Source organism: Alcanivorax sp. DG881, from assembly GCF_000155615.1.
Classification (GTDB): domain Bacteria; phylum Pseudomonadota; class Gammaproteobacteria; order Pseudomonadales; family Alcanivoracaceae; genus Alcanivorax.
This window is the reverse complement of sequence record NZ_DS989915.1, coordinates 3,288,024-3,337,094: the sequence shown is the minus strand read 5'-3', so window position 1 is coordinate 3,337,094 and position 49,071 is coordinate 3,288,024. Positions and strand designations below refer to the sequence as shown.

Below are 49,071 nucleotides of genomic sequence, written 5' to 3'. Positions count from 1 at the left end.
CTCCTACAGCGGCTTCGTAGACAGCAAAAAGCCCCGGGAAACCGGGGCTTTTTCGTGTTGCATGTAGCGTGACGCGTGCTTGCGTCTCCTGTGCTACCGCGGCTGCATACGGATACCGCCATCGATACGGATGGTTTCGCCGTTCAGGAACTTGTTCTCGATCATGTGACACACCAGCTGACCGTATTCCTGCGGATGCCCCAGGCGTTTCGGGAACTGGGTCATTTCGATCAGCGGCTGCTTCACCTTGTCCGGTGCCGCATTCATCAGCGGAGTGTTGAAAATGCCCGGGGCGATGGTGTTGCAACGAATCCCCAGCGGCGCCAGATCACGGGCGATGGGAAGGGTCATGCCGACCACACCGCCTTTGGTTGCCGCGTAAGCGACCTGACCGACCTGACCATCAAAAGCCGCTACCGAGGCGGTGTTCACAATCAGGCCGCGCTCATTATCTTCGCCCGGTTCGTTCTCGGCCATGGCAGCCGCCGCCAGACGCGCCACATTGAAGGTCCCGATCAGGTTGATCTGCACCACCATGTTGAATACGCCCAGATCGTGCGGCTTGTTCTCACGGCCCACGGTTTTCATGGCAGAGCCCACACCCGCGCAGTTAACGCACACATGAATGGCACCAAACTTGGCCACGGTGGCATCCACCGCGGCTTTCACCGAGGCTTCGTCTGTCACATCGGTCTGGGTGAAGGCTGCATTGTCCCCCAGCTGGGCCGCCACTTCCGGGCCTTTCTTGTCGTCACGATCAAAAATCATGACCTTGCCACCCTTGGCAATAATGGCTTCTGCAGTCGCCTGGCCCAGGCCTGAGGCACCACCAGTAATCACGGCCACTTTATCGGTAATATTCATATGCTCTCCTTCTTGTGAAAGGTAGAAAGGTAACGGGCTATTAAACGTTACCCGGAGTATACCCAGCCCGGCCAAGCGTCTCATTGTTGCTTTCGCTCAAACCGGGACTGCTTTAAGGTGAGATTGCGTCATTGCAGTCATTATTCATCAGGACCGCACCTTGACCCATGGCATGGGAGGGAAAGCCTTGCCCGACACCGTCAGACAGGACGATACCACCTGGCTCGCCGACTCATACCGGCGCATCCGGCAATTCAGCGAGCAATTATGTACCCCCCTGCTCGCCGAAGACATGGGCCTGCAAGCCTGCCCGGAAACCAGCCCGCCCCGCTGGCACCTGGCGCACACCACCTGGTTCTTCGAAACGTTTCTGCTCAAGCCTCACCTGCCCGGTTATCAGCCCGCCAAGCCCGCATTCGAATACCTGTTCAACAGCTACTACAACGGCATCGGCGAGCAATACCCTCGCCCTCAGCGCCATCTGTTATCGCGCCCCACTAACGATGAAGTGATGGCCTGGCGCCACCAGGTGGATGCCGCCATGGACGATTTGCTGGCGCGGACCGATAGCCTCACGCCGCTGGTACAGCTGGGCCTCAACCACGAACAGCAACATCAGGAACTGTTGCTCACCGACCTGAAATACAGCCTCTCCTTCAACCCCCTGTCACCGGCCATCACCCAGCCCGTGGACATCCCAGGGGACACGCCACCGCTGACGTTTCAGAGCTTCGAGGGCGGACTGGTGGAGATTGGCGCTTGCGGTGGTTTCGCGTTCGATAACGAAACACCTCGCCACAAGGTCTGGCTGGAACCGTTCCTGCTGGCCAACCGCCCTGTGACTCAGGGGGAGTTTCGCGCCTTTATTCTGGATGGCGGTTACCGCAAACCGGACCTGTGGCTTTCCGATGGCTGGAGCTGGGTGCAACAGCAACAGATCGAACGTCCGCTGTACTGGAATCCGGCCCTGACCGAGCACTTCACCCTGGCCGGCCAACAGCCCCTCCACGACAGCCAGATCCTGGCCCATGTGAATTACTACGAAGCTGACGCCTACGCACGCTGGGCGGGCAAACGCCTGCCTACAGAACAGGAATGGGAACACGCGGCCCTCAGCCAGGCGATCGCCGGCACCTTCGCGGATTCCCCGTCCGATAATCGCTCGTTTCAACCCGGTGCTGCCCGCGACGCCCGCCTTGCCCATCTGTTCGGCGATGTCTGGGAATGGACCGCCAGCGCCTACCTGCCCTACCCGGGCTTCCAGGCGGCCCATGGGGCCGTGGGCGAATACAACGGCAAGTTCATGTGCAACCAGATGGTACTGCGCGGCGGCTCCTGCGCCAGCAGCACCGATCATCTGCGCGCCAGTTACCGCAACTTTTTCTACCCCCATCATCGCTGGCAGTTCAGTGGCATTCGGCTCGCCTGCGACAAGCGGGCCAATGATGGCTGACAGGCACGCCACCCCGACTTCTTGCAGAGGCTAAGATGAAGCATCAACACACCCCGTTGAACCACCAGCAGCTTTGCCCGAACCTGACATTTTACGACCTGTACCCGCCAGCCACCGATATGCTTGCGGAGGTCAGCCAGTCCCTTTCTGCTCCCGCTCCGTCCCTGCACCCCAAGTATTTTTACGATGAAGCGGGCTCCGCCCTGTTTGACCGCATCACCCGCACCCCCGAGTACTACCCCACCCGCACGGAAACCTCGCTGCTCACCGGTTACGCTGAAGAAATCCGGGCACGCCTCAACCAACCGCAAACCATTGCCGAACCCGGTGCCGGTAGCTGTGAAAAAGTGCGCCTGTTGCTGGATGCCTGGCAGCCCCGCCACTACATGCCACTGGAAATTTCCCGTGAATGTCTGCTTGGTGCCTCTCGCCAATTGGCCCAGGATTTTCCCGACGTGCACATCAGCGCCGTGTGCGCCGATTACTGCCAGGCCATGGCCATGCCGCAAGCCCTGGCACAACCCGGGCGGGTGGTATTTTTTCCCGGCTCCACCATTGGCAATTTTGAACCGGCCGCCCGCGGCGAATTCCTCAAGGGGCTGCGCACCCTGGCTGGCCCCGGTGGCGCCCTGCTGATCGGCGCCGACCTACAAAAACCCGATACGCGCCTCAATGCCGCCTATAACGATGCCGAAGGCCTTACTGCCGCCTTCAACATGAACGCCCTGCACCACCTGAACCGGGAGCTGGGTTGCCAGTTCGATACCGATAACATGCAGCATGTGGCGTTCTACAATACCGCCCGGCAGCGCATCGAAATGCACCTGGAGTGCCTGAGCGACCAACACATTCACCTGGGTGAACGCACCCTCACCCTGAAAAGCGGCACCCGCATCCACACCGAGAATTCCTATAAATTCACCGTGGAAAGCTTCAGTGCCGAGCTGGTCGCCGCCGGCTTCACCCCGCTAAGCTGCTGGACAGACCCGCAAAACCTGTTCAGCCTGCATCTGGCCCAGGTATAGCGGGAACGTAAAAGCTGTCACCCTCCGATCCCGCAAATAGTGTGCACCGGTTCCAGTGCCGTTATACTGAACGGCGTTTTTCTGTCCACACGTTACCAACGATAATAAATGGGGCTGCGGTGATAACCGTGGCATAGGGAGATCGGATGCTTGAACTGATCAGCGCAGCGCGACGCCGTAAACGGCCGCCTACGCACCAGCTGTTTGATGTGGTCACCATGGAATTCCGGGTGGGCCTGCTGGATATTGACCTGAACATGCATCTGAACAATGCCAAATACCTGAAGTTCATGGACCGCAGCCGGCTGGAACACGCGGTGGTCACCGGCCTGCTCAACCGCATGCTCGAGGCCCGCTGCAATGGCGTGGTAGCCAATACCGAAATTGCCTATATCCGTGAACTGCGCCCCTATCAGCAATTCCAGGTACACACCCGAATTCTCGGCTGGGACGACAAGTACATGTACTACGACCAGCGCTTCGAGTCCCAGCGCAAACTGCACACCCACGCCCTGCTGCGCGTTGCCAACGTCTACGGCGGCAAATCTGTCAGCCCCCAGACCGTGCAGGAAATGACCGGCATGAACCTGACCTCCCCCGCCTTGCCGGAATATGTGGAGCAGTGGAAGCGGTTGCTGCAGACCAAGCGGCGACTGACGGAGAGCGACTAGCGACCTAGCTACGAGCTACGAGCTACGAGCAGCAAGATAGCCCAGGACAGGAATGAAACAGCCGCCCAAAAGTAAAAAGCCCCGAACGTTCGGGGCTTTTTACTTTTCACCTAGCCACTAGAAGCTCGTAGCTCATAGCTGCTTTTATTCCGTCGAATAAGTATAAAACGGCGCCCAACGCTTCTTTTTCACGTCATCGCCGCCGTAATACACGCCCGGCTCATCCAGCCGCAGATCGGCAATTTCCCGCAGAGCCAGCGCACGGGGCACCTGCTGCAGTGGCCCGGCCTGTTGGTAGTCTTCCGGGTTGGCAACCAGCTCTTCCATGTCCAGCGGACGGGTTTCCGAATAGCGGAAGAAGTATTCTTGGCCACCATCCACCTTCAATGGCATCTCAAACACCATCTTCAGGTACAGCACACTGAGCGGGCGACGGGCGTAGAAATCGTGGGTGCCGGCTGGCAACTCCAGCCATTCGTAGGCCCCTGCCTTCAGGCCGAACAGTTGGGAAGAGTCCATGAAAAATACCGGCGCCTGAACTTCTTCATAGCCCCAGCGGGTAATCGGACGATAGATATAGACCATGGCATTACGCGGATCGAGCGTATCCATGGGGGCAAAGGTTTTTCCCTTCGGCGCATCCAGAAAAGCACCCGGCGTGGAAGGAATCCCCATCCCGACTCCGGAACAACCCGAAAGTGCCCAAAGGCAAGCCGCCAGCAGCACAGCCAATCGCATTATTATTCTCCAGCGTTGCCGTATCCGGTGCGTCCAGATCGGCCCTGTTTATTATTGGGTGCAACGTAAAGCAATGTTGAACGCCCAACTATGGCCGATTTGCCCGCATTGCTCAAGCCGCAGGCGCCGCCCCCACAGGCCCTGAAGCCCGCCGCCTGCGGCGTAACAGGCAAGCGCTCAAATTACCGGCAACCGACCGGCGCGACTCTCCCAGGCCCGGGGTTTTCTGTTAGGATTTCGCCATGGCAGTAAATCGAATCCACACCCCCTGTATTGGCGTCTGTTCCACCGTGTTCGGTGACACAGTCTGCCGTGGCTGTCGTCGTTTCAGCCACGAGGTCGTGCACTGGAATGGCTACACCAACGAGGAAAAAACCATCGTCTGGCGGCGCCTGAACCTGTTGCTATGCCAGGTCGTGGATAACTATTTTGTGGTGGCAGACGCCGACCGACTGGCTGCGGAGCTGGATTTTCAGAATCTTCGCTACCAGCCCCAACTGTCACCCCAGGGCTGGGTGCCGGAGCTGCTCAAGGCCGCCGGCTCCAAGATGATCCCCTATGACCATTTCGGCCTGCGGGCACTGCCCCCCAGCGACGGCCTGACACCACGCCAGCTGTACGACCAGATCAGCGCCGAATGCCACGCCCTGTCCCAGGCCCACTACGACCGCTCCTACGCTCGCCCGGTTACCCTGGTGGCGGAGCTCACCGAGCACGCCGCCCGGGAGAAGGGGCTTATTTAGCCCCCCCCTATCCGTAGGAGCGTCGCTAGCGGCGCGATTCCGGATCCCGGCTAAACTGTTTTTCCGCAACGCAACAGCGCCTCTGCTTTTCCTCAGCCCTAGAGTACATCGAGTTTTCCAACCCTCAATGATCGCGCCGCCAGCGACGCGCCTGCGATTCACCATCGTCATTTGGCCCCATCTGACCGAAACAGCTCTTCACTAAGACATCATTCAATGGCACATTAACGGAATGAACATTCATTCTGATTTGGTGTGCCCTCTATGAGCCTGACCGCCAGCCCCTCACCCGATACCCGTGAAGGCCGCAAGCGTGACCTGATTGTCCAGGCAGCCCTCAAGGTGTTTGCCGAACATGGTCTGCACGGCACACCGGTTCCCCCCATTGCCACGGAGGCCGGGGTCGGCGTCGGTACGCTATACCGCTACTTCGACAGCAAGGAAGCCCTGATCAATGCGGTTTTTCAGGACAGCAAACACCGCCTCCAGGAGCGCTTGCTCAGTGATCTCGACCTGCTGCACCCGTCGCGCAGTCTGTTCGACAACCTTTGGGCCCGACTCACCGCCTTTGCCCGTGAAGAGCCTGAAGCCTTCCGGTTTCTGGAAATTCAGGACCACCACAATTATCTGGATGCGGAAAGCCGCCACCAGGAGCAGGCCCTGCTAATCCCTTTGGGGATGATGGTGATCATCGGCCAACGCACCGGCCTACTCGGTAACCACATGAAACCGGACCTGGCCATCGCCCTGTTCTGGGGTGCCTTTGTCGGCATCTTCAAGGCAGAGCGTCTGGGCTACCTGACACTCAGTGATAGCGACCTTAAACAGGCAAGGGACGCCTGCTGGCTCGCCATTGCCAACCACAACCACTAGGGAACAACAGCCATGACCCCAACCCATATCCTGATTACCGGCGGTGCCGGCGCCATTGGCGGCCAGCTCGCTGGTCAATTTCGCCAGCACCACCCCGAGGCCCGCATCACCCTCGTGGACCTGAATGCAGAGGCCCTTGCTGCGGCCGCCGACCAGCATGGCGCCCAAGCCGAAACCTGTGATCTGACGGATATCGACGCCCTGCCCGCCTGGTGGCAATCACTGGAAGACCGCCACGGCCCGGTGGACGTGCTGGTCAACTGCGCCGGCATCATGGATATCATCAGCATCACCGGTACGGGCTGGGAGAAAGGCAAGCTGTTGATGGACATCAACTTCACCGCCCCCATGCGGCTGATGGACCTGGCGCTGCCCGCCATGGTGGAAGCCCGTCACGGTTGTGTGATCAATGTGGCCAGCATGGCCGGGCGCGTGCCAATTCGCGGCTGCAGCTATTACGGCGGCGCCAAGGCGGGGATCGGCCTGGCGTCGGAAATTGCCCGACTGGACCTGAAAAAGCAGGGCGTCAATGTAATCACTGTCTACCCGGGGCCGATCTATTCCGGCCTGGAAAGCCATGCCCGCAGCCAGGTTAAAAAAGGCCCCGCTTCCCGGTTTATTCCCACCGGAAAGCCGGATGTGCTGGCTGAGCGAATCTACAACGCTTTTCGCAAGGGTAACGCTCGGGTGATCTACCCGGATATCTACAGCCTGGCCAAGCAAGTCGCCAACCTGAATCTGACCAACCGGGCGATGGATTTCTTCAGCCCGCAACCGAACCAGTAACCACGGACCGACCATGACACAGCAAGCCAACACTCCGATTTATGACACCCTGATTGTCGGTGCCGGCATCAGTGGCATCGGCCTGGGCATTCGCCTCAAGGAAGCCGGGTTCGATAACTTTGTGATCCTGGAAAAAGCCGCTGACCTGGGCGGCACCTGGCGGGACAATACCTACCCGGGCTGCGCCTGCGATGTACCCTCGGCGCTGTATTCCTATTCCTTCGCCCAGAAACCGGACTGGACCCGGGCCTTTGCTGGCCAGGCGGAGATTCTCGATTACGTCCGCGATACGGCTGAGCGTTACGACATTCCTGGGTCGATCCGTTTCAACCAGGCAGTAGAACGGGCGCAATGGCGCGAGAACCAGAATCTGTGGGAAGTGCAAACCGGCGACCAACTGTATCGGGCCCGCACCGTGGTGGCCTGCTCCGGTTACCTGCACGAACCGATTATTCCGGCGATTCCCGGCCTGGAAAACTTCGCGGGCAAGCTGTTTCATTCCTCACGCTGGGACCACGACCACGACCTGACCGGCGAGCGCGTGGCGGTGGTGGGCACCGGTGCCTCGGCGATTCAGTTCGTCCCGGAAATACAGCCGAAAACCCAACACCTGACCTTGTTCCAGCGCACCCCGCAATGGGTGCTGCCCAAGCCGGATCACAGTATTCCCAAGATCGAGGAAAACTTCTTCCGCCTGCCGTTCACCCTGAGCGCCTGGCGGAAGATGCTCTACGGCGGTTTTGAAACTTTCGGCATCGGCTTCCGCCGCCCGGCCATCCTGCGCCAGATTCAGAAGCTGGGCCTGGCGCACCTGAAAGTGGCCATCAAGGACGCAACACTGCGCGCCAAGCTCACCCCGGATTACACCCTTGGCTGCAAGCGCGTATTGATGAGCAACAACTATTACCCGACCCTGAACCAACCCAATGTGGATGTGTTCCACACCGGCCTGAAAGAAGTCCGCGGCAAGACGCTGGTGGGCCAGGATGGCAGCGAATGTGAAGTCGACACGGTGATTCTCGGCACCGGTTTTTTTGTCACCGAACCGCCCATCGCCAACCATATTTTCAATGATGCCGGCGAGTCGCTGAGCCAGATGTGGGAAGACGGCATGCAGGCCTACCGGGGCACCACCATCAATGGCCTGCCCAATGCCTTCATGGTGCTCGGCCCCAATCTGGGCATCGGCCACAATTCCGCGTTTATCGTTATCGAAGCGCAGATCAACTACATCGTCAGCACCCTGACAACCATGCGCGAACAGCAGCTGGACCGCATTGAAGTGAAAGCCGAGGTGCAGCAGCAGTACAACCGCAAGGTCCAGAAAGACCTGCAGGGCACGGTCTGGAACACCGGCGGTTGCTCCAGTTACTACCTGGACAAGAACGGCTTGAACAGCGTCGGCTTCCCCTGGAGCACCCTGGAAATGCAACGGCTGTTGAAAACGTTCGACGCTGACAATTACACCCTCACCCCTGCCGCCCAAGAGGTATTCTGATCATGGCTGATTCTGCCTCTTCATCTTCACCACGCCGGGCTTTGGTCATCGGCTGTGGTGGCGTCGCCGGCGGCGCCTGGTCCATTGCTGCTCTTCACCATCTGCAACAGCAACTGAACTGGGACGCCCGCGATGCGGACATTCTGGTAGGTACCTCCGCCGGTGCCGTGCTCGCCACCCTGCTGGGTAGCGGCGTGTCCGTGGCCCAATTGCGCGACTGCCAACAAGGCACCAGCGACCACTGCCAATGGGACCACGACACCGATACCGGCGGCGCACTACCGCCCTTGCCCGGGGCCCGGTTTACCGGCGCCAAACTGGCACTGAAAGGATTGCGCGGAGAGATTTCGCCGCTGACAGCGATCTGCGGGCTGCTGCCACGCGGGCAGTTCGACATGGCCCCCTTCCGTCAGCTGGTCAATACCGCCACCGCCGGCAAGGACTGGGTCAACCACCCGGCCACCTGGATCATGGCGGTGGACACAGACAGCGGCAAACGGATTCCTTTCGGCAAGGGCGGCGCGCCCAGCGCCACCATTGCCGATGCGGTGTGCGCATCCTATGGGGTGCCATTCTGGTGTCCGCCGGTCACCGTGGCCGACCGCACCTACATTGATGGCGGCGTCGCCTCGCCCACTTCCGCAGACCTGCTGGCCGACAGTGCAGTGGATGAAGTGATCGTGCTGGCCCCCATGGCCTCACGCCAGCCGGACCAGCCCCGCTCTCCGTTGATGAAGATAGAACGGCGGGTGCGCCGCTACATGACCACAATCGTGGACCGGGAAGTGGCCTTGCTGGAAAAAAGCGGCAAGCGCGTCATCCGCATCGAACCCAATGCGCAGGATCTGAACGCTTTCGGTTACAACATGATGGACCCGAAACGACGCCGGCAGGTCTACGACACGGCGCAAATCACCACCGCAGAAACGGTACGCATGGCCATAGGCTGATGAGCTAACGGAAACAGGCCGGGGACATCCCGGCCTTGTTGCCCCTGATCAAGCGCCGTATTGCTGAACACAACAGGCGTCGTGCAGAGGCGTCCTAAAGGGAATTGGCCGCCTGAGTCAGGGTTACGTGGATATCTTTCAGGGCCGTGCGCGCCTCGATCCCTTCCGAGTGTGCAAAGAAGCCCAGCATCAACGCGCCCGCAACCAGAGCCACCAACGCCAGCAGCATCAGCTTTTCCTTTTCCAGCACGCGCCGTAGCGGCGAGCGCGACGCCTCTTCGCGACGATTGCGACTGTTATTGTCATCGTGGCTGTCTTGTATCGTATCTCGCACCGTGCCTCCCATACCGACTATCTATGGTTGTACCCACCCAGCCGGGCCAGCACAAGACACGGGCAGACCGCTTGTCTGACAAGCGCCGCGCGCTGCCGGCTACGGCGTGATACGGCGAACCCGGATCACCAACTCCCGGCCAACGACCTCATAGCCGTGGGCCTGGGCAATCTGCTCCTGCCGCGCCTCGATGACCGGATCACGGAATTCAATCACCCGCTCCGTTTCCACGCACACCATGTGGTCATGGCGTTCACCGAATGACAGCTCGTACACACAGCGGCTCACCGCCCCCTGGGAAAACTGATGGCGGGTGACCAGCCCCACCTGCTCCAGATTCAGCAACACCCGGTAAATGGTAGAGATGCCAATCCTTTCCCCTGCCTGATACAAGCGGGCATAGATTTCTTCAGCGCCCAGATGGCGCTGCTCATCGTGGGCGGCTTTCAGGTGCTGCAGGATCCGCACCCGCGGCAACGTGGCTTTCAGCCCCGCACCGGTCAACCATTGCTCATTACTCTTGGCCGCCCCGCCACGTTCTTCTCCCTCACTCACCTCAACGGTCAGCCCCGGGGCCTCATCCATGCCTTTACCTGCCATCTTCAGCTCCTTCTGCATCGCGCATTTTTTCCCTGTCTCTATAGAAGACGAATGACGCCCACCGATGGTGACATTTTTTCTCGGATAAAAACGGAAACCAGGGCAGGCGTCATACCATGCGTTTCATTCTCATTATTGTAATGATATCCATTCTCAAATAGTATTCGGCATTCATTCTTTACAGAACAACGCTGGGGGGCGGGATCATGTCCGGGGTGGCGCAGGAATCCCTGTCAGTGGAAACGCTGTATACCGACTACCACAGTTGGCTGCATTGCATATTGCAGCGGCGTCTTGACAGCCGTGATGATGCCGCCGACCTGGCCCACGACGCCTTTATTCGCCTGCTCAGCAAACCTCGCCACCTGAACCACCACACTGCCCGTGCCTACTTGAGCCGCATGGCCCGTGGCCTGTGTGTGGATTTGTGGCGGCGCCGGGAAATCGAGCAGGCCTGGCTGGATACCCTGCTCCACCTGCCCGAACCGGAAAGCCCATCCGCTGAACAGCAAACCGCTGCCCTGGAAGCCCTGGTGGAAGTCGACACCATGCTCCGCCGCTTACCCGAAGCGGTGGCCCATGCCTTTATCCAGTCCATGGTGCATGGCCTCACCGGCAAGGAAATCGCCACACAGCTGGGCGTATCCGAACGGACCGTGCGCAATTACCTGTCCAGGGCCATGCTTGCCTGCCTGCGCCTGCAGGCCCGACTGGAAGGCACCTGCGTGGCCGCCCAGCCATGAACGGCACAGCACACATTGACCACCAGATTCTCAGTGACGCCGCCGACTGGTTTGCCCTGCTGCGCTCCGGGCAGGCCTGCGAAAGCGACAAGCTGCGCTGGCAGCAATGGCTCCGCCAGCACCCGGACCACCTGCGCGGCTGGCAGATGGTGGAGCACATTGAACAACAATTCAGCACCGCCAGTGCCAACCACCCGGCGCATACCGAAGCCACCCTGAAACAGGCCCGCCACAACCGTATCCAGCGCCGCAGCGTCATTACCGGCCTGGCTCTGGCCATCGGCACCGGCGGCCTGGGCTGGATGAGTTGGCGGCACAGCCCGCTGCCCACCCTGGTGGCGGGCTGGAACGCACAGTACCGCACCGGCACGGGCGAAATCCGCGCCCTGGAACTGGCCGACGGCAGCCGCCTGTGGCTGAACACCAACAGCGCCATCAATACGGTACTGGACGGCCCCCAGCGGCACATCCAGGTGATACAGGGCGAAGTGCTGATTGAAACCGGCAAGGCAGACCCGCGCCCACTGGTGGTGTTCACACCGCAAGGTCAGCTCCAGCCACTGGGCACCCGTTTCACCGTGTGCCGGGAAACAGACACGACCTTCCTTGCGGTCTACGACGGCGCGGTGGAAATCACCAACCAGGCACGGCAGAAAAGCGTCCTGCACCCTCAGCAACAAACCCGTTTTTCCGCCAACGCCCTGCAACCGATTCACCCCGCCGACCCCGCACGGGAAACCTGGCACAAGGGGATTCTGGTGGCAGACGATATCCGCCTGGGCGACCTGGTCGATGAACTCGGGCGCTACCAGCATGGCTACATCAACCTGTCCCCGGCAGTGGCCGACCTGCGCGTGTTCGGGGGCTTCCCGCTGACCGATCCACAGCAGGCTCTGGACATGCTGGCATCCGCGCTGCCCATTCGGGTCACCCGCCCCCTGCCCGGCTGGACCAATATCCACCCCGCCACCCCCTGAGCAAAAAAACGAAAAAACTTTTCCGCTTTGCAGGGCGCTATTCGATATATCAGTAAGTCCCGACAAAAAGGGGCACCACAATCCTGATAATACTGGAGTGACCGTGAGCCGTTACCAACCTGCCCGACCCGCATTGCGGGCAATGACACTGCGCCTTGCCATGGGCCTGACCTTTCCCCTCGCCCTGACCCTGGCTCTTCCTGCCCAGGCAGAAACCGGCCAGCAGCAATACAATATCGCGGCCGGGCCCCTGAATACCGTCCTGACCCGCTTTGCCACTGCCTCCGGCACCCTGATTGCCGGAGACATCCAGCTGGCCGCAGGCAAACAGAGTCAGGGCCTGCAGGGCAGCTACACCCCGGCCCAGGGTCTGAGCCAGATTCTCGCCGGCACCGGCCTGGTGGCAAAGGCACAGCCGGATGGATCGTTTTCACTGGCCAAAGCCAACAACAGCGTTTCCACGTTGGAGCCGGTTAACGTCAGTGCGACCAATGGTGACAACCTGCAGAATATTCTTGATTACGACTACAGCGATATTTCACGACAGCAGCCCCAGGACACCAAGGACCTGTTCAAGAACGAGGCCTCGGTTTCTGTGGGCGGCTCCATACCGGTCAACGAAAAGGTCTATGTGCGCGGTGTGGAAGAAACCGCCATGCTGGTCACCGTGGATGGCGCCCGGCAGAACAACAAGGTGTTCCACCACAACGCCACCAACCTGATTGACCCTTCTCTTCTGAAGTCCGCCAGTGCCGCCGCCGGCGTAGCCTCTGCCGATGACGGCCCCGGCGCACTGGGCGGCGCACTGAAATACGAAACCGTGGATGTGGCCGATATGCTCGCCCCTGGTGATAACCTGGGTGGCTTCCTGAACGGCCGCTATGCCTCCAATGGCGATGCCGTCACCACGGCCGGCTCCCTGTTCGGTCGCAGTAACGGTTTCGAAGCACTGGGTTATGTGAAGCAGGTAGAGGGCAATCACTACGAAGATGCCAACGGCGATAACGTGCCCTACACCGAGCCCGGGTTGCTCAGCGGCCTGGCCAAGCTGGCCTACGAGAATGCCGACATCGGCCGAATCGAACTGAGCCACGAAGTGGTCAACGACGATTCCGAGCGCCCCTATCGAGCCAATTTTTCCGGCCTCACCGCCGGGCGTCCAGTGCCGGCATCACGCAACTATGACCTGACCCGCCAGAACACCGTGCTCGGTTACAGCCGCTTGAAAGGCAGTGGCCTGTGGAACCCGGAAGTGACTCTCGCCAATAACGAGACCGAGCTGGTCACCAGCGAAAACCCGCTGGCCGCCCCCAACACCACCGTGGAATACACCGGCATCACCGAAAGCGTCTCGGCCACCGCCAAAAACACCTTCCACACCGGTTTCGTGGATATCACCGCCGGCATGGACTACTACGATGACAGCGCCCTGTTCCAGTACGCGGGAGATCCGGACCTGGAAGAAAAAGCCGAAAACACCGGCGCATTCGTGCAGTTCCGCCAAACGCTGTTCCAGCGCCTGGACCTGTCCTACGGCCTGCGTTATGACCAGCAGGATTTCACCGGCACCGATGACTCCAACCATGAAGACGAAGGCACCAGCAGCAACGTCTTCGCCGAATTTCATTTCAACGAACACTTTGCCATCAATGCCGGTTACGCGGATGTCTGGGGTGGCACTGCGCTGGCCGAGAACTTTATTCTCAACGGCGCCTGGGTTTATAACGACATGAAACCGGTGCAGTCCCACAACCACACCGTGGGGTTCAAGGCCAACTGGAACGGTTTCTTCGTCGAAGCGAATCAGTTCGAAACCGGCCTGCGCGATGCCCGCGTGCCCACCTATGGCGGTGGCCCGGATCTGTTCTCGGACTTTGATATCAACGGCTTCGACACCACTGTTGGTTACCGTGCCGACCTGGGCCGACTGGCAGTGACCTACGCCGATATCGAATCCAAAATGGATGACGAATTTGCCACTTCTTACGACGGCAACTATTTCACCGTGCCGCTGGGTGAACAGGTGGCCATCAGCGGTGAACTCTACTGGCCGAACACACAATGGGCCCTGGGCCTGACCACGGAAATCGCCCTGGAGAATGATGACCTGGAGTCCCGTGGCCTTGGGGAAAAGCAGGACAGTTACACCGTGGTCGATGTGTACGTGAACTACACCCCCATCGATGCCCTGTCCCTGCGCCTGTCAGTGGACAACCTGAACAACGAGGAATACACCGAGCGCGCCAGCTATGGCCAGGAATTCGCCACTGTGGAACCCCTGCTGGAACCGGGCCGCTCCATCAACATGGATGTTCGCTACAACTTCTAGTGCCTGTGCAATGGAGAACCCTCGGTTCTCCACCACCCGGCGGGATGCCATTGGCATACCCGCCCTGCTCAGTCATAAAGCCCAGAATTTTTCTGGCATAAATCCGCAAGCGGCGGAATAACGGCTGGCGTATCCAGGAGCTCCATGCCACCGACAGTATTGCGACACTTGAGCATATTTTTTACAGGGAGAGAAAACGCAAAAGGCCGCAACAGCAAGCTGTTGCGGCCTTTCTTTGTGTGGTGCGCCAGGAAGGACTTGAACCTTCACACCTCTCGGCACCAGAACCTAAATCTGGCGTGTCTACCAATTCCACCACTGGCGCAGTGGGCGGCTATTCTAGCAGGCTATCGGCTAATTACCAGCCCCGCCAGCCGGTTAACCGCCCTGCAGAATACGGTAAAGCGCCTGCAGATCCTGATCGATTTTGCTGACCCGGTTTTGCAGCGTACTCAACCGGGAATTATCCTGCTGTGACACTGGCTGCACGACCGGCTGCACCTGTGGCCGCGTATTCGCCAACGCACTCACTCGCGACGACAACGCCTTGACGCTGACACCCAACCCATCCAGACGTTTCTCCAGTGCCACTGTCGCCTCGCCGTTATCAGCGCTGTTCAATTTGGCCACCGCCACGGTGAGCCCACGGACCTTGGCGCTCAACTGGCGCAGGTCATCACGCACCGACGCAGCCACATCAGCGGATGTTCCGGCAGAGGCCCGCGGCGCCGTTGAGGAACGGGAGGTCTGTTCTGCCAGCTCCGCAGCGAGCTGATAGTACTGTTGCCGCACCTCGCTCAGTTCACGGTTGGCGGCTCGCTGGCCCAGCCACAACGCCACCGCCAGGACAACCGCGACCATACCCAACGCCAGGGATAGCCAGAGCAGCCCGGAGCGCCCTCCTTCGGACATGTTGACCGGCCTCTGCCGGGGCGGGGAAATAAACGGGGCGGACTCGGTATCGGGCGATGGCGCCGGCGGCGCAACCGCCAACACATCCTGGTTCAAGCCCTGCAACCGGTTTGCCTTACTTTCCGATAACGGGCTATGCGGCATCTTGGCCATGGCAAAACGCTCTTCTTGATTATTGTTTATTCACATTGAAATCAGCAGTGAGCCTGCCTCTCCCCCCGGAGAATCCAGCCCACTGCCGGTTAGCCAATCAACGCCCTTCCAGTGAATCCAGACGGCTGTTGACCTGCAGCCGGTAGGCATCAAACGCCGCCACCGCCGCTTCCACATCATCCACACGGGAATCCAGTGTCGAAATCTTGCTCTGGGCTTTTTCCACCTTGTCCAAACCGTTTTTCAGGTTGGCTTGCTGGCGCTCAAGCTGCTTGATGCTGTCCACCAGCACTTCCACCCGGGTCTGCATTTGCCCGATCTGGCTCTGCCACTGATCGCTGCTTTTGTTCACAGCCGCCACAGCACTTTCCACCTGCTTTTTCAGCGCAGCGGCATCGGTGCTGATGCTTTTTAATTTACCATCCACACCGGCCTGCCCTTTTTTCACTTCTTTCACCGAAGACGACAGCGTGTTCAGCGCTTTTTTCTGTTCTGCAATGGCCGCTTTATTCCGCTTGTTGCTTAGATCCCACAACTTGCGAATTTCATCCTCATTGGCTTCCAGCTTCTTGCCGTGGGACTGAACCGTATCCAGCAGCTTGCCGGAGGACTGGTTGAGGCTTTCATCGGTCGCTGACAAACGGGATTGAAGGTTGCCCATTTTTTCGCTGGATTCCGTCAGCCGATTATCCAGCTGCGCCTGCAGGCCCGTCACCTGCTTATTGAACCAGACGCCCAACACGGCAATCAGTACCACCAGCACCAGGCAGGCCGCCATCCAGCCACCATTGCCGCCACCGGACGATGCCAGTTTCTGCGGTTTCGGCGCCGGCTTGCCGCCGCCGGGAGGCGCTTTTTTGCCATTGCCACCCGACGCCGCACGGGACGTGTTGGCTCGGGGTTCATCAACAGTAACCTCATTCAGGTCACCGAGATTGACTTCACGATCTCGCGTCATTCCAAAATCCTAATCCAGAGCCTCGGTTAATATGTTGCCAAGGTTCACACCAAAATACCGTTTACGGTCTCTACTTTTCGTTCAACCGATGTGCTGTCAGCCGCCGTATCACTTGTCCACTACGGCCTTATCGAATAGCGGTTGCTCAGTGGCGAAATAAATCATTTCACCCAGTTCATGTTTGCCTTCTTCATTTTTCACCAAGGGCAAAAAAATCACCCACGGCCGAACGTTACGGTGGTCCACTTCTGCCCACACACCCACGATTGTTTCGTCATTATCGTTGGTGATTTCATGGAGCCGAAAAAGGGCCATCAGGTCCACATCCGGTTGCTCATTGCCAATGGCGCGCAACTTGCCAAACAATGCCCGCGCCCATTCATCAGCCGGTGGCGCATCCTCTTTTTCGCCCGAATAGCCCACCGCTTGTACCGTTTCGCCAGACCGGATCAAGCCAAACGGGTACATGCCCCCGGAACGCTGAATTGCCTGCAAGGCCTGGCGGATACCCGCTTCGGCCAGGGCATCCATGGCCTGTTGTTCCGGGCTTTTTGCTGCTTCGTCAGCGCTCTTTGTTTGCGCTGCTTTTGTGTCACTGGCCTGCTCGGCAGCCATGGCCGGGTTCGCCCACAGCCCGGCAAGTAACATCACCAATCCAATAAAACGCATACAACACCTTGTTATTGTCATCATTATCCCGGGATTTGACCGTCATCCGGCCAACAAGATCCCGAGCTTGTCGGACGCTACCAAACTTACCCTTCTGCCGCCATAAAGACACAAAAAAGGCCGCAAAAGCGGCCTTTTTCATTGCCTGAACGGTCCCAGCGATGGGCCATCAGGCTTATGCAGCCCGGTTTAGGCAGCAAAGTTGCTGGCTGCGAAATCCCAGTTGATCAGATTCCAGATGGATTCCAGATACTTGGGACGGGCGTTGCGGTAGTCCACATAGTAAGCGTGCTCCCACACGTCCACGGTGAACAGCGGGGCCTGACCCTTGCCATGAGCAATCGGGGTGTCCGCATCGTCAGTGTTGACGATTTCCAGGCTGCCATCGCTGTTCTTCACCAGCCAGGTCCAGCCGGAACCGAAGTTACCGGTTGCCTTGGCGTTGAACTGGTTCTTGAACTCGTCGAAAGAACCGAACGCCTTGTCGATGGCTGCGCCCAGATCACCACTGGGAGCGCCGCCGCCGTTGGGGCTCAGGCTGTTCCAGTAAAAAGTGTGGTTCCAAACCTGCGCTGCCTGGTTGAACAGACCGCCTTCGGCGCTCTTGATGATTTCTTCCAGGGATTTGCCTTCGTTGTCGGTGCCGGCAACCATGTCGTTCAGCTTGGTCACGTAAGCGTTGTGGTGCTTGCCGTGGTGGTACTCAAGCGTTTCGGCAGAAATATGCGGTTCCAGTGCATTTTTCTCGAACGGAAGCGGCGGTAATTCAAAAGCCATAATTTGTCCCCTGACATCATGTTGTCCCATTGCTCACTGCAACGGGCCGAAATTCCCCGCAGACAACCTGCCGGTGGCCTGCGGCCAAACGATAATAACAAGCTACCGGTCGTGATCTCTACTGCGGGTACTGGCAGGTAAGGCATTGCCTTTCACTATCATAGACAAAACCTATCAATCGCCAGCGGCCCCCGTGACCGGCAGGTCCTTGTCAGATGGGGCGCAATGCCCTTGTTTCAAGTACAATGCGCCCCAATTTTTACGTTCCGCGGCGTTTCTTTTTCGTCTTGTGCGGTTTAGAGCGCCTTCAACTGTTTGGCAGGAGAAAAGCATGTCTGATGATGCAGTCGTCATTGTAAACGGTGCCCGCACCGCCATGGGCGGTTTCCAGGGTTCCCTGTCCGCTGTCAGCGCCCCGGAACTGGGTGCCGCGTCCATTCGTGAAGCGGTCGCTCGCGCCGGTCTGAAAGCCGAGGACGTGCAGGAAGTCATCATGGGCTGTGTACTGCCCGCCGGCCTGAAACAGGGCCCCGCCCGCCAGGCCATGCGTCTGGCCGGCCTGCCGGACAGCACCGGTGCCACCACCATCAACAAGCTGTGTGGCTCCGGCATGAAGGCCACCATGTTCGCCTACGATTCCATCAAGGCCGGCACCAACGACATCGTCGTGTCTGGCGGCATGGAATCCATGACCAACGCCCCCTACATACTGGAAAAAGCCCGTGCCGGCATGCGCATGGGCCATGGTCAGGTCATGGATCACATGTTCCTGGACGGTCTCGAAGATGCGGAAACCGGCCGCCTGATGGGCTCCTTCGCCCAAGAAGTGGCCGACAAGCGCAGCATCACCCGCGAAGACATGGACAACTACGCCATCGAATCCCTGAACCGTGCCAATGCCGCCGTCGATAACGGCTGGTTCAAGGACGAAATCGTGCCGGTGACCGTGAAGACCCGTAAGGGTGAAGTCGTGGTCGACACCGACGAGCAACCGGGCAACGCCAAAATCGACAAGATCCCCACCCTGCGCCCGGCCTTCGCCAAAGACGGCACCGTCACCGCCGCCAACGCCAGCTCCATCTCCGATGGTGGCTCAGCGCTGGTACTGGCTCGCGAATCCGTGGCCAATGAGCGCGGCCTGAAGCCGCTGGCCCGCATCCTCGCCCACGCTACCAACAGCAAGCACCCCAGCGAATTCACCATTGCCCCCATCGGTGCCACCGAAGCGGTGATGAAGAAGGTCGGCTGGAGCGTGGACGATGTGGACCTGTTCGAGATCAACGAAGCCTTCGCCATGGTGGCGATGATGCCGATGATCGATCTGGGCATCCCCCACGAGAAAGTGAACATCCACGGCGGCGCCTGTGCCCTGGGTCACCCGGTGGGCTCCACCGGCTCGCGCATCATCCTGACCCTGATCCACGCGCTCAAGCGCACCGGCGGCAAACGCGGTGTGGCCAGCCTGTGTATCGGCGGCGGTGAAGCGACCGCAGTGGCCGTAGAACTGGTGTAAAACGCCAGCTCTGGACGCTTGATGCCAGACGAAAACGGGGCCTTTAGGCCCCGTTTTTTGTTGAAAAATGACCAAGTACCGAGTTACGAGAAGCGAGTGACGAAACCCGTACCTCGCGATCCCCCTTGATTCCTCACCACCGACCGCCGCAACCGCGCTCGCCATCGACTATTAACAGTCCCGGCCCCGAAACATCCGCTTTCATTTTAAAACTCTGTTGCACTTTCCTGACCGGATTCGCCCTCTGTCGTATACGCAAACCCGGATTTCACCTGTACCCTGACCGGCTAGTCACCGTTTTGGGTTGGGCACAAGCCCGGGAGCACCATGTCAGCATTACCCGTTATTACCGCCATGGGCGGCATCAATGCAGCCGGCCGCAGTGCCCAGCATTTCGCTTTTCAGCGGCTTGTTTTCGATGCCCTGGATCACGCCCGACAGAACGACACGCTGAATGCGCTGTCCCGCCTCACCGGCAATGACAGCGAGACCGTGCTGGCCCGCACCCTGATCCGGGCGCTCCCCGACAGCCACCAGCTTCACGCCGCCCTCGCCGGCACCAGCGACGCCCCCATTACCCTGGAAATGCGCAATATGGACCTGCCCGACAGCCTGCCCCCGGGCTGGCAGGTCAGCGCCGTGGACAAGCGCCGCAGCCGCGTCACCCTGCCCGCCGGGCTGGGCCTGCGGGTGCCCCACGACACCCCGCGCCGGGTCAGCGCCGCCGGGCAATTACCGGACGGTTTTGACCCCGGCGCTCTCTACGCCTCCCGTAACCATCCCCGCGCGCTGCAAATGGCCATTTTTGGCATCAGTGATGCGCTGGGTGATCTGGGCATGGACTGGGCGCAGGTCGCCGCCCGGGTACGCCCGGATCAGGTGGCTGTGTATGCCAGCAATGCCATGTCGCAGATGGATGACAACGGCCTGGGCGGCGTCATGCGTTTCCCGCCCAACGGCCAGCGCATCACCTCCAAACAGGTGCCGCTGGGGCTGGGAGAAATGACCGCCGACTTCCTCAATGCCTATGTGCTGCACTCCGTCGGCACCACCGGTGGCATGCTGGGCGCCTGCGCGACTTTCCTCTACAACCTGGAAAAAGGCGTCCATGCCATTCGCAGTGGCCGGGTGCGGGTCGCCATTGTGGGCACCAGCGAAGCCCCCCTGGTACCAGAAATCATGGAAGGATACCGGGCCATGGGCGCACTGGCCGAAGACCAGGCGCTGGCCGCCCTGGACGGTACCGCCAGCGCCGACCTGAACCGGGCCTGTCGCCCCTTCTCGGATAACTGTGGCTTCACCATGGCGGAATCCGCCCAGTTCACGGTGCTGATGGACGATGCCCTGGCGCTGGAGCTGGGGGCCGATATTCTCGGCGCCGTGCCGGATGTGTTCATCCATGCGGATGGTGGCAAAAAATCCATATCGGCTCCCGGCGTGGGCAACTACCTGACTGTGGGCAAGGCTGCGGCCCTCACCCGCCAGCTGATCGGCGAAAAGGGCCTGCGCGAGCACAGCTTTGTGCACGCCCACGGCACCGGTACGCCGCAGAACCGGATCACCGAATCCGTGATTCTGGAACGTACCGCCAAAGCCTTCGGGATTGAGCATTGGCCGGTGGTCGCCATCAAGGCCTATGTGGGGCATTCCCTGGGCAGTGCCGGTGGCGACCAGCTGTCTGCCACGCTGGGCAGCTTTGCCCATGGCTGGCTACCGGGCATTCGCACCGTGGACCACATTGCCGACGATGTGCACCGCGATCACCTTAACTTCTGCCTGGAGCATCAACCCCACGATGCATTGCAGGCCTCGCTGATCAATTCCAAGGGCTTCGGCGGTAACAACGCCACCGCGGTGGCGCTATCCCACACGGTCGCCGAAACCATGCTGAAACAGCGCCACGGCCAACAGGCATTCGCCGGCTGGCAGCAGCGTCGCGAGGGAGTGCGTGAAGCGAAAGCGGGTTTCCGAGACCACTGCCTGACCGAGGCACCGAAACCGGTTTACCGCTTTAACGAAGGGGTACTGGGAGATGGGCACGTCACCCTGAGTGACAAGGCGGTGCAGTTAAATAACGGCCCAGTCATGACCTTTGATGACGACAACGGCCTGGCGGCTTACCAAATCAATCTCTAGCGCTGCTCGGATGGGAAAGGGTGAGTAACGAGGTACGAGTTTCGAGTTGCGAAAACCTTTCCCGGTCTTCGAAACTCGTACCTCGACACTCAGCATCCCCAGCCACTGAAGATCAGCGAATCTCCACCTCAAAGGCGGGCGACGCCCAGCCCTGCCTTGACGAAGGAGCATCAGCCGCCAGCGGGGCACCACCATAAATCACCTGCTGTGCATCACCGTATTGCAGCCAGGTTTCGGTGGGTGCGACACCTTCCCCGGGCTTGCTGTAATCGCATACCCCCTGCGGGAAAATGTCCGCCACCTGCTCGGCAAACCCTTGCGGGTCCAGCACAGTGGGGTAATCCGCCGGGTCCACGGGTTTGAGCTGGCATTTGTTGGTCAGGGTTTCAATGCTGTCGCCTGCCACCGTGCGCGGGGTGCCAAAGCGCGTCTGCACCACGGTCTGCTGCAGGCCCACCAAGGGATCGGTAATCGGCGATAACAAATCCGCCACCGTGCCCAGCAGATCGCCCACCACGGGGATATCGGACACCACCGGCAGTTCACTCAGGTCCAACCCGCAAACCTGACCGGTCAGCGCATCCACCACCACGCCCGCCTCTGCCGGCGCCGCCGGCAACAACGACAGGTCCAGCCCCGGCAGAATCGGGGTCGGGTACAACAGGTTACCGCTGAGCGGCACGATAGGGCCTTCCGGCCCCACCAGCGAAGACACCGACAAACAACGGTCACGGGCGTAGACCGGTTTGTGCTCACGGACTTTTTCTTCAATGCTCAATGCCGAGGCGTCCGCTTCAATTTGCGACAGCCACAAATCCATCACCAATAGCGCCTCGGTGGTATAAACCGTATCGCCAAACAATGGCGCCGGGCCGTACCAGATCACCTGGTTGTCCGCGTGCCCCTGGGTCTTTTCCAGGCGGGCCCGCATTTGCCAGGAGTGATAGGCATCGTGGGCGATCCCCGGGTCCGGGCCGCGCAGATCAATAATCGGTACATTGGCCAGGTGCTCGGCGGTGTTAATGGCACCGGTGCGGTAAGCATTGTGCAGCGCCTGACTATCGGCCACGGTGCGCTCCGGCTGATAGTCGATATCCACATTAAAGCCGCCAATTTCACGGTTCACTGTCAGGAACTGGTCACCGGTGATCACACCACTCTGCAGCGCCCGCAGGCCATATTGAACGCCCACGTTATCCAGCGGAATGCCCCCGAATCCCCGCGACAGCAATTGTTCGTTCGCAGACCACACTTCTGATGAGCGCAGCCCAAACTGGGACTTCATGTAATCCAGCAAGCCACAACGCAATCCATCCGGAGCGTCCTGGGCGTCATAGACGGTCACCCCGTCCTCCAGACCCGGGCAGCTTTCCTGGTCAGGATAGGCTGCCGGGAAAAAGGCCAGATCCGAAATCAGCGGATTCAACGGCAGATGGCCATAGAACGCGGACCATTGCGCAGCGGGAATCACCCCGGAACTCAACAACCGGGTGACCACATCCTGAAAGCCTTGCGGGTCGGAAGGCAGCTGATTGCCGAAATACTGGCTAAGCAAATTGTAATCGGCGAACTGGGTGGCCGTGGTCCACACATCCGGGTAGGAGCACTGCACGATCATGCCTTGATAAATGCCCGGATACGCATTAGCCACATGCTGCTGGGTGATGGAACCACCGGAACACCCCGTCCCAATGGTGTAACGAATTTCACCGTACTGCTCGACGATGCGCTCCTTGCCCATCATCAGCGATTCCGCCGCCGTCACCAGATTGCCGTTATGCCCCAGGTTACCCTGGGCGGTGGAGAGGGTCATGAAACCGCGTCCCAGGGCAGTGGTGATACTGTCACCCAGCAACAGCTCGGCGCCTTCCGGGGCCGTACCGGCGATATCACCTCGGGGAGGGTTACCCATGCCATAGCTCACGCCCACGTTACCGCCGTGGTGAATCAGCAATTTGCCGTTCCACTGGGGCTGCGGGTTCAGCGCGGTCCAGGGTTGATCCGGCTGGAACAGGGTCATGATCAGGTAGCGATCCCGGTTCTGCACGCCCTCTTCCATGCGCACGATAAAGGGCACCTCCACACCAGCATCCGTGGTGATCCGGGCAATGACCTCCTGGGCCGGTGGATTGGCCAGGTCGTAAGGTTGAAAGGCGCCGGGAATCCCCGGGTTCTCGGGATCAAAATTGGTCAGCAAATTCTGCAACTTGTCGGCGGGCACATACTTGAAGCTGTACTCAGCCGGCTGATTACACTGGGCATCCACCGCCGCCGCATTGGTGCATTGCCAGGGCTGAATCTGTGGCCCGGAAATTACCGGCCCCCCATTGGGGTGATTGATAATGATCCGTTCCAGCACGCTGTCATCCGCCAGCACCACGGTCAGCCGATTGCTGCCCAGCGCCAGGCCATTGATCAGGCCTTTCAGGGTACCGGCGTCAGTAGCCGTCAGTTGGTCGGTGACGGCCCTATCCCCCAGTGTCACCACCGCGCCTTCAAGCTGGGCCGCATCAGGGGTGATCACCTCCACCAGCGCATCGCCACCGCTGATCAGGTCTGCCCGGTTGGAAAGCACCCGGATTTCACCTTCCCCGGCAATCGGCTCAGCGGGCTCATTGGGGGTGGGCTCGGCAGGGGGGTTGCTGGTCACCGGCACCGACGATGAGCCGCCCCCGCCACAGGCGGTGAGCAAAAGGATCAGGGTGACAGGCATGGCAAACGCAGGCATTTTCATCGCAGGCTCCTCCCCGGGCGTCAACCGTTGGCGCGCCGGGATCAGCGTGGACCGCTGATTGTTCTTGGGAGTCTCTGAATAACCCCTTGCATGCTCAGTCTTTCAGGCTGGCTCGCCCCCTCGGCCGAGGTTAAGAGTGGCGCGATTTTGAAGGTGTCCCCTAACAGGGATCGAGATATGTCCATCCATCGACTCTTCACCTTCAACACGCAACAACGAGTGCGGGCCAGCCTGGAAGACCCGGAGGGCGCGGCCAGAAGGGCACATCTGCTGTGCTTTATCGCTAGGAAAGGGAGCCACCCTGTCCGTCGCGACACAACACAACAGCTGCACCCTTCTGGCCACGCTGAGTACGCAAGGGGTTGTTCAGAGACTCCCTTGTTAAGATCCGCACAATCCGCACGGGTAGACCTTGATTGTCAGAGAGATCCCGCCGCCACACTGTTGCGGTACGGTGGTGCCATAGTTACCGGCATGGCGGCATTCTTTTCAGAATGTTGCACGAATGTGCCACCTTATGAGGAAGGAATGCCAGGACCGCATGGCGCACACCCCATTAGCTGATAAGGTAGCCCCATCGAATGCACAGGACTGCCTATGACCCGCCTGAAACTCGCCCTGCTGATGCTGGTTGCCCTGACCGCCAGCACCGCCCTCTGGCACCGCTACAAGCCGCTTCCTCCGGGATTGAACGTGCAAGGGGAAACCCATGCGGTGCAGGGGCTCAAATTGCTGGTAGACGATACTTGGGAAAGCGGCAACGGTGGCGAAACCACGCGGCTTAGCCGGCAACATATCTTCGACGAATTCTTCCAGTTAATCGGTCAGGCGGAAAAACTCATCGTGGTCGACATGTTCCTGTTCAACGATTTTCAGGGCACCGCCAGCGAGACCGAACGGGCATTGTCCAGCGAACTCACCGACGCCTTGCTGGCCCGACGGGCCAGCCATCCAGCCATGCCAATCGTGGTCATCACCGACCCCATCAATACGCTTTATGGCGGGCTCCACAGCAAGCACCTTACGCGCCTGAAGAAAGCCGGCGTCACCGTCGTCACTACGCCTTTGCCGGCACTGCGCGATTCCAACCCCAGTTGGTCCGGCCTGTGGCGGGGGTGCTGTCAGTGGCTGGGCAATAACCCGGACCAGGGCTGGCTGCCCAATCCCATGGGGCCGGGACAGGTACCCCTTCGCAGCTACCTGACGCTGCTGAACTTCAAGGCCAATCACCGCAAGACCCTGGTAGTGGACGAAGGTGAACACTGGACCGGCCTGGTCACCTCCGCCAATGCCCACGATGGCAGCAGCGCCCACAGCAATATCGGCCTACGCTTTCAGGGCAATGCGGTCAAAGACCTGCTGGCCAGTGAACTGGCTGTGGCTGAGCTGACCGCCACCCAACTGCCCACACTACCCACCTTGCCAACACAACCGGCTGACCCGGCCGCCGACGCACGCCTGCAACTGCTCACCGAAGGCGCCATTCGTGATGCCTTGCTGGCAACCCTCAACCACAGCCAGGCCGGCGACCAGATTGATGTGTCCGTGTTCTATCTGTCCCATCGCCCGCTGATGGAGGCCCTGCTCGCGGCACAGCAACGGGGCGTACAATTGCGCGTCCTGCTAGACCCCAACAAGGATGCCTTCGGGCGTGAGAAGAACGGGATACCCAACCGCCAGGTGGGGAGTGAATTGCACAACGCCGGCATCCCGGTGCGCTGGTGCAACACCCAGGGTGAACAATGCCATACCAAGATGCTGCTGCGGCGCAGCGCCAACAGCGCCGAACTGATCCTCGGCTCCGCCAACTACACCCGGCGTAATCTGGACAACCTGAATCTGGAGAGCAGCGTGCGGCTGATCGCCGCCCCCGACCACCCCATCATGCAACAGGCCGGCGACACCTTCGAACGGCGCTGGGACAATCGTTACGACGAAAAACACAGCACCGACTATGCGGTGTATGCGGATGACTCGGTGTGGAAGTACTGGCTGTATCGGGGAATGGAATTCACTGGCTGGAGCAGTTTTTAGGGATAGACGCCGTAGGAGCGCCACTTGAGGCGCGAACGCTTAGGTCCGAGTTGCGAGAAACGAGGCACGAGGGAAAAAAGCTTTTCGAAACTCAAACCTCGTCCCTCACTCCTAATGCAACCCAGGTGCAAGCACGTTCTACAGTGGCAATAAAACGCTGGGGGTTATTCTGTCGCCGGAGATTCTTTCACTGGCCGATTGCGATGCCAGTCCAGGCCGGCGACAGCGCCGTTGATCAGCCAGGCCGCAGCCACCAGACCGCCCGCCATGGGCCAGCCCCAGCTTTGTGGCAACAACTCCGTGCCGGGAACAAACAACAAGAACAGTAGCGTTTCCAGCAGCGCCAGCAACACCGGCGCCACCAAACGGGCCGGGTAATGCAGCTCCACACCCAACCAACGCAAGCCCGCCGCGCCCATGGTCAGGCCTAGCCAGATAATAATAATGCCACCGATGACTACTGCCATTGCCGTCTCCCTGCCTGTTCAGTTCTGTCCGCCATAGAGCGCTTCGCGGCCGTGGCGCACTTCCATGCCTTCGCGCACTTTTTTTGACAAACCACCCACCACCAGCGCAAAGGAATGATCGATCATGCGCTGGATTTCCCCTTCAGGAATGGAGCCATCCAGTTTGATCGTATTCCAGTGTTTCTTGTTCATGTGGTAGCCGGGTAGCACGGCGGTAAAGATATCCCGCAGCGCCAGGGCCTGATCCGGATCGCACTTCAGATTCATGCGCCCTTCACCGCTCTCTTGGCCCAGCGTTGCGAACATCTTGTCGCGCACTTTCATCACCGCCACATCCGGGCCAAAAGGATAATCCTCCATCGCTTCGGGCTTGCCGAGAAGATATTGGCGAGCGGTATCGACATCCATGTCCACCTCGTTTCAAATGCGGATTCCATTGCCCGACCCGTAGTAAAACGGCCATGTTTAGCCTGGATCAGGTTCTTCGATTTTCGCTGTTAACTATTCACTGTTAACTATTAATTGCCTTCTCATATTTCCCGGGTTTCGCGGAAACGAATGTCCGGGTGACGTTCCTGGGCCAGTTGCAGGTTAACCCGCGTGGGTGCCAGGTACGTCAGGTGCCCGGCACCGTCACGGGACAGATTGTCATAGGCCTTGCGTTCAAAGGCGGACAGCTCTTTATCGCTCTCGGCTTCCACCCAGCGAGCCGTGGCCACACTGACCGGCTCATAACGGCAATCCACCCCGTATTCGCCTTTCAACCGCGCCGCCACCACATCGAACTGCAGGGTACCCACCGCACCGAGAATCACATCGTTATTGCGCAGCGGGAAGAACACCTGGGTGGCGCCTTCTTCTGCCAGCTGGGTCAGCCCTTTGTGCAGCTGCTTGCTCTTGAGCGGATCGTTGAGCACCACCCGCTGGAACAGTTCCGGAGCGAAGTGCGGAATGCCGGTAAAGGCCAGCTCTTCGCCTTCGGTGAAAGTATCACCGATCTGAATGGTGCCATGGTTATGCAGCCCGATAATGTCACCGGAGAAGGCTTCTTCCACATTATCGCGCTCACCGGCCAGGAAGGTCAGGGCATCGGGAATGCGCACATCCTTCCCGGTCCGCACCTGCTTGAGCTTGATGCCCTTTCGGTAGGTGCCGGAACAAATGCGCATGAAAGCAATGCGGTCCCGGTGGCGGGGGTCCATATTGGCCTGAATCTTGAACACAAAGCCGGTCATCTTGGGTTCATCGGCCGCCACGGTGCGAGCCGTCGCATCGCGGGGCTGGGGCGGCGGCGCCCACTGCACCAGACCATCCAGCATATGATCGACACCGAAGTTACCCAGCGCGGTACCGAAGAAAACCGGAGTCAGCTTACCGGCCAGGAAACGCTCCAGATCGAACTCGTGGCTGGCGCCCTGCACCAGCTCCAGGGTATCGCGCAGCTCCCCGGCGTAGTCAGCCCCCACGGCCTCATCCAGCTCGGGGTTATTGAGCCCTTTGACCTCACGCACGTCCTGCACGGTGTGGCCCTGGCCGGTCTTGTACAACACGGTGGTGTCAGTGAGCAGGTTGTAGACACCCTTGAAGCTCTTGCCCATGCCAATGGGCCAGGTGATCGGCGCGCACTCGATATTCAGCACGTCCTCGATTTCATCGAGCACGTCGATGCCATCACGCACATCCCGATCCAGCTTGTTGATAAAGGTGAGAATCGGGGTATCACGCAGGCGACAGACTTCCATCAGTTTGACGGTCCGCTGCTCCACACCCTTGGCGGCGTCGATCACCATCAACGCCGAATCCACCGCGGTGAGGGTGCGGTAGGTATCTTCAGAGAAGTCCGCGTGGCCGGGGGTGTCCAGCAGGTTGACCGTGGCGTCCTTGTAGGGGAATTGCATCACCGAGGTGGTCACGGAAATGCCCCGCTCCTTCTCCATCTCCATCCAGTCGGAGGTGGCGTGCTTGCCGGACTTCTTGCCTTTAACGGTGCCCGCGCTCTGGATCAGGTTTCCGTACAACAACAGCTTTTCGGTAATAGTGGTTTTACCGGCGTCCGGGTGCGAAATGATCGCGAAGGTGCGGCGCTTGGCCACCTGGTCTTGCAGGCTCATGGTACTCAATCTCTGACTGGGTATTTCGAGGGCGCGAGTATAACAGCCTTCGCGGCCTCATTTCCCGTCAGACCAGCCCGGACCCTTTCAGTTGGCGCTGGCGCATCAGCAGGTACAGGGCAAAGCCCACCGCAACCCCGGGAACCACGCCCAGCAACAAGGCCAGCCAGCCACCACGCACCTGGTAACGCTGGCGCTCAAACAGCACCCAGATCGCCAGAATCACCCAGCACAGGATGACATCGGTGGCGTAGCCAGCCGCATAAGGGTTGACGAAACCGCCAGCGGCGGCAGCCAGTATATCCGGGTTGGCCATGAGCGGCGGGATGACCAGCACCGCAAAAGCGCCGCAAAAGATCAGCGCCACCATGATCAGCAAACGACGAAACAGGCTTTCGGACATGGGCAATCCCTCCTTGGGTAAGTTTTTCTGTTCCCCTATCGTTGGCATTAATCGACCCGCTGTCCAGTAGCTAACAATGGCGCCATTGGGTCAGCGGCTAAAGCGGTGCTAGAGTGACCGCTCCTCTTTTCAATCAGGACACAGCCATGTCTGCCACCCTTCGTTGCGTTCACATTGTGACAGCCCTGCTCGCCCTTACCCTGTTGAGCGCCTGTAGCCGTAGCCCCGATGCCGGCGATGCCCAGAAAGCCCTGGAAGCGGAAATGCGTAACGCCCATCTGGATGGATTGCTGGAAGTCACCGATGTGGAAAAGCACAACGGTTACGAGGATGGCGATGGCCGCTACACCGTGGAAGTCAGCTACAGCCTGGAGGCCCAGGAAGATCTGGAGGGCTATACCAACCAGGTAAAAGGCAACGAGGAACTCTCCGGCCTGGACCGGTTCGCCATGATCATGGCGCTGAGCGCGTTGCGGGTGGAGCACGGCAATTTCAAGAAAGGCGACACCTTCCAGCGCCAACGGGTCATCCACTTCCGGGATACAGAAAAGGGCTGGATGCCGTTGGAATAGGAAGCCGCTGCAGGCTTCACGCTACACGCGGCAACGCGGCTTGGGGATGGAGCCGTACGACGGCCGCCCTGCCCGCGGAATTCAGTTGAACGTTCAAAGTGAAAAATTGAAAAGGAAAACCGGGGGTCGGACCACACCGTTGGCTCTAGGGAAACTCTGAAACCTGCCGAGCTCAGATATCCCTGATCGCTCTGCTGGCGATGGCCTCGCTGCGCGAGGTTCGCACCCTAAACGGTGCTCCTACAGCAGCTTCGTAGAAAGATCGATGCCAGAAAAACCTTTCTGTTTTTCCCTATCGGCTCCAACGTAGCTCATCGCTATTTATGCCCCGAGGCCAGCAGGCACTGCATCAGTACCGCATCCTCGTGGCCATCGCCCCGGCGGTAATAGTTTTTGCGGATGCCGGAAACCGTGAAATCCAGTGACTCATACAGCGCCCGGGCACTGTGATTGCTTTCCCGCACTTCCAGGTAGATCACACTCATGGCATCGCGGCGGGCCGCGTCTATGGCCTGTTCCAATAATCGACGGGCCAGGCCCTGACGCTGGCGAGCAGGGGCCACGGCGATATTGAGCACATGGGTTTCATCAAGAATTCGCGACATAATCAGAAACGCCGCTGGCTGCTCCTCAACCTCCACCACCTGACACAGATAATGGGCGTTGCCGAGGCAATCGAGAAAGTGACTACGGCTCCAAGGGGTCAACTGCGCCGCCGTTTCAATGGCCAGCACCGCCTCCAGGTCTACCTCCTGCATGGCCCGAATCGGGCCGGCATCATCAAACGCCATCGTAGCCGTGGGCCTGCATGGCTTGCCAGCTGGCTTTCTTGTGCTGCACCGGGTCTGCCAGCATTTCTGCCAGGCTGCTGATCACCAGTGCCGGCAACCGTCCCAGCTCGAAAGGCTGGTAACGGGGCTGTTCAAACAGGGCCTCGGCCACCGTTTCCGGCAGACATAACAGCACCCGTTCTCCGCCGCTCTGCTCGCTGAGCCCGGCCACAAAGGCGGACAAGGCCTGGGCGGCTTCGTGCGCCGGCATGGGCTGTTCTGTGAGAGGGCAGAAGAAACGACGCGGGCGCTGCGGGCGCCCCTGAAACAGCGCCAACAGGTTGGCCATCAACGGGGCTTCGAAACGCCCCAGCCCCGGGGCCTGGCTGTCTTCCTGGGCACACAGCAACCAAGTGGTACCGCCCAAGTGGGCTTCCAGCGTAAATGTGAGCCCTTTCACTTTCGCCTTGGCGGGCGCAGGGGCCTCCTCCTTCGCCTGCTCTTGGGCAGGTGCCACGGAACGGGCCGATGGCGCTTTCGCCAATGCATCGGCTGCCGATGCCTCAGGTGCATGCTCGGCCGGGCTGGATTCAGCGGCGGCCAAGGGAACATCGACAGGAGCTTCAGGCTCCCGGGACGGCACCGCCACATCAACAACAGGCCCTGCCGATGCAGGGGCATTAGCCTGCTCTTCCTCTGGCCAGTCCAGCACCGGTGACGGCGCCGCCCCGGGCAAAGCCACACGGGCCACCCAGGGCGTCAGCCCCATAGCCTTGAGATAACTCTGGCGCTGCGCTTCGTTCATTGAGCACCTCCGGTGCCGCCACACGCCGGACGCACCACGCACCACGCAAGAAGAGCACCACCGACTCTCTTACCGTCAGGCCTCAGGCATCCGGCGTCAGGCAGTTTCTTCATACATCCGCCGCTTGAGGGTGGGCTCGTTCCACGCCGGCTGCGAAGTGATTCAAGGCGTTGAGGTAGGCCTTGGCCGACGCGGTAATGATGTCCACATCCGCGCCATGGCCGTTGACGATACGGCCGCCCTTCTCCAGGCGCACGGTCACTTCCCCCTGACTGTCGGTGCCCGCAGTAATCGCGTTAACCGAATACAGTTGCAGGGCCGTGTGGCTGTCCGCCAGCTTTTCAATCGCCTTGAAGGCGGCATCGACTGGACCGGCACCCGTGGCGGTAGCGTCCTGTTCAACACCATCAATGGACATCACAATGCGGGCCTGCGGGGTTTCACCCGTGCGCGCGCTGGCTTCCAGCAATACCAGCTTGAAGCGCTCCTGCTCTACCGCCCGTTTGGTGTCGCTGACCAGCGCCTGCAGGTCCTCGTCGAACACTTCGTGTTTCTTGTCCGCCAGGTCCTTGAAGCGCAAAAAGGCCTCGTTCATGGCCGCTTCAGACGCAAACACGATGCCCAGCTCGTCCAGCCGGGCCCGGAACGCGGCACGGCCGGAATGCTTGCCCAGCACCATGCGGTTGGTGTGCCAGCCCACATCTTCGGCGGACATGATCTCGTAGGTCTCGCGGTGCTTGAGCACCCCGTCCTGGTGGATGCCGGATTCATGGGCGAAAGCGTTGGCGCCGACGATGGCCTTGTTCGGCTGCACCGGGAAGCCGGTGATCTGCGACACCATTTTCGAGGTGGGTACGATTTCCCGGGCATTAATGCCGGTATCCACATTGAACAGGTCCTGACGGGTTTGCACCGCCATCACAATTTCTTCCAAAGAGGCGTTGCCGGCCCGTTCGCCCAGCCCGTTGATGGTGCATTCCACCTGCCGCGCCCCGGCCTGCACCGCCGCCAGGGAATTGGCCACTGCCAGCCCCAGATCGTTATGGCAATGCACGGAGAAGACCGCCTTGTCCGCATTGGGAATACGCGTGAGCAGCTGGCTGATGGTGTCACCGAATTGCTCGGGAATGGCATAGCCCACGGTGTCCGGAATATTGATCGTACGCGCGCCGGCATCAATCACCGCTTCGATAATACGGCACAGGAAGTCGATCTCGGAGCGGCCCGCATCTTCACAGGAAAACTCCACGTCACCCATATGGTTGCGCGCGTGCTTGACCGCTGCCACCGCGTGTTCGATGACCTGATCCGGCTCCAGCCGCAGCTTGTGCTGCATATGAATCGGGCTGGTGGCGATAAAGGTATGAATCCGCCCGGATTCGGCCCCGGCCAGTGCTTCCGCCGCCCGGTCGATATCCGCCGCCTTGGCACGGGCCAGGGAACAGATGGTGGATTCACGCACGGTATCGGCAATGGCTTTTACGGACCGAAAATCCCCCTGGCTGGCGATGGCAAAGCCGGCTTCGATCACATCCACCCGCATGCGCTCCAGCGCCCGGGCGATACGCAGTTTTTCATCCTGGTCCATGGTGGCACCGGGGCTCTGCTCACCGTCACGCAGGGTGGTATCAAAAATAATCAGGCGGTCTTTGCTCATGGGATCTCTCGCACATTATCGGGGGACTGGATCACCCCTTTTCACCGCAGGAGCACGCTTACAGGCTCCTGCGTTTCAAGTTCAGACTGGCGAACAGTTTACACCAGTCGCAGGGTGCGCAGCACGGCCTCACGTAAGGCGTCACCCGCTTCGCGCCCGGCGATGCCCTCAGCCAAACGGATCTTTTTGCCATCAATCTCGGCGATCAACGCCATGTACTCGGTCTGGCGGCCATTGCTGGTGCTACTCATGCCCGTCTTCAGCACCACTTGCTCTGCCCGCAGCAACTGGCCCTTGCGGGTAAACACGGGGATTCCCAGCCAGCGACGCAGGCTGCGCACTTCGCCACCGCGAATCCACACATCCAGCCCCCTGCCCAGGGTGAACACGGTGACCCCCACAATGAGATAACCAATCAGCCCGAAAATGCTGCCCATGAAGTACAACATAAAGCCTTCGCTGGCGGCGGCGATAAACAGCCCGGTGCCCACGGCGGCGAAAATGCCACCAAACACCAGCAGCGCCAGTTTCATCCCCAGGTGGCGGCCCGGACGGCTTTGCAGATGCAGGCCCTGGCTGGTCTGCTCCACCCGTATCTGCTCATTGGCGGATTCCAGTGCCTCCACCTGCCGCTCGCGCTGGTCGGCCATGACGTGGGACTCCGGCAGCCGGAAACGGCTCTCACTCTCTCCTGCCACTACCGGGATATCCCAGCTGCGTTTCAGCTTGCGATCTTCAACCATGCCCTCCAGCTCGACTCGCCAGCAGATATAATTGCGACCGCTACCGGATGACGGCGGCTGTTCCGCCGGCACATCGAAACAGAACAGGATATCACTGCCCTGCTGTGTGGGCTGGCACAGGGCGCGCTGGTCGGTCTGCCAGAGAATGTCTTCCACGGTCTTGCGGTCTTTACCGCTACCGCTTTCGCGGCCACGGATGCAGCTCAGCCACACATCCATATCCGTCTCCCGGGGCAACGCCTTGCCCAGGTGGATGGCGCCCCCTACCTGACCACCGGCATGGCCGGGCTCAGGATCCAGTTCCAGCGGGGTGGGGCCGAAGAACTGATAAATGCTGCGCATCTTCCAGCCCGCCCAGGCAATACCGGCACCCACGGCGGGAAACAGCAGTACCATCAGAATCGCGTAATCACCGCCACTGACCTTGTCCCAGACTGCCAGATAGGCCGGCGATGGCAGCAGGATGAAGATGGCGCCGAAGCCCACCAGAAACCAGTGGCCGGATTTTTCCTTGCTGTGGTACTGCCCCCCTTCTGCCAGATCCGCCTTGCCCTTGCTGCCCCGGTTGAACAGAAACATCAGGCCGCCACCCACCAAGGCAAAGACGCCGCCGAAGGCCAGGCCAAACACCAATGATCCCCAGCGCAGAGTGCGATCCAGAAAAGCCTCGGAGGGATTCGCCGGGTTGACCCAGGCCATGACGGTTCGCCCCCGGGAGCGAGCGGACTCCAGCCGGCTGGCCAGGCGCTGCCAGTAATCGTCGAAATTATCGCTACCGCTGTACTGACTCACGGTGCTGCTGGAATAGCTGCGCCCCTGATAGTCATAGCGGTAGTGGGCGCTGACACTGTAGGTGGTGGAGCCGTCGGAATAACTGCGATTGAGCGTACTGCTAAGCACGGTGGCCGGCACCCGGTCCCAGCTTCCGGCCTGCCAGTATTGAAAGGCGGGCTTGAGCCCCACAAAGAACATCACCGCCAGGCCTGCCACCAGGAAAACCCCGGGAAACAGGATGGTCATGCACCCTGATGCTTTATTATCTTTCTGTGTTTCCTGTTCTGCGTTTTCTGCCGTATTCGACACCCGTGATTCCCCCAAACAACAACACTCCGGCCAGGGCACCGTACAGGTGGGCATTCACATAAACCCGCCCGTCGATCCAGCTACGGAGATACTCCACGTCATAGCCTGCCTGCTGCTCACTGACAATGCGCCCGGCGATCACCAGCAACACCAGTGAATGCAACCAGGGATTCCCCCGCCAGCCCTGCAGCAGGCAATAGACCAGCAAGCCATGGAGGATACCGGACAGCCCCACATAGTGCTGCAAACCGGCATCCAGAAAATACAACGCCAGCCCGGTGAGCACCCCACAAAACAGCAACCAGCTCCAGAATCGCGCACGATCAAGCAGGTCCGTGAAAAAGTAACCACACAACAGCAGGCCAGCCAGGTTCAGCAGCATATGCCAGTGATTCAGGTGCACCAGATGGCAGGTGAAAAGTCGCCACCATTGCCCCTGCTCGATCGCCCCCCGATCAAACGCCAGCCAGGGATTCACCCAGGCATGCGCCAGCCCCAACACCACCATGGCGGCGATCACCAGGGCAAAGTGCGGACGGAGTTTTCTGTCTCTGGGTTGCATGGAGATACCGGCTGAAAGAAGAGCGGACATTATGAGGAGGCGACAACAGAGGGTGCAAGCCAAGAACCTCAGTTACGAGTTATGAGAAGCGAGTTTCGAAACTCAAAACCTGCACTTAAAGGCCTAGTTTTCGCTTCTCGTAACTCGTATCTCGACACCAGGATTATCGCGCCGCGAACGACGCTCCTACGGCGGATTCAGTACAGATGCCACAAAAAAGAAAACCCCGCACAAGGCGGGGTTTTCTTTAAAGCTTTCAATGGTCGAATGACCGGCTGATTTACATCATGCCGCCCATACCGCCCATACCACCCATGCCGCCCATGTCCGGGGCGCCACCAGCGGCATTTTCTTCCGGCTTGTCCGCCACCATGGCTTCGGTGGTGATCATCAGGCCGGCGATGGAAGCCGCTGCCTGCAGCGCGGAACGGGTCACCTTGGCCGGATCCAGAATACCCATTTCCAGCATGTCGCCGTACTCGCCAGTGGCTGCGTTGTAGCCGTAGTTACCTTTGCCATTGCGCACTTCCTGCACAATGACGGAGGCTTCTGCACCGGCGTTGTAAGCGATCTGGCGCAGGGGCATTTCCAGCGCACGGAAGGTCAGGGCAATACCGGCGTTCTGTTCGTCGTTGTCACCTTTGATGGTGCCAACATTAGCCAGAGCGCGCACCAGGGCAACACCACCGCCCGGTACCACACCTTCTTCTACCGCAGCACGGGTCGCGTGCAGAGCATCGTCAACGCGGGCTTTCTTCTCTTTCATTTCAATTTCGGTGGCAGCACCGATCTTGATGACTGCAACACCGCCGGCCAGCTTGGCCACACGCTCTTGCAGTTTTTCCTTGTCGTAGTCTGAGGAAGAGTTTTCGATTTCCTTGCGGATTTGCTCCACACGGCCATCAATATCTGCCTGCTGACCAGCGCCATCAACAATGGTGGTATTTTCCTTGTCGATGTTCACTTTCTTGGCAGTACCCAAATCTTCCAGAGACGCATTTTCCAGGCTCAGGCCCACTTCTTCGCTGATCACGGTGCCACCGGTAAGGATAGCGATATCCTGCAGCATAGCCTTGCGACGATCACCGAAGCCCGGCGCCTTCACAGCAGCACACTTAATGATGCCGCGCATGTTGTTCACGACCAGAGTGGCCAGTGCTTCGCCTTCAATATCTTCCGCAATGATCAGCAGCGGCTTGCCTGCTTTAGCCACATTTTCCAGAGCAGGCAGCAGCTCACGGATGTTGGAGATCTTCTTGTCCACCAACAGGATGTACGGGTCTTCCAGCTCGACCTGCATCTTTTCCTGGTTGTTGATGAAGTAAGGGCTCAGGTAACCGCGGTCAAACTGCATACCTTCAACCACGTCCAGCTCGTTCTGCAGAGACTGACCTTCCTCAACAGTGATAACACCTTCCTGACCCACTTTTTCCATGGCCTGGGCGATGATCTCACCAACAGATTTGTCGGCGTTGGCAGAGATAGTACCTACCTGCTCGATGCTCTTGGTGTTATCGCACGGGGTAGACAGCTTCTTCAGCTCTTCCACCACAGCAGCAACCGCCTGATCGATGCCGCGCTTCAGGTCCATGGGGTTCATGCCTGCAGTCACGGACTTGAGGCCTTCGTTTACGAACGCCTGCGCCAGCACGGTGGCAGTGGTGGTGCCGTCACCGGCTTCGTCGTTGGCCTTGGACGCGACTTCTTTCACCATCTGCGCACCCATGTTTTCGAACTTGTCTTCCAGTTCGATTTCGCGGGCAACGGAGACACCATCTTTGGTGATGGACGGAGCGCCGAAGGATTTTTCCAGTACCACGTTACGGCCTTTCGGGCCCAAGGTGACTTTCACTGCGTCTGCCAGAATGTTGACGCCTTTGGCCATACGTTGACGCGCTTCGTCACGGAACAAAATTTCTTTAGCCATGTTTTATATACCTCTGCGATTCTTTACCCAGTGATGGGCTGAATGCCCTTGCGGGCGTTCGATGTCTGTCTAGACCGGAAGAGTTATCCGGGCCGTATTCAGCGTTCAGCCTTCAACGACGGCCAGAATTTCGGCTTCGCTCATGATCAGCAGCTCTTCGCCTTCCACCTTCACGGTGGACCCTGCGTATTGGCCAAAGATCACCTTGTCGCCTGCTTTCACATCCAGCGGGCGTACATCACCGTTTTCGGTGATCTTGCCATTGCCTACGGCAATGACTTCGCCACGGGACGGCTTCTCGGCAGCGGAACCGGGCAGCACAATACCGCCAGCGGTTTTGGTTTCTTCCTCTTCACGGCGAACCAGCACGCGATCATGCAAAGGACGGATGCTCATTTTTCCTTAAACTCCCAGTTAGTTCTTTTGACACCCAAGTCGGCCACAGCGGCCAAACTCGACAGTCTGAATTAGCACTCTCATGAGTGGAGTGCTAATCATAGTAAGGACGCCAGCACAGTCAACAGGAAATACCGGCCATCACCGGGGCTCCCTGCGCCTGCCTGCTGGCCGTGGAATGGGGTCGTATCGGCGGGATTCAAGGGCGGGCGAGGAAAAAATCCTCTGGAGGAGTACGGGCGAGCATCACCAGGGTGTCACGCACTTGCCCAGCGTCTTCCGCCCGAGCCGGGAACGGTAGCCGACGTAACCGCGCCTCATGCCACAGCCAGGCACCCCAGGGGTCCACCGCCAGCATCTGCGCCCCCTGCCCCGGCGCGCCCAGCAAGGCCAGATAGTGGTCGATGGCCTCGGCATGATCATCATTCATGTGCCCGACCATGGCCTGTTCACGGGCCAGATCCCAACCCCACGGCTGCACCAGCGCTTCGGCATTCAACCAGGTCGCCCGGGCAAAACCCGGTATCCAGCGCGCCGTCGTCGGGCGCAACGCCAGAAAATGAAAATCCAGCTGGAGGTACTCACGGGCGTGAGGAAACACCTGAAAGTAACGCTCCCCCTCGGCCGGGGGCACAGCCACCACCTCGCCGGACACGGTCAACCGCATGGCCGCCTGCCAGTCGCTGTGCTGTTGCTCCACCCACACCAGTGATGCCGCCGGGTTGGCCGCCAGGTTCACACTATGCGCCGCCAACGCACTGACCAGCATCAACAGGCGCCCTTCATGGTCCGGAACCACATTGACGGCAGACGCAAACGGCGCCCCCTCACTGTCCACGGTAGCCAGTGCCGCATGGCTGTGCTGATAGATAAACGACTGGGCTTCTGCTTCCTGATGCATCTGTGGTCCTGCTCTCCGTTTCCCGTTTTACGGCGGGCCTGAGCAATCCGGTCATTGGCCTGCCCGCTGCACCTCACCATAATCCGTTGCAACGTGAACCGACAGTGTAAGGAATCACCATGGAACTGAACCAGAAAGTGATTGTTGTGACCGGCGCCGGCCGTGGCCTGGGTCGTGGCATCGCCACCTTTTTTGCCGGCAAAGGCGCCAGGCTGGCCTGTGTGGATCTGAGCCAGGAAGACCTGGACGCCACCGTAACAGCCTGTGAAGCCGCTGGCGGCGAAGCCCGCGCCTACCTGGCCAATGTGGCTAAAGAGGAAGAGGTGGAAGCCCTGTTCAACAATGTGGTTGCCGATTTCGGCGCCCTGCACGGCCTGGTCAACAACGCTGGCATCACCCGTGACGGGTTGCTGATCAAGGCCAAAGACAGAGAGCTGGTCAGCAAGATGAGCTTGCAACAGTGGCAGGCCGTGATCGACGTGAACCTGACCGGGGTGTTCCTGTGTGGCCGTGAGGCCGCCGCCAAGATGGTCGAAACCGGCGCCGAGGAAGGCGTGATCGTCAACATTTCCTCCCTGGCCCGCCAGGGCAGCTTCGGCCAGAGCAACTACTCTGCCGCCAAGTCCGGGGTAGCCGCCATGGCCGAGACGTGGGCGAAAGAACTGGCCCGCTACAACATTCGCACCGGTGCGGTGGCGCCGGGCACCATCAACACCGACATGCTGGCCGCCATGAAACCGGAAGCCCGCGAGCGCCTGGTACAAGCGGTGCCCCTCAAACGTCTGGGCGAAGCCGAGCACATTGCCCGCAGCGTGGCCTTTATTTTCGAGACCGACTATTTCACCGGTCGCTGCATCGATATGGACGGCGGGTTGCGCTAACAACGCCGGACGCTCAATGCCGAACGCATGATGCTACAACCCAAAAGAGGAAATCGACTGACACCGATTTCCTCTTTTGATTGTGCTCTGCATTTTTACTTGCAGCTAGAAGCGAGTCGCAGGAAGCTGCCTACCATGAATCCTGAATTCCGAGATGCCGTTTACCAGATCGTCGCCGCTATTCCGCCCGGCCACGTCAGCAGTTATGGTGCCGTAGCAAAGCAAGCGGGGTTTCCGCGTCATGCCCGTTTTGTTGGCCGGCTGATGAGTCAGCTCCCCAAGGACACCCGCCTGCCCTGGCATCGGGTATTGCGCGCCGATGGCTGTATTGCCCTTGCCGGCACCCCCTCGGGGGAGATTCAGACACAACGGCTACTGGATGAAAATATTCCGGTGCTGGGCGACCGCGTGCCCAGACAGTATTTCATCTAGGGAACCCGCATCGCCCCCTGCGAACAAAGTGTCTATGATGAGCCTTTCGCCAATCGGCAATACCCGCTAAGAGTCCTATGCCCCCACAATCGACCAGCTGGCAGCAATCCCTGAAGGCCTTCCTGCACCCCCGTGTAGAGACCATGTTTTTTTACGGGTTTTCGGCGGGCATTCCGTTGCTGCTGATTTTCTCTTCGCTGTCGCTCTGGCTACGCGAAGCAGGCGTAGACCGCTCCACAGTGACCTACTTCAGCTGGGCGGCACTGGCCTACTCGTTCAAATTTCTCTGGGCGCCGCTGATTGATCGCTTGCCTATTCCTTTCCTGACCCGCTGGCTGGGGCGACGGCGGGCCTGGTTGCTGGTGGCACAACTGGCGGTCGCCGCCGCCATTTTCAGTATTTCCCTGGTCGACCCCACCCAGCCCGGCGCCCTGAATGTCATGGCGTTTGCCGTGGTGTTGCTGGGCTTCACCGCCGCCACCCAGGATATCGTTATTGACGCCTACCGGATTGAATCCGCCGGGGCGGAATTGCAGGCGCTGATGTCCTCGTCCTATATCGCCGGCTACCGGATCGGCATGCTCACCTCCGGGGCCGGCTCTTTAGTACTGGCCAGCTGGCTGGGCTCCACCAGCGAGTCCTACAGCTACGCCGCCTGGCAAAGCACCTATGCCATCATGGCGCTAACCATGCTGGTCGGGGCCGTCACCACCCTGATCATTCGCGAACCGGAAAACCACCGGCCCTCCAACGCGCAGTACACCAGTCGTCAGTACCTCAAATTTCTGAGCCTGTTCGTGGTGGGCATCGCCACCTTTGTGACGGTCTACATCTTCACCGCCGAGTCCGCCGCCACCTTCCGCCAGACACTCACTGATGCGGTGAACAACGGAGCCTTATCCGGCCTGGTGGTGGAAACCCTGCGCCTGGCCCTGGCGATCACGCTGGTAGCCGCACTGATCAAGCTACTCTCCCTGACCCCGCTGTATGACAAGCAGCTGGTGCAGGAAAGTTATCTCGACCCGGTGAAAGATTTTTTCCAGCGCTATGGCAAACGCCTGGCCCTGTTGCTGCTGGTTTTCGTGGGCTTTTATCGCGTTTCCGATATTGTGCTGGGGGTGATTTCCAACGTCTTTTTTGAAGACATGGGCTTCACCAAGAACGAAATTGCCGGCGTGGTAAAAACCTTTGGGCTATTCATGACCATTGCCGGGGGCTTTCTGGGCGGGGTGCTGGCCATGCGCCACGGTGTTATCCGGGTGCTTTACCTGGGCGCCTTCCTCACCGTAGCCACCAACCTGCTGTTCCTGTGGCTGGCCTATGCGGGCCACGATATCCGCATCCTCTATGCGGTGATCTCCGCCGACAATCTCACCGCCGGCCTGGCCAGTGCCGCCTTTGTGGCGTTCCTGTCGCAGCTCACCAATGTGTCCTTCACTGCGGTGCAATACGCCATCTTCAGCTCCCTGATGACATTGCTGCCAAAAACCATTGGCGGCTACTCCGGCAGCATGGTGGACAACCTGGGCTACCCGGGCTTCTTCCTGCTGGCCAGCCTGATGGGCGTACCCGTGCTGGGCCTGATCTACCTGATCCAGCGCCACAGCGCGTTTAGGAACTAACCCAAAACACCGCTCATCGGCTACTTTTCAATCAATTCGCAAACCGGCTATAGTGGAGACTTACAAAAAACAACAAGAAATCCGATGACCGTCTCTGAACTCGATATCCTGGTGGTAGACGACGCCCGCTTTTCCGCCGCCGTGGTCAACCGCACCCTGGCCACCGCCGGCTATACCGGTATCCGCCATGCCCACAGCGCCCACGATGCCCTTGGCCAGCTTGCCGAGAAACCGGCCGATCTGGTGGTGGCCGACTGGTTGATGCCCGGCATGGACGGCCTGGAGCTGACCCGCCGCATCCGCCAGAACGACGAGGCCAACAACCGCTATACCTATGTGCTGCTGCTCACTGCCCGCGAAGGCGTGGACGCCCTGCAGCAGGCCTTTGATCAGGGCGTGGACGATTTCGTCTCCAAGTCCACCATGACCGAACAGCTGCAACACCGGGTGATGGCCGCAGACCGCATTATCCAGCGCCACAACCGGGTGCAGGCCGACTACCAGCGCATGCTGACGGTGAACCGCCAGCTCAAACGTCAGGCCCTGATCGACCCGCTCACCGGTTTTGGCAATCGCCAGGACGCCCTGCGCGCGCTGGACAGCACACTCAAACACGCCCAGAAACGCGGCGGCGCCGCCTGCATGCTGCTGATGCGCCTGGAAGACTTCGAGCTACAACAACGCCAGCGCGGCAACAAGGTCATGCAACAAGGCGTCCTCGCCTTCAGCCGGCGTCTGCGCCAATCGGTCCGGCCCATGGACCATCTGTGTCGCCTGCAGCAGGATCACTTTGCACTGATTACCTACCAGCCACAGCTGAGCCACTGCGACCCCACCAGCTTCCGGCGTCTGTACGACAGCCTGAACCACCGCGCCTACCAGACCGCCGCGGGCTTTCTCAGCCTGCAAGTCAGCATCGCCCTGGCCGCATCGGCTGGCGGAAACAGTGCGGACGGCATGCTCGAGCAGGCAACCCTGGAGCTGGAGCAGGCCCTGGCAGAAAAACGGATCGTCTCCGCTGCAGCAAGCGCCTGACATACCGAACATTCCCGGCACCTTCGCAGAGAAAAACGCTCCATTTAATGCCCGTCAGGGCTTACCATTCCCCCCATGACTGAATCCCTTCCTCACTGGTACCTGCTCGGTGCCGGCAACATGGGCACACTGGCCGCCTGGTATCTGACCCGTGCGGGCCATACCGTCAGCATCGTTACCGACAACCCGCAACCGCCACTGCACAAACAGCTTTTTTTTGCTGACCAAAGCGTGTCACTCACCCTCTCCTGCGCCAGCCCGGAACAGCTCCCCGCGACCATTACGCATTTATTGGTGGCCAGCAAAACGCCTTACACAGAAGCAGCGTTACGCCGGGTGAAAGGCCATATTAGTGACAAGACCCTGGTGCTGCGCTTTCAGAATGGCATGGGAGCACTGGATGGCAGACTCCCTGCCGGCACTGCCGTGCTGGAGGCCATCACCACCAGCGCCGTGAAAGGGCAGTCACCACAGCACACCATCGTGGCAGAAAACACCACCTGGTTGGGTGGCACCCAGCAGCCACCGCAATGGCTGAAAGGCCTGCAGCGCCACTGGCCCGACCTGCACTGGGAAGCAGACATACGCTTGGTGCAATGGAAAAAACTGGTGGCCAATGCGGTGATCAATCCGCTCACCGCCCTGCACGATGTGCCCAACGGCGCAGTCGTTGACGATCCGGCCTTGCAACAGGAAGCCCACGCGCTCTGCGCCGAGGCCGACACCCTGCTAACCGCACTGGATTCCCGCTGGCCCGGCCATTCGTTTTCCGCCGTGCTGCAGGTGGCCCGCGCTACCGCCGGCAACACCTCCTCCATGCGCGCAGACCGGCAGCGCGGCGCCACCACGGAAATCGAGGCCATCAACGGTTGGCTGCTACGCCAGGCACAACGCCACGGCCTGGACCTGCCCACCCACCGTCGTCTGGTTAAAGCCCTGACGCCTACATAAACGCACAGGCCCTCAGCGGCCGGCTCTGGTAAGCTCCCCTGCGTGCAGACCCCATTGTTCGGAGGATGAATGTCCACTCGCCACGCCACTCGCTCCACTCGCTATCCCGCGCTTTTTTTACCTGCTGCTGTCAGCCTGTTACTCGCCGCCCCGTTGCAGGGGATCGCCGGTGAACCCACTGACACAACAAACACGACGGACGCGGCCAGCGACCGTCACGCCCTGGGCACGGTCAAAGTCAGTGGCGCTCGCAACACCAGCCTGGCTGGCGAGCTGCCCACCGGCACCGTGGTGATCGACCGGGAAGCCATCGACAGCCTGCCAGCGACCAATCTGGCGGATCTGCTCGACACCGTGGGCGGCCTGCAAAGCAGTCGCCTGTATGGCATCAACGGCAGTAACGCCAGCGTGGATCTGCTCGGCTTCGGCGCCACCGGCAACCAGAACACCCTGATCCTGCTGAACGGCCGCCGACTCTCCAACATCGACCTGACCACCCCGGAACTGACCGGCATTCCCCTGGCGGCCATTGAGCGCATCGAAGTGCTGCCCGGTGCCGGTGCGGCCTTGTACGGCAACGGCGCCGTGGGCGGCGTGGTCAACATCGTCACCCGCCGCAGCTATCGCAACAGCGCCGGGCTGGAAATCAACAGCGGCAGTTACAACAGCCTCGGGGGCAACGGCTACGCCACCGGCAACCACGGCAACCTGAGCGGTGCGGTGGCGCTGAGCACCCTGGACAGCGATGGCTATCGCGACAACAACGCCCTGCGTAACGACAGCGCCTTCGCTGACCTGCGCTACCAGCAGGACCGTGTTGAAGCCTATTTCACCGCCAATGGCACCCGGCAATCCCAGGACCTGCCGGGGGGCCGCGACCCCATGGAATTCAATAATGATCCGCAAGGGGCCGATACCCCCGACGACGACGCGGAGCAGGAAAGCTACTGGTTGATGCCCGGCCTGCGCATTGCCATGGCCGGCAATACCGCGCTCACTCTGGACGCCAGCCGCCGCCGCCAGACCCAGGAGTACCGCTACCCCTCCAGCGGTTTCAACGGCGAGTCAGTGGTGGACAGCTACAGCTTCACTCCCAAGCTGGAAGGCCAGACCGCCACCGGCAGTGCCATGCATAACTGGACGCTGGGCGTGGATCTGCACGAATACGATTACACCAGCCGGACCAATTTCGGCGACCGGGAACTGGAACAAAGTCAACGCGCCTGGTACCTGCACAACCTGGTCAGCCTGACCCCGAAACTGTCTGTCAGCGCCGGCGCCCGCCAGCTGGAAAGCACGCTCAGCGGTGAAGGAGCCGACAAGGAGCAGGACGGCGAAATGTACGAGGGCGGCATCCGTTACACCTTCACCGGCAACCTGGCCCTTTTCGCCGGCGCCCAGCGCAGTGTACGCATCGCCAATGTGGATGAACTGTCCCCGTTCAACCCGCCCATCGATCCGCAAACCGGCCACAGCTACACCACCGGCGCCAGCTGGTCGCAGGGCCGGCAGCACTCCACGCTGACGTTCTGGCGCGCCGAGATTGATAACGAAATCGTTTACGACCCCATCGCCTTCGCCAATCGCAATCTGGACGACCGCACCGTGCACAAGGGCGTCAGCATCAACTCCCGCTGGCGGCTGGACAAGGACATCACCTTCACCGCCAACGCCAGCGCCCAGCAAGCCCGTTTTGATGGCGGCCCCTTCAGCGGCAACGACGTGCCCTTGGTGCCCGAACACACCATGGAACTGATTGCCGACTGGCAGGCGCTCACCTGGCTGTCCGCCCAGATCAGCCACCGTTACGTGGGCGATCGTCATTACGACGGTGACGTGGACAATGAGTACCGCAAACTGGATCACTACCGCACCACCGATCTGCAACTGACGGCCCGCTATCGCAAACTCTATCTCAAAGCCGGTGTCTACAATCTGGAAGACAACGTGAATGCGGACTACGGTAACTACAACCCGGGCAGCAGCAACGCGGTACTCTACCCGTTGCCAGAACGCCATTACCGGGTCGCACTGGGCATGGAGCTGTAATGAGTGATAGCAACGGAACCGGAAACCGCGACAAGACCCGCATCAACCGGGTCATCACCCGCACCGGGGATGCCGGCGAAACCGGCCTGGCAGACGGTTCACGGGTGAGCAAGTGTCACCCGCGCATCGTGGTACTGGGCGAGCTGGACGAACTGAACAGCGCCCTGGGCGTACTGCGTGCCCGCCCGCTGGATAGCGATCTGGACGCGGTACTGGGCCTGGTCCAGCAAATGCTGTTCGACATCGGCGGCGAGCTGGCCATTCCCGGCCACCGCGTCATTGATGATCACGACCTGGTGGAAGTGGAATCCCAGGCCGACACCATCAATGCCGAACTGCCCCCATTGAAAGAATTTGTGCTCCCCGGCGGCCACCCGGATGCCGCCTGGTGCCACCACTGCCGTACCGTGGCGCGCCGGCTGGAACGCCACGTTATCGCCCTGCACGAGACCGACGAAGAGGCGGTCAATCCGGTGAGCCAGGCGTTAATCAACCGGCTTTCCGACCTGTTGTTCGTCATGGCCCGCCTGATCAACCTGCGCCACGAAGCCCCGGAAACCTTGTGGATGCCCAAAGCAGATCGGTGAGGTGAGGGAGCGCCAGAGGCGAAAAACCGCCCCTTCGTGGCCCGTGTTTGTCTGGCCAGGTATCCGGCGCCGCATTATGGAAAGATTGTGCAAACCGGCCCACCTCTACTGCTAGCGCGCTACACTGAAGGTCCTGACTGATGATGTAGCGCCATGGGCATTCGCAATAAACTGTTTCTGATTTTCCTGGGTACCTTTCTGGTGCTGATCGTGGCCGCCAGCGGATTCTATTATCTGTCTTTTGTGCGCAGCCTCGACACCTACCTGGACGAACGCCAGCAATCCCAGGTAGAGCGCCTGGCCAATCACCTGGGCACTCTCTACCAACAACAGGGATCATGGCAGTTTCTGCGCGACGATCCCCGCCGCCTGAAGCGACTTTACTGGCTGGCCGGTGATCGGGAAGAAGGCAAAGACGACCGCGGCGATCACCGCCACCTGCAACTGCTCGATGCCCGCAAGCGTGTGCTGCTTGGTCCGCCTGCCCCGGAAAAATACCGTGTCGATGTGCCCATTCAGGATGATCGCCGCATCGTGGGTTATCTGACTTACCCAGACCAGGAAGCCATTCGCGATAAACTCGACCGCCGTTTCATGGGCCGCCAGCTTCGCTTTGCCCTGTGGATGCTGTGCGTAGGGCTCGGCCTGTCTCTGCTGGTTTCCTGGCTGCTGGCCCGCCACCTGGTGGCACCAATTCTGGCGCTTTCCCGCCATACCGCTGAACTGCAGGAAGGTAACTACGACTCTCGTCTGGCCAGCGACCGCCGGGATGAGCTCGGCACCTTGACCCGTCAGGTTGACCAGTTAGCCGAGCGTCTCGACCAGGGCCAGCAGGCACGGCAACGCTGGTTCTCGGATATCGCCCATGAGCTACGCACTCCGGTGGCCATTCTCCAGGGCGAGCTGGAAGCACTGTGCGATGGCATACGGCCCCTGAATCAGGAAAACCTGAAAGGGCTGGAAAGTGAAGTCGCTCAACTGACCCACCTGATTAACGACCTGCACGACCTGGCATTGGCCGACGGTGGCAACCTGCGCTATCAGTTCCGCCTGGAAGACTTGAGCAGCCTGGTGGAAGAGGTACTCGACAGTTATCGAGGTGCGTTCGCGCAGCGTGACATCACCTGCAAAATCACTCTGCCCGACCAGGCCGTGATCCAGCAGGATCCCGTGCGGCTGCGCCAGTTACTGGATAACCTGTTCCAGAACAGTCTCAAGTACACCGCCGACGGCGGCGAGTTAGCCGTCTCCCTGAACCAACAGAAAGACAGCACCTGGCAATTGACGGTGGACGACAGCGCCCCCGGCGTCCCCGACGATGCCCTGCCCAAACTGTTTGACCACTTGTACCGGGTGGAAAGCTCACGCAACCGCCGCACCGGCGGAGCCGGCCTGGGGCTCGCCATATGCCTGCGCATTGTCGAGGCCCACGGCGGCACACTCCATGCAGAACACAGCCCGCTGGGCGGTGTGCGCATCCAGATCTCGCTACCGGGAGATGCCCAATGAGCCGTATCCTGATCGTGGAAGACGAGCCGCGCCTGTCACAGCTGGTGGCGGATTACCTGCAACACGCCCACTACCAGACCGAACAGACCGACAGCGCCAAAGCCGCCATTGCCCTGGCCCGTGAGCAATCCTTTCAGGCGGTATTGCTGGATCTGATGTTGCCCGACGGCGACGGCATGGAAGTGTGCAAAGCGATCCGTCAACACAGCAACGTGCCGATCCTCATGGTCACCGCCCGGGTGGATGAAGTGGACCGCTTGCTGGGCCTGGAACTGGGCGCTGACGATTACATCTGCAAGCCCTTCAGCCCCCGTGAACTGGTGGCACGGGTAAAAGCGGTGCTACGCCGCGCCAACCCCGAACCCACCGAACAAGAGCACGAATTACAACTTGATGAAGAGCGCTACGAGGCCATTCTCAAACAGCCACAGGGCCAGCAGCGCATCGCCCTTACCGCTATCGAGTTTGCCTTGCTCGCCACCCTGTCTCGTCACCCAGGCCGTATCTGGTCACGGGACCAGCTAATGGACGAAATCTATAAGGACCACCGCGTGGTTTCCGACCGCACCATCGACAGCCATATCCGCAAACTGCGCCGTAAACTCAGCGACGGCGACGAGCAATCCCATGACTGGATCGGCAGTGTTTACGGAGTGGGGTATCGGCTGGAAACGCCTTGATACCGCACGGACTTGTAGGCGTTCCCTTCCAGGGGACGAACCGTGCCGCCGAAAGGCGATCAATCGTGCGGAACGCCCGTCTAGCGCCTCGCTTCGCGAGGTTCGTCCCCAGGAAGGGAACTCCTACAGCACAAATCAGGCGTCGTTCCGGTTTTGATTTTCCTTGCCGCTCGAGGCTTTAAGCTTGTGACTGTTCTTCCACATTTCCTGCATATTCCTTGCACCTTGTTACGCAATACTCTCCCCATCACATTCAAGGACTCAATGGAGTCATAAGGAGAGAGCCCCATGAAAAAAATCGCTATCGTTATTCTTGCTGTTTTTGCCACATCCGCTTTTGCCATGGGTCCCGGTCAACGGGGCGGCGAAAAAATGGTCGAGCACATGACCAAGAAACTGGAACTGACCGATACCCAAAGCGCCCAGATGCAGACCGTCTTTGAAGAACAGGGTAAAAA

46 protein-coding genes and 1 tRNA gene (1 of these 47 cut by a window edge) are annotated in these 49,071 nt (G+C 60.0%); 25 read left to right on the top strand and 22 right to left on the bottom strand.

Going from position 1 to position 49,071, the window contains the following annotated elements; translation table 11 throughout:
* Positions 1-93 precede the first annotated feature (93 nt).
* Entirely contained in the window at positions 94-864 is a 771-nt protein-coding gene (locus ADG881_RS15140) for a 3-hydroxyacyl-CoA dehydrogenase (protein ID WP_007150543.1), read from the bottom strand.
* A 172-nt stretch (positions 865-1,036) separates the two neighbouring features.
* Here ADG881_RS15140 and egtB point away from each other — a divergent pair, with 172 nt between their 5' ends.
* The 3 genes from egtB (at position 1,037) to ADG881_RS15125 (ending at position 4,013) form a co-directional block, all read left to right on the top strand.
* Positions 1,037-2,317 (top strand): ergothioneine biosynthesis protein EgtB, encoded by a 1,281-nt coding sequence (egtB, locus tag ADG881_RS15135; protein ID WP_007150902.1) that lies wholly within the window; start codon positions 1,037-1,039, stop codon positions 2,315-2,317.
* A gap of 35 nt (positions 2,318-2,352) precedes the next feature.
* A complete protein-coding gene (egtD, locus tag ADG881_RS15130) occupies positions 2,353-3,342 on the top strand; it encodes an L-histidine N(alpha)-methyltransferase (RefSeq protein ID WP_007149429.1) in 990 nt (329 codons plus the stop codon).
* A 146-nt stretch (positions 3,343-3,488) separates the two neighbouring features.
* A complete protein-coding gene (locus ADG881_RS15125; protein ID WP_007149930.1) occupies positions 3,489-4,013 on the top strand; it encodes a thioesterase family protein in 525 nt (174 codons plus the stop codon).
* 144 nt (positions 4,014-4,157) lie between these two features.
* Here ADG881_RS15125 and ADG881_RS15120 read toward each other — a convergent pair whose 3' ends face one another.
* Positions 4,158-4,688: a DUF2846 domain-containing protein gene (locus ADG881_RS15120; RefSeq protein ID WP_007151269.1), complete on the bottom strand. Its 531-nt coding sequence runs from the start codon at positions 4,686-4,688 to the stop codon at positions 4,158-4,160.
* 305 nt (positions 4,689-4,993) lie between these two features.
* On the opposite strand from ADG881_RS15120, the gene ADG881_RS15115 reads away from it, so the two are divergent.
* From ADG881_RS15115 to ADG881_RS15095, 5 genes are all read left to right on the top strand, one after another.
* The gene (locus ADG881_RS15115) at positions 4,994-5,494 is read left to right on the top strand and encodes a DUF1289 domain-containing protein (RefSeq protein WP_039926929.1); all 501 of its coding nucleotides are present in this window, start codon (positions 4,994-4,996) and stop codon (positions 5,492-5,494) included.
* A 264-nt stretch (positions 5,495-5,758) separates the two neighbouring features.
* Positions 5,759-6,367 carry a TetR/AcrR family transcriptional regulator gene (locus ADG881_RS15110; protein ID WP_007149879.1) on the top strand — a complete coding sequence of 203 codons (609 nt, stop codon included), beginning with the start codon at positions 5,759-5,761 and terminating at the stop codon, positions 6,365-6,367.
* 12 nt (positions 6,368-6,379) lie between these two features.
* Positions 6,380-7,153, top strand: coding sequence for an SDR family oxidoreductase (locus ADG881_RS15105; RefSeq protein ID WP_007151152.1), 774 nt, complete (start codon positions 6,380-6,382; stop codon positions 7,151-7,153).
* 13 nt (positions 7,154-7,166) lie between these two features.
* Positions 7,167-8,651: an NAD(P)/FAD-dependent oxidoreductase gene (locus tag ADG881_RS15100; protein ID WP_007151178.1), complete on the top strand. Its 1,485-nt coding sequence runs from the start codon at positions 7,167-7,169 to the stop codon at positions 8,649-8,651.
* A 2-nt stretch (positions 8,652-8,653) separates the two neighbouring features.
* Entirely contained in the window at positions 8,654-9,601 is a 948-nt protein-coding gene (locus ADG881_RS15095) for a patatin-like phospholipase family protein (protein WP_007148314.1), read from the top strand.
* A 94-nt stretch (positions 9,602-9,695) separates the two neighbouring features.
* On the opposite strand, the gene ADG881_RS15090 is transcribed toward ADG881_RS15095, so the two are convergent.
* Together ADG881_RS15090 and ADG881_RS15085 are read right to left on the bottom strand one after the other, a co-directional pair.
* The gene (locus ADG881_RS15090) at positions 9,696-9,935 is read right to left on the bottom strand and encodes a hypothetical protein (protein ID WP_155133691.1); all 240 of its coding nucleotides are present in this window, start codon (positions 9,933-9,935) and stop codon (positions 9,696-9,698) included.
* Between the two features lie 99 nt (positions 9,936-10,034).
* Positions 10,035-10,535, bottom strand: a complete 501-nt coding sequence (locus tag ADG881_RS15085; RefSeq protein WP_230457741.1) for a transcriptional repressor — start codon at positions 10,533-10,535, stop codon at positions 10,035-10,037.
* 206 nt (positions 10,536-10,741) lie between these two features.
* Here ADG881_RS15085 and ADG881_RS15080 point away from each other — a divergent pair, with 206 nt between their 5' ends.
* The 3 genes from ADG881_RS15080 (at position 10,742) to ADG881_RS15070 (ending at position 14,584) form a co-directional block, all read left to right on the top strand.
* Positions 10,742-11,278 carry a sigma-70 family RNA polymerase sigma factor gene (locus ADG881_RS15080; RefSeq protein WP_039926925.1) on the top strand — a complete coding sequence of 179 codons (537 nt, stop codon included), beginning with the start codon at positions 10,742-10,744 and terminating at the stop codon, positions 11,276-11,278.
* Positions 11,275-12,255 (top strand): FecR domain-containing protein, encoded by a 981-nt coding sequence (locus tag ADG881_RS15075; protein ID WP_007151054.1) that lies wholly within the window; start codon positions 11,275-11,277, stop codon positions 12,253-12,255. Before ADG881_RS15080 ends, ADG881_RS15075 begins: the two co-directional genes overlap by 4 nt.
* 103 nt (positions 12,256-12,358) lie before the next feature.
* On the top strand, positions 12,359-14,584 hold the full coding sequence (locus ADG881_RS15070) for a TonB-dependent receptor (RefSeq protein WP_039926924.1): 2,226 nt from the start codon (positions 12,359-12,361) through the stop codon (positions 14,582-14,584).
* Between the two features lie 240 nt (positions 14,585-14,824).
* On the opposite strand, the gene ADG881_RS15065 is transcribed toward ADG881_RS15070, so the two are convergent.
* The 5 genes from ADG881_RS15065 to ADG881_RS15045 form a co-directional block, all read right to left on the bottom strand.
* A tRNA-Leu gene (locus ADG881_RS15065) sits at positions 14,825-14,909 on the bottom strand.
* A 53-nt stretch (positions 14,910-14,962) separates the two neighbouring features.
* Complete coding sequence (locus tag ADG881_RS15060) at positions 14,963-15,649, bottom strand: hypothetical protein (protein WP_007148466.1); 687 nt, start codon at positions 15,647-15,649, stop codon at positions 14,963-14,965.
* 97 nt (positions 15,650-15,746) lie between these two features.
* Entirely contained in the window at positions 15,747-16,607 is an 861-nt protein-coding gene (locus tag ADG881_RS15055) for a hypothetical protein (RefSeq protein WP_007150951.1), read from the bottom strand.
* A 108-nt stretch (positions 16,608-16,715) separates the two neighbouring features.
* Complete coding sequence (locus ADG881_RS15050) at positions 16,716-17,276, bottom strand: hypothetical protein (protein WP_007151403.1); 561 nt, start codon at positions 17,274-17,276, stop codon at positions 16,716-16,718.
* Positions 17,277-17,465: 189 nt separating this feature from the next.
* Positions 17,466-18,053 (bottom strand): superoxide dismutase, encoded by a 588-nt coding sequence (locus tag ADG881_RS15045; protein WP_007151159.1) that lies wholly within the window; start codon positions 18,051-18,053, stop codon positions 17,466-17,468.
* 331 nt (positions 18,054-18,384) lie between these two features.
* Here ADG881_RS15045 and ADG881_RS15040 point away from each other — a divergent pair, with 331 nt between their 5' ends.
* A complete protein-coding gene (locus ADG881_RS15040) occupies positions 18,385-19,566 on the top strand; it encodes an acetyl-CoA C-acyltransferase (RefSeq protein WP_007149674.1) in 1,182 nt (393 codons plus the stop codon).
* A 327-nt stretch (positions 19,567-19,893) separates the two neighbouring features.
* A complete protein-coding gene (locus tag ADG881_RS15035; protein ID WP_007151534.1) occupies positions 19,894-21,702 on the top strand; it encodes a beta-ketoacyl synthase in 1,809 nt (602 codons plus the stop codon).
* A gap of 112 nt (positions 21,703-21,814) precedes the next feature.
* On the opposite strand, the gene ADG881_RS15030 is transcribed toward ADG881_RS15035, so the two are convergent.
* Positions 21,815-24,436 carry a DUF6351 family protein gene (locus tag ADG881_RS15030; RefSeq protein ID WP_007151547.1) on the bottom strand — a complete coding sequence of 874 codons (2,622 nt, stop codon included), beginning with the start codon at positions 24,434-24,436 and terminating at the stop codon, positions 21,815-21,817.
* Positions 24,437-25,033: 597 nt separating this feature from the next.
* On the opposite strand from ADG881_RS15030, the gene ADG881_RS15025 reads away from it, so the two are divergent.
* On the top strand, positions 25,034-26,470 hold the full coding sequence (locus ADG881_RS15025) for a phospholipase D family protein (protein WP_007151018.1): 1,437 nt from the start codon (positions 25,034-25,036) through the stop codon (positions 26,468-26,470).
* 164 nt (positions 26,471-26,634) lie between these two features.
* Here ADG881_RS15025 and ADG881_RS15020 read toward each other — a convergent pair whose 3' ends face one another.
* The 4 genes from ADG881_RS15020 to ADG881_RS15005 all read right to left on the bottom strand — a co-directional run bounded on the left by ADG881_RS15020 (position 26,635) and on the right by ADG881_RS15005 (position 29,451).
* Positions 26,635-26,937 carry a hypothetical protein gene (locus tag ADG881_RS15020; RefSeq protein WP_007148785.1) on the bottom strand — a complete coding sequence of 101 codons (303 nt, stop codon included), beginning with the start codon at positions 26,935-26,937 and terminating at the stop codon, positions 26,635-26,637.
* 18 nt (positions 26,938-26,955) lie between these two features.
* Positions 26,956-27,345, bottom strand: a complete 390-nt coding sequence (locus ADG881_RS15015; RefSeq protein WP_039926921.1) for an MmcQ/YjbR family DNA-binding protein — start codon at positions 27,343-27,345, stop codon at positions 26,956-26,958.
* A 122-nt stretch (positions 27,346-27,467) separates the two neighbouring features.
* Positions 27,468-29,057: a peptide chain release factor 3 gene (gene prfC / locus ADG881_RS15010; RefSeq protein ID WP_369699529.1), complete on the bottom strand. Its 1,590-nt coding sequence runs from the start codon at positions 29,055-29,057 to the stop codon at positions 27,468-27,470.
* Positions 29,058-29,115: 58 nt separating this feature from the next.
* The gene (locus ADG881_RS15005) at positions 29,116-29,451 is read right to left on the bottom strand and encodes a DUF2834 domain-containing protein (protein WP_007149769.1); all 336 of its coding nucleotides are present in this window, start codon (positions 29,449-29,451) and stop codon (positions 29,116-29,118) included.
* Between the two features lie 146 nt (positions 29,452-29,597).
* Between ADG881_RS15005 and ADG881_RS15000 the strand changes: the two genes are divergently transcribed.
* Positions 29,598-30,023, top strand: a complete 426-nt coding sequence (locus tag ADG881_RS15000) for a hypothetical protein (RefSeq protein ID WP_050760175.1) — start codon at positions 29,598-29,600, stop codon at positions 30,021-30,023.
* 317 nt (positions 30,024-30,340) lie between these two features.
* On the opposite strand, the gene rimI is transcribed toward ADG881_RS15000, so the two are convergent.
* From rimI to ADG881_RS14960, 8 genes are all read right to left on the bottom strand, one after another.
* Positions 30,341-30,814, bottom strand: coding sequence for a ribosomal protein S18-alanine N-acetyltransferase (rimI, locus tag ADG881_RS14995; protein ID WP_007150494.1), 474 nt, complete (start codon positions 30,812-30,814; stop codon positions 30,341-30,343).
* Positions 30,804-31,598 (bottom strand): hypothetical protein, encoded by a 795-nt coding sequence (locus ADG881_RS14990; RefSeq protein WP_007151170.1) that lies wholly within the window; start codon positions 31,596-31,598, stop codon positions 30,804-30,806. Before ADG881_RS14990 ends, rimI begins: the two co-directional genes overlap by 11 nt.
* Before the next feature lie 109 nt (positions 31,599-31,707).
* On the bottom strand, positions 31,708-33,255 hold the full coding sequence (locus ADG881_RS14985) for a 2-isopropylmalate synthase (RefSeq protein ID WP_007148658.1): 1,548 nt from the start codon (positions 33,253-33,255) through the stop codon (positions 31,708-31,710).
* A 98-nt stretch (positions 33,256-33,353) separates the two neighbouring features.
* Complete coding sequence (locus tag ADG881_RS14980) at positions 33,354-35,018, bottom strand: DUF3592 domain-containing protein (protein WP_007148669.1); 1,665 nt, start codon at positions 35,016-35,018, stop codon at positions 33,354-33,356.
* Positions 35,019-35,034: 16 nt separating this feature from the next.
* Positions 35,035-35,643, bottom strand: coding sequence for a rhombosortase (rrtA, locus tag ADG881_RS14975; RefSeq protein WP_007149827.1), 609 nt, complete (start codon positions 35,641-35,643; stop codon positions 35,035-35,037).
* A 280-nt stretch (positions 35,644-35,923) separates the two neighbouring features.
* Positions 35,924-37,570 (bottom strand): chaperonin GroEL, encoded by a 1,647-nt coding sequence (gene groL / locus ADG881_RS14970; protein ID WP_007148596.1) that lies wholly within the window; start codon positions 37,568-37,570, stop codon positions 35,924-35,926.
* Positions 37,571-37,675: 105 nt separating this feature from the next.
* The gene (gene groES / locus ADG881_RS14965) at positions 37,676-37,966 is read right to left on the bottom strand and encodes a co-chaperone GroES (protein ID WP_007148402.1); all 291 of its coding nucleotides are present in this window, start codon (positions 37,964-37,966) and stop codon (positions 37,676-37,678) included.
* Positions 37,967-38,165: 199 nt separating this feature from the next.
* On the bottom strand, positions 38,166-38,867 hold the full coding sequence (locus ADG881_RS14960) for a HugZ family protein (RefSeq protein WP_007148900.1): 702 nt from the start codon (positions 38,865-38,867) through the stop codon (positions 38,166-38,168).
* Positions 38,868-38,986: 119 nt separating this feature from the next.
* Here ADG881_RS14960 and ADG881_RS14955 point away from each other — a divergent pair, with 119 nt between their 5' ends.
* From ADG881_RS14955 to ADG881_RS14910, 10 genes are all read left to right on the top strand, one after another.
* Complete coding sequence (locus ADG881_RS14955; RefSeq protein ID WP_007149017.1) at positions 38,987-39,748, top strand: SDR family oxidoreductase; 762 nt, start codon at positions 38,987-38,989, stop codon at positions 39,746-39,748.
* 135 nt (positions 39,749-39,883) lie between these two features.
* Positions 39,884-40,180, top strand: a complete 297-nt coding sequence (locus ADG881_RS14950; RefSeq protein ID WP_007151306.1) for an MGMT family protein — start codon at positions 39,884-39,886, stop codon at positions 40,178-40,180.
* Positions 40,181-40,257: 77 nt separating this feature from the next.
* A complete protein-coding gene (locus ADG881_RS14945) occupies positions 40,258-41,802 on the top strand; it encodes an MFS transporter (protein ID WP_007150032.1) in 1,545 nt (514 codons plus the stop codon).
* Positions 41,803-41,886: 84 nt separating this feature from the next.
* A complete protein-coding gene (locus ADG881_RS14940; RefSeq protein WP_007148689.1) occupies positions 41,887-42,837 on the top strand; it encodes a response regulator in 951 nt (316 codons plus the stop codon).
* A gap of 75 nt (positions 42,838-42,912) precedes the next feature.
* Entirely contained in the window at positions 42,913-43,788 is an 876-nt protein-coding gene (locus ADG881_RS14935; protein WP_007149156.1) for a ketopantoate reductase family protein, read from the top strand.
* Between the two features lie 69 nt (positions 43,789-43,857).
* Positions 43,858-45,837 (top strand): TonB-dependent siderophore receptor, encoded by a 1,980-nt coding sequence (locus ADG881_RS14930; RefSeq protein ID WP_007150553.1) that lies wholly within the window; start codon positions 43,858-43,860, stop codon positions 45,835-45,837.
* Positions 45,837-46,424 (top strand): cob(I)yrinic acid a,c-diamide adenosyltransferase, encoded by a 588-nt coding sequence (locus tag ADG881_RS14925; protein ID WP_007151585.1) that lies wholly within the window; start codon positions 45,837-45,839, stop codon positions 46,422-46,424. Before ADG881_RS14930 ends, ADG881_RS14925 begins: the two co-directional genes overlap by 1 nt.
* A 153-nt stretch (positions 46,425-46,577) precedes the next feature.
* Complete coding sequence (locus tag ADG881_RS14920; RefSeq protein WP_007149549.1) at positions 46,578-47,933, top strand: ATP-binding protein; 1,356 nt, start codon at positions 46,578-46,580, stop codon at positions 47,931-47,933.
* Entirely contained in the window at positions 47,930-48,613 is a 684-nt protein-coding gene (locus tag ADG881_RS14915) for a response regulator (protein ID WP_007150966.1), read from the top strand. The genes ADG881_RS14920 and ADG881_RS14915 overlap by 4 nt, the downstream gene beginning before the upstream one ends.
* Before the next feature lie 288 nt (positions 48,614-48,901).
* Positions 48,902-49,071: the 5' portion of a hypothetical protein gene (locus ADG881_RS14910; RefSeq protein WP_007151449.1), read on the top strand. Its footprint extends 139 nt past the window's final position; the window shows 170 of its 309 coding nt (coding positions 1-170); its start codon is at positions 48,902-48,904; its stop codon lies off the right edge, out of view.

Excerpts from the sequence above, each read along its gene's own strand:
- ADG881_RS15140 (WP_007150543.1), bottom strand. The coding sequence starts at position 864 with ATGAATATTACCGATAAAGTGGCCGTGATTACTGGTGGTGCCTCAGGC.
- egtB (WP_007150902.1), top strand. The coding sequence starts at position 1,037 with ATGGGAGGGAAAGCCTTGCCCGACACCGTCAGACAGGACGATACCACC.
- egtD (WP_007149429.1), top strand. The coding sequence starts at position 2,353 with ATGAAGCATCAACACACCCCGTTGAACCACCAGCAGCTTTGCCCGAAC.
- ADG881_RS15125 (WP_007149930.1), top strand. The coding sequence starts at position 3,489 with ATGCTTGAACTGATCAGCGCAGCGCGACGCCGTAAACGGCCGCCTACG.
- ADG881_RS15120 (WP_007151269.1), bottom strand. The coding sequence starts at position 4,688 with ATGGGGATTCCTTCCACGCCGGGTGCTTTTCTGGATGCGCCGAAGGGA.
- ADG881_RS15115 (WP_039926929.1), top strand. The coding sequence starts at position 4,994 with ATGGCAGTAAATCGAATCCACACCCCCTGTATTGGCGTCTGTTCCACC.
- ADG881_RS15110 (WP_007149879.1), top strand. The coding sequence starts at position 5,759 with ATGAGCCTGACCGCCAGCCCCTCACCCGATACCCGTGAAGGCCGCAAG.
- ADG881_RS15105 (WP_007151152.1), top strand. The coding sequence starts at position 6,380 with ATGACCCCAACCCATATCCTGATTACCGGCGGTGCCGGCGCCATTGGC.
- ADG881_RS15100 (WP_007151178.1), top strand. The coding sequence starts at position 7,167 with ATGACACAGCAAGCCAACACTCCGATTTATGACACCCTGATTGTCGGT.
- ADG881_RS15095 (WP_007148314.1), top strand. The coding sequence starts at position 8,654 with ATGGCTGATTCTGCCTCTTCATCTTCACCACGCCGGGCTTTGGTCATC.
- ADG881_RS15085 (WP_230457741.1), bottom strand. The coding sequence starts at position 10,535 with ATGGCAGGTAAAGGCATGGATGAGGCCCCGGGGCTGACCGTTGAGGTG.
- ADG881_RS15080 (WP_039926925.1), top strand. The coding sequence starts at position 10,742 with ATGTCCGGGGTGGCGCAGGAATCCCTGTCAGTGGAAACGCTGTATACC.
- ADG881_RS15075 (WP_007151054.1), top strand. The coding sequence starts at position 11,275 with ATGAACGGCACAGCACACATTGACCACCAGATTCTCAGTGACGCCGCC.
- ADG881_RS15060 (WP_007148466.1), bottom strand. The coding sequence starts at position 15,649 with ATGGCCAAGATGCCGCATAGCCCGTTATCGGAAAGTAAGGCAAACCGG.
- ADG881_RS15055 (WP_007150951.1), bottom strand. The coding sequence starts at position 16,607 with ATGACGCGAGATCGTGAAGTCAATCTCGGTGACCTGAATGAGGTTACT.
- ADG881_RS15050 (WP_007151403.1), bottom strand. The coding sequence starts at position 17,276 with ATGCGTTTTATTGGATTGGTGATGTTACTTGCCGGGCTGTGGGCGAAC.
- ADG881_RS15045 (WP_007151159.1), bottom strand. The coding sequence starts at position 18,053 with ATGGCTTTTGAATTACCGCCGCTTCCGTTCGAGAAAAATGCACTGGAA.
- ADG881_RS15040 (WP_007149674.1), top strand. The coding sequence starts at position 18,385 with ATGTCTGATGATGCAGTCGTCATTGTAAACGGTGCCCGCACCGCCATG.
- ADG881_RS15035 (WP_007151534.1), top strand. The coding sequence starts at position 19,894 with ATGTCAGCATTACCCGTTATTACCGCCATGGGCGGCATCAATGCAGCC.
- ADG881_RS15030 (WP_007151547.1), bottom strand. The coding sequence starts at position 24,436 with ATGAAAATGCCTGCGTTTGCCATGCCTGTCACCCTGATCCTTTTGCTC.
- ADG881_RS15025 (WP_007151018.1), top strand. The coding sequence starts at position 25,034 with ATGACCCGCCTGAAACTCGCCCTGCTGATGCTGGTTGCCCTGACCGCC.
- ADG881_RS15020 (WP_007148785.1), bottom strand. The coding sequence starts at position 26,937 with ATGGCAGTAGTCATCGGTGGCATTATTATTATCTGGCTAGGCCTGACC.
- ADG881_RS15015 (WP_039926921.1), bottom strand. The coding sequence starts at position 27,345 with ATGGATGTCGATACCGCTCGCCAATATCTTCTCGGCAAGCCCGAAGCG.
- ADG881_RS15005 (WP_007149769.1), bottom strand. The coding sequence starts at position 29,451 with ATGTCCGAAAGCCTGTTTCGTCGTTTGCTGATCATGGTGGCGCTGATC.
- ADG881_RS15000 (WP_050760175.1), top strand. The coding sequence starts at position 29,598 with ATGTCTGCCACCCTTCGTTGCGTTCACATTGTGACAGCCCTGCTCGCC.
- rimI (WP_007150494.1), bottom strand. The coding sequence starts at position 30,814 with ATGGCGTTTGATGATGCCGGCCCGATTCGGGCCATGCAGGAGGTAGAC.
- ADG881_RS14990 (WP_007151170.1), bottom strand. The coding sequence starts at position 31,598 with ATGAACGAAGCGCAGCGCCAGAGTTATCTCAAGGCTATGGGGCTGACG.
- ADG881_RS14985 (WP_007148658.1), bottom strand. The coding sequence starts at position 33,255 with ATGAGCAAAGACCGCCTGATTATTTTTGATACCACCCTGCGTGACGGT.
- ADG881_RS14980 (WP_007148669.1), bottom strand. The coding sequence starts at position 35,018 with ATGACCATCCTGTTTCCCGGGGTTTTCCTGGTGGCAGGCCTGGCGGTG.
- rrtA (WP_007149827.1), bottom strand. The coding sequence starts at position 35,643 with ATGCAACCCAGAGACAGAAAACTCCGTCCGCACTTTGCCCTGGTGATC.
- groL (WP_007148596.1), bottom strand. The coding sequence starts at position 37,570 with ATGGCTAAAGAAATTTTGTTCCGTGACGAAGCGCGTCAACGTATGGCC.
- groES (WP_007148402.1), bottom strand. The coding sequence starts at position 37,966 with ATGAGCATCCGTCCTTTGCATGATCGCGTGCTGGTTCGCCGTGAAGAG.
- ADG881_RS14960 (WP_007148900.1), bottom strand. The coding sequence starts at position 38,867 with ATGCATCAGGAAGCAGAAGCCCAGTCGTTTATCTATCAGCACAGCCAT.
- ADG881_RS14955 (WP_007149017.1), top strand. The coding sequence starts at position 38,987 with ATGGAACTGAACCAGAAAGTGATTGTTGTGACCGGCGCCGGCCGTGGC.
- ADG881_RS14950 (WP_007151306.1), top strand. The coding sequence starts at position 39,884 with ATGAATCCTGAATTCCGAGATGCCGTTTACCAGATCGTCGCCGCTATT.
- ADG881_RS14945 (WP_007150032.1), top strand. The coding sequence starts at position 40,258 with ATGCCCCCACAATCGACCAGCTGGCAGCAATCCCTGAAGGCCTTCCTG.
- ADG881_RS14940 (WP_007148689.1), top strand. The coding sequence starts at position 41,887 with ATGACCGTCTCTGAACTCGATATCCTGGTGGTAGACGACGCCCGCTTT.
- ADG881_RS14935 (WP_007149156.1), top strand. The coding sequence starts at position 42,913 with ATGACTGAATCCCTTCCTCACTGGTACCTGCTCGGTGCCGGCAACATG.
- ADG881_RS14930 (WP_007150553.1), top strand. The coding sequence starts at position 43,858 with ATGTCCACTCGCCACGCCACTCGCTCCACTCGCTATCCCGCGCTTTTT.
- ADG881_RS14925 (WP_007151585.1), top strand. The coding sequence starts at position 45,837 with ATGAGTGATAGCAACGGAACCGGAAACCGCGACAAGACCCGCATCAAC.
- ADG881_RS14920 (WP_007149549.1), top strand. The coding sequence starts at position 46,578 with ATGGGCATTCGCAATAAACTGTTTCTGATTTTCCTGGGTACCTTTCTG.
- ADG881_RS14915 (WP_007150966.1), top strand. The coding sequence starts at position 47,930 with ATGAGCCGTATCCTGATCGTGGAAGACGAGCCGCGCCTGTCACAGCTG.